Genomic DNA, 57671 nt, shown 5'->3' on the forward strand with positions numbered 1-57671 from the left:
CAGTTCGCGGAACACCCGGGCCAGCGCCTGCTGCACCGGCTGCTGGCTGAACAGCGCCTGCCAGAGCACCGACAACGCGCCGTACCAGGCGGCGCCAGCGACCAGCAGCAGCGGCTCGCGCCACAGGTCGGCGACCTCGCCGCCGCGCTGGTCGACGCCGATCATGGTGTAGATGGACAGGATCAGGGTGCCCGAGGCGATGGTGCCGTAGCGCTCGCCGAGGGCGCCGAGCATGGTCAGCGCGAAGGTCGACAGCGCCAGCGCGGCGACGAACAGCCAGGGGTAGGGGAACAGCAGCTCGACGGCGAAGGCCGCCGCGGCGAAGCAGCCGAGGGTCACCAGCAGCGCCTGCAGGCGGCCGCGCCAGCTGTCGTCGGTCTCGGCCAGGGCGCTGGCGACGATGCCGAGGAACAGCGGGATCAGCAGCTCCATGCGCCCCAGCGTCCAGCACAGCGCCATGCTGCCGGTGAGGGCGACGAATACCCGCAGGCTGTAGCTGAACTTGTCCAGCGCCCACAGGCGGCGCAGGGAGTGGCGGAGCGAGGTGGCGGGCATGGAGCGTCCTGGCTGAATAAGGCGTGCGGCGGCTGCCGGGGCTGCGGCAACCGTCCTCGGCGCATTCTAAACACAGCGCAGGCTGTCGGGCAGCTCCGCCGTGGCGGGGTGTCGCGGCGTGGCTCGGCTATCCTTCACAGGTGTTCCCCTACCAGGCATGACGGGAGGAAGGCCATGTCGCCACTCGCGCACGGCCGGCACTGGATACTGGCATTGTGCTGGCTGCTGCCGTCGCTGCTGCTCGCCGCGCCGTCACCGGTCGCGGTGCTGACCGTGGAGGGGGCGATCGGTCCGGCCAGCGCCGACTATGTGGTGCGCGGTCTGGCGCGCGCCGAAGAGGAAGGCGCGCAGCTGGTGGTGCTCAACCTCGATACCCCGGGCGGGCTGGACACCTCGATGCGCGCGCTGATCAAGGCGCTCCTCGCCAGCCCGCTGCCGGTGGCCACCTATGTGGCGCCCAGCGGCGCGCGGGCGGCCAGCGCCGGCACCTACATCCTCTACGCCAGCCACATCGCCGCCATGGCGCCGGGCACCAACCTCGGCGCCGCCACGCCGGTGCAGATCGGCGGCCTGCCCGGCGCGCCGCCGCAGCAGCCGGGGCAACCCGCCACGCCGGACACGCCGGAGAAGAAAGAGCCGACTCCCGCCGACACCCTCAGCCGCAAGCAGATCAACGATGCCACCGCCTATATCCGCGGCCTCGCCCAGCTGCGCGGGCGCAACGCCGAGTGGGCCGAGCAGGCGGTACGCGAGGCGGCCAGCCTGAGCGCCGAGGATGCCCTGCGCCTCAAGGTGATCGACTACCTGGCCAGCGACCTGGCCGACCTGCTGCGCCAGCTCGACGGCAAGCGCTTCGCCGTGGTCGACGGCAGCGTGACCCTGGCCACCGCCGGCGCCGAGTTGCGCCTCTACCCGCCGGACTGGCGCACGCGCCTGCTGGCGGTGATCACCAATCCCAGCGTGGCGCTGATCCTGATGATGCTCGGCGTCTACGGGCTGTTCTTCGAGTTCTCCAATCCCGGGATGGGCGTCGGCGGCGTGCTCGGTGGCATCTGCCTGATCCTCGCCCTGTATGCCCTGCAACTGCTGCCGGTGAGCTATGCCGGGGTGGCGCTGATCCTGCTCGGCATCGCCTTCATGACCGCCGAGGCGTTCGTGCCCAGTTTCGGCGTGCTCGGCATCGGCGGCGTGGTGGCCTTCGTGGTCGGTGCGCTGATCCTCATCGATACCGAGGTGCCCGGCTTCGGCATTCCGCTGCCGCTGATCCTGACCCTGGCGGTCGGCAGCGCGCTGCTGATCGTGTCCATCGCCGGCATGGCCCTGAAGGCGCGCCGGCGCGCGCCGCAGAGCGGCGATGCCGGGCTGGTCGGCAGCCTGGCCGCGGTGGCCGCGCTGCAGGCCGGCGATCCGCAGGCCGGCTGGGTGCACCTGCAGGGCGAGCAGTGGCAGGTGCGCAGCGCGACGCCGCTGCAGGCGGGACAACAGGTGCGGGTCATCGCCCGCCGCGGGCTATGGCTGGAGGTCGCGCCAGCTGACGCGATCTCCCCGGGAGGAAACTGACATGATGGGCTTCGAGTTGAGTTTCGGCGTGTTGCTGCTGTTGCTGATCAGTCTGCTGGCGTCGATGTTCCGCATCCTGCGCGAGTACGAGCGCGGCGTTGTGTTCCAGCTCGGGCGTTTCTGGAAGGTCAAGGGACCGGGGTTGATCATCCTCATTCCCGGCATCCAGCAGATGGTGCGGGTCGATCTGCGCACCATCGTGCTGGATGTGCCGACCCAGGACGTGATCTCCCGCGACAACGTCTCGGTGAAGGTCAACGCGGTGGTCTACTACCGGGTGCTCGATCCGCAGAAGGCGATCATCCAGGTCGAGGACTATCAGGCGGCGACCAGCCAGCTGGCGCAGACCACCCTGCGCGCGGTGCTCGGCAAGCACGAGCTGGACGACATGCTGGCCGAGCGCGAGCGACTCAACGCCGACATCCAGCAGGTGCTCGATGCGCAGACCGACGCCTGGGGCATCAAGGTGGCCAACGTCGAGATCAAGCACGTCGACCTCGACGAGTCGATGGTCCGCGCCATCGCCAAGCAGGCCGAAGCCGAGCGCGAGCGGCGCGCCAAGGTGATCCATGCCGAGGGCGAGCTGCAGGCCTCGGAGAAGCTCATGCAGGCCGCCGAGATGCTCGGCCGGCAGAACGGCGCCATGCAGCTGCGCTACATGCAGACCCTCGGCACCATCGCCGGCGACAAGAGCTCGACCATCGTCTTCCCGATGCCGATCGACCTGCTGCCGCTGGTGATGGGGCGGGCAGACAAGAAGGATTGAGCCCCGCGGTTGGCAGGCTGTTACACCACTTCCCCGGCGGCATGCCCGGAGGCCCAGGCCCACTGGAAGTTGAAGCCGCCGAGGTGGCCGGTGACGTCGAGCACCTCGCCGATGAAGTACAGGCCGGGGGACTTCTGCGACTCCATGGTCTTCGACGACACCTCGCGGGTGTCCACGCCGCCGAGGGTGACTTCGGCGGTGCGATAGCCCTCGGTGCCGGCCGGCACCAGCCGCCAGTCGCTCAGCTGCCCGGCGATGGCCTGCAGCTCGCCCGGGGTGTACTGCTTGAGCGGCTTGCTGGCGCACCACAGCTCGCAGAGCAGGCCGGCCATCTTCTTGGTGAACACCTCGCCGAGCAGGGTCTTCAGCTCGATGTTCGGCCGTTCGGCCTGCTGGCCGGCCAGCCACTCCAGCGCATCGCGGTCGGGCAGCAGGTTGATCGCCAGGCTGTCGCCGCTGTGCCAGTAGGAGGAAATCTGCAGCATGGCCGGGCCGCTGAGGCCGCGGTGGGTGAACAGCAGGTTCTCGCGAAAGCTCTTGTCGTTGCAGCTGACCAGGCAGTCCACGGCAGTGCCGGACAGCTCGCTGCACAGCGCCTTGAGCTGCGGGTCGGTGACGGTGAACGGCACCAGGCCGGCGCGGGTCGGCAGCACGCTGTGGCCGAACTGGCGGGCGACCTGGTAGCCGAAGCCCGTGGCGCCGAGGGTGGGAATCGACAGGCCGCCGGTGGCGATCACCAGCGACTGGCAGGCGACCGCGCCGGCGCTGGTGGCCAGCCGGTAGCCGGCGTCAGTGCGCTCGATCTGTTCGATCGCGGTGTCCAGGCGGATCTCGGCGCCGTTCTCGCTGCACTCGACCAGCAGCAGCTGCAGGATGTCGCTGGCCTTGCGGTCGCAGAACAGCTGGCCGAGCTTCTTCTCGTGGTAGGGCACGTCGTGTTTGCACACCAGCTCGATGAAGTCCCACTGGGTGTAGCGGGCCAGCGCCGACTTGCAGAAGTGCGGATTGTGCGAGAGGAAGTCGGCCGGCTCGGTGTACATGTTGGTGAAGTTGCAGCGCCCGCCGCCGGACATGAGGATCTTCTTGCCGGCCTTGTTGGCGTGGTCCAGCACCAGCACGCGGCGGCCGCGGCCGGCGGCGGTCAGCGCGCACATCAGGCCGGCGGCGCCGGCGCCGATGATCACAACGTCGGAGGTCACAACGTTGGAGGTCAGAACAGCGGGACTGGACACGGCGGGGCTCTCTGGCAGGCGGCAAGGGCGCGCATGGTAGCAAAGCGTCGTCGGCCTGCGCAGATCAGAGCTCGTCCGGTGGGGTCGGCTCGCCCTGCGCCTGGCCTTCGGGGTGCTGGCGCCCCAGGTGCATGCAGTTGCGGCCGGCGGCCTTGGCCCGGTACATCGCCTGATCGGCCTCGCGCAGCAGGTCGTTGCCGGTGCCACAGTCCTCGCCGAAGCTGATGCCGATGCTGGCGCCGATGCGGATGCTCTGCTCGCCGAGCCGGAAGGGCTGGCTGAGGGCATCCAGAATGCGTGCGGCCAGCGCCTGGGCCTGCTGCGGACTGCCGATGCTTTCGCAGACCAGCACGAACTCGTCGCCGCCCAGGCGCGCCACCAGATCGGTGGCGCGTGCGCTGGCCTGCAGGCGGCGGGCGACCTCGATCAGCAGCTGGTCGCCGACTTCGTGACCATGGCAATCGTTGACCGGCTTGAATTCGTCCAGATCGAGCATGATCAGCGCGAGCAGTTCGTTGCGCCGGCGCGCGCGCTGCCAGGCCAGCTCCAGATGCTGGCGCAGGGCCATGCGGTTGGCCAGGCCAGTGAGCGGGTCGCGCATGGCCAGTTCGCGCAGGCGCGCATTGGCGGCCGCCAGCGCTTCGGTGCGTTCGGCCACCCGCCGCTCGAGGATTTGCTCCTGTTCCTGCAGGGCCTGCAGGCTTTGCGCCTGGGCAGCGCTCCTCTCGCGCTTGAGGGCGTTGAGGCGTGCCGCCAGGGCGAAGGACAGCAGCAGCATCTGCAGCGCCGAACCGAGCAGCAAGGCATTGCTGGTGAGCGGGTTCGCCGGCAACAGGCCGGTGATGCGCAGCGCCAGCAGCACCGCGGCGCATTGCAGCAGCAGCCAGGCGGCGAGGAAGATGCGCGCTGCCGGCACCCGCTGCAGCGTGGCGTCGAGGCCGCACAGCGAGAGCAGGAGGAGATTGCCGGCGCTGAGCAGGGCGAGCCCCTGCAGCAGCGCCTCGACCGGCAACAGCAGGCTGCCGAGGGCGATGGCCAGCAGGATGGCGAGATCCAGGGTCAGCAGGTGATCCCAGCGCGGCATCTGGCGCGGGGTATCAAGGAAGCTGCGGCTGAACAGCAGCGCGCAGATATTGGCCAGGGTGATGAAGACGGGCAGGGCGCGGCTGTCCCATGCCTCCCCTGCGGGCCACAGGTACTGGTTGCCGAGACCGGTGACGCCGAGCATGGCGCCGGCGAAGCTGGCCGCGTACAGGACGTAGAACAGGATGCTGCGCTCGCCCAGGGCGAGGTACAGCAGCAGGTTGTAGCCGATCAGCCCCAGCAGCATGCCGAAGTACAGCGCCAGCAGGACGGTGGCGGTGCCGGGGGCGAAGGTATGGCCCTCCGCCAGCAGGGGCGCCAGCGCCGCCTGGCCGCCGGCGGGCAGCGCCAGCAGGGTGAGCAGCAGGAGCAGGCCGAGCAGCCGCCACACGAACCCCGCACCGGGACGGACGACCGCCCGCACCGGCTCGGGCTGGCAGGCGCTCCGGCTGGATGCATGGTGCATGGAATGGCTCGTGGATCCCGTCGCGGTTGGCAGCGTCGTCGTACCGCGCAGGCACGGCAACGCTGTTATGGCCGATTGCCATGCCCCAACTGTAGCCACTGGCCGCAGCGGTCGCTGAAGGAAAGCGCGCCGCTGGGCAGTCGGCGCTCAGGCGCCGACGAGCGGTGGGGGACTCAGAGAATGCGGGCCTTGAAGCTGCGTCCCTTGACCTTGCGCTCGCTCAGGCGCTGCAGCGCTTCCCTGGCCAGCTCGCGCTCGACCGCCACGTAGGCGTTGTAGTCGTATAGGGTGATCTTGCCGATCCGCGCGCCGGGCAGGCCGTCTTCGCCGGTGAGGGCGCCGAGCAGGTCGCCGGCGCGCAGCTTGTCCTTGCGCCCGCCATTGATGCACAGGGTGGTCATCGGCGGCAGCAGGCGCTCATCGCCCAGCGGCTTGAGCTTGTCCAGGCTGGCCCAGTTCAGCGGCGCCTGCTGCAGTGCTTCGATGGCAGTGGCCCGGTTGGCCTCGCTCGGCGCCACCAGCGACAGGGCCAGGCCCTTGGCGCCGGCGCGGCCACTGCGACCGATGCGGTGGATGTGCACCTGCGGGTCGCGCGCCAGCTCGAAGTTGATCACCGCCTCCAGGGTGTCGATGTCCAGGCCGCGCGCGGCCACGTCGGTGGCCACCAGCACGCAGCAGCTCTGGTTGGCGAACATCGCCAGCACCTGGTCGCGCTCGCGCTGATCGAGGTCGCCGTGCAGGGCCAGCGCGGAGATCTTGCGTGCGTTGAGCATCGCTGCGACTTCCTGGCACTGCAGCTTGGTATGGCAGAACACCACACTGGAGGCCGGACGGAAGTGCAGCAGCAGGCGGGCAACCGCCTCCATGCGCTGGTCGGGGTCGACCTCGTAGAAGCGCTGCTCGATCTGGCTGTCGTCGTGCTGCGACTCCAGCTCGATGCGCTGCGGCTTGCGCATGAAGCGCGCGGCCAGCTGCTCGATGCCTTCGGGGTAGGTGGCGGAGAACAGCAGGGTCTGCCGCTTGGCCGGGGTCTGCTCGATGATCTCGCTGATCGCGTCGACGAAGCCCATGTCGAGCATGCGGTCGGCCTCGTCGAGGACCAGGTGGTTGAGGCCGTCGAGCTTGAGGGTGCCCTTGCGCAGGTGTTCGAGGATGCGCCCCGGGGTGCCGACGACGATGTGCGCGCCATGCTCCAGCGAGCCGATCTGCGGGCCGAAGGGCACGCCGCCGCACAGGGTCAGCACCTTGATGTTGTCGGCGCCGCGCGCCAGCAGGCGGATTTCCTTGGCCACCTGGTCGGCCAGTTCGCGGGTCGGGCACAGCACCAGCGCCTGGCAGCCGAAGTAGCGCTGGTTGAGCGGTGCCAGCAGGCCGAGGGCGAAGGCGGCGGTCTTGCCGCTGCCGGTCTTGGCCTGGGCGATCAGGTCGTGGCCGGCGAGGATCAGCGGCAGGCTCTGCGCCTGGATCGGTGTCATCTGCCGGTAGCCAACGGCGTCCAGACTGGCAAGAAGGCTGGCGGGCAGTGGCAGGGAGGAGAAGGCGTCGGTCACGGTGTCGGGTCTGTATGGGCACATGGATGGACAGTGTAACAGGCTGGCGTCCCGGTGCCGCCGCTGGCGGGTGGTCGGCGGCGCTTCTGTAATGCTCGTGGAAATCGCTGCAGGTTTTGTTGTTGCTAATATTTATGAAGATATTTTATTGGTGTTGGTGGGTGCGGTTTTTCAGTTGAGTAGTTGTTTGTGGGTTTGCTTGTTGTCGGTTGTCGGTTGTCGGTTGTCGGAGTGGGTTGCGAAGTTGCAATTAACCGATATCGCTGGTGAGTGGAGTTTGGCTCTTTCGGGCGAATTTATTATATCGGCTGGTATTGAATGGAGATTGTCCCCTTGAGTGCGGGGATCGCCGTGCTGCGGGCATGATCGCCACTCCTTCAGGTTCATTCTGTCTTGTGGCCGCGCGCCGGAACCAGCCAGATCAGCGCGCAGCGAGGTCGGCGGTCAGCGTCAGTTCCGGGCGGGCCTCGGCAGCGGCTCGAGCCGCAGGCGCTTCGCATGGGCGGCCCGGTTGCCTGCGGGGGCGTTCGGGTGACCGTCTTGCTCCTCGGGCGGGAGATAGCGGGGCGCGTCCGCGCCTGCTGGCCCATCTTTGCCTGGCAATGCTCTAGGTCAGGCTTGCCGGGGCTAGGTATCGTTGAGGAATGGCCTGGCCGCGCCGATCGGGAAGAGTTTTTTGGCGCTTCCTTGAGACTAAAGTCGGGGCTTTCTTTTTGTGGGGCCACTTTGTTAGATTCAATATGTGTGTTTCTTTCACCTGCAATAAAAACAAAACGGAGAAAGGCGATGGCAGACGATAAAGCGAATGCTGCTGCGTACTGGAAGGCTAACGTTAGCCTCATCACATGGAGCTTGGTGGTATGGGCTCTGGTCTCATTTGGTTTTGGCATCCTCTTGCGCCCGATGCTGATGAATATCTCAGTCGGTGGGGCGGACCTGGGCTTCTGGTTCGCTCAACAGGGCTCGATCATCACGTTCATTGCGATCATCTTCCACTACGCGTGGCGGCTGAACAAACTGGACAAGCAATTCGGCGTTGAGGAGTAAGCCAGCATGAGCCAATTTGTAATCAACATGTTATTCGTGGGGGCGTCCTTCGCTCTCTACTTCGGTATCGCAGTCTGGGCACGCGCCGGATCGACCAAGGAGTTCTACGTCGCCGGTGGCGGCGTGCACCCGGTAACCAACGGTATGGCCACTGCGGCCGACTGGATGTCCGCAGCGTCCTTCATCTCCATGGCTGGTCTGATCGCTGCCGGTGGCTACTCCACCTCCGTCTACCTGATGGGCTGGACCGGTGGTTATGTACTGCTGGCCATGCTGCTGGCGCCCTACCTGCGCAAGTTCGGCAAGTTCACCGTACCGGACTTCATCGGTGACCGCTTCTACAGCCGTGGCGCGCGCCTGGCCGCGGTCATCTGCCTGCTGCTGATCTCCCTGACCTACGTAATCGGTCAGATGGCTGGTGCCGGTATTGCCTTCTCCCGCTTCCTCGAAGTGAGCAACTCGGCCGGCATCTGGATCGCCGCAGCAGTGGTGTTCGCCTACGCGGTATTCGGCGGCATGAAGGGCATCACCTACACCCAGGTTGCCCAGTACGTGGTACTGATCATCGCCTACACCATCCCGGCGGTGTTCATCGCCTTCCAACTGACCGGCAACCCGATTCCGTCGCTGGGCATGATCGGTACCCACGTCGAATCCGGCGAGCCGCTGCTGGCCAAGCTGGATGCCGTGGTCACCGACCTGGGCTTCGCCGCCTACACCGCCGACACCGACAACAAGCTGAACATGATCCTGTTCACCCTGTCGCTGATGATCGGTACCGCTGGTCTGCCGCACGTCATCATCCGCTTCTTCACCGTACCGAAGGTAGCTGATGCTCGCTGGTCCGCTGGCTGGACCCTGATCTTCATCGCCCTGCTGTACCTCACCGCTCCGGCCGTGGCCTCCATGGCGCGCCTGAACCTGATGACTACCGTGTACCCGCAGGGCACCGAGGCTGCGCCTCTGGCCTATGAAGAGCGTCCTGAGTGGGTGAAGACCTGGGAAGAAACCGGTCTGATCAAGTGGGAAGACAAGAACAGCGATGGCCGCGTGCAGTTCTACAACGACGCCAACGCCACCTTCAAGGCAACCGCTACCGAGCGTGGCTGGAACGGCAACGAACTGACCGTCAACAACGACATCATCGTGCTGGCCAACCCGGAAATCGCCAACCTGCCGGGCTGGGTCATCGGTCTGATCGCTGCGGGCGCCATCGCCGCTGCACTGTCCACCGCTGCCGGTCTGCTGCTGGCCATCTCCTCCGCTGTGAGTCATGACCTGATCAAGACCCTGATCAATCCGAAGATCAGCGAAGAGAGCGAAATGAAGGCCGCCCGGATCTCCATGGCGGTGGCGATCCTGCTGGCCACCTGGCTGGGCCTGAATCCTCCGGGCTTCGCGGCACAGGTAGTGGCTCTGGCCTTCGGTCTGGCGGCAGCGACCCTGTTCCCGGCACTGATGATGGGTATCTTCTCCAAGCGCGTGAACGACAAGGGCGCGATCGCAGGCATGGTTGTCGGCCTGGTGATCACCATCGTCTACATCTTCATGTACCTGGGCTGGTTCTTCATTCCGGGCACTGCGACCTTCGCCAACACTCCGGATAACTGGCTGTTCGGCATCTCCCCGCAGGCCTTCGGTTCCGTCGGTGCGATCATCAACTTCGCCGTGGCCTACGCCGTGTCGCTGGTTACCGATGCTCCGCCGAAGGCAGTGCAGGACCTGGTAGAGAGCGTGCGTACTCCGAAAGGCGCTGGCGCCGCTCTGGACCACTAAGTGATAATGAAACCAGAAGTCAGATTAATAATCTGAACCACGGTTGAAACAGATATCGGGCTTCCAATTGGAAGCCCGATTCTTTTGAAGGAACTGAATATGATATGGCATCTGATTGCCGCAATCTGCGCTGCCCTGGCGGGTGCGGGGATCGCATTGATACTGCGCAGTCTGACGCGCCAGTGGCTGCCGAAGTGGATCATTCCGGCATTTGCCGGTCTGGGCATGCTCACCTATACCATCCACTACGAATACACCTGGTTCGATACCAAGCAGGCGCAACTGCCGGCAGGCTCGCTGGTGGTGGCCAGCGAAACCGGCGACATGCTCTGGCGCCCCTGGACTGCCCTGTTCCCGATGCCGCTGGCCTATACGGTGCTTGATTCCGCCAATGCGCAGATCGAGGAAACCAGCCAGGGACGCATGGGGCGTTTCGTCTTGTACCGCTTTGAAAAGCATCATCTGATGTCCACCGTGAAAAGCGGCGCTCATCAATTGCTCTGTAGCGAGAAGGTGATGTTCAGCCTGAACGAGGCCGGACAGGCCAAGTTCGAGACCCTGACCAAGCTGGATATCAATGCACCGCTCTACCGGGCCATCTGCGAGCCCAATGGTCTGCAGGCCTCCCCGGGCAACTGATCCGGCCGCACGATGCAATGGCGGTCGCCTGACCGCCAGCAGCCTTGGCAGCGCCGGCTGACGACAGCGCCCGGTGCGGGCGTTCAGCCGCTGTGCTGGCGCATGGGGCTCAGGGCTGCCGTCATGACCCTGTTGCTGCGAAGCGCCTGCTGCGCAGCCTGAAACTTCGCTGCATCCTCGCGCTGCGTCTCATCGGTCGACTCCGGCGGGGCGCCTGAAGCGCTGTCCGCGACTGCCGGAAAGGCCGCCGCAGCGCTCGGCATTGATGCGTGACACCTCCCGCCTTTGTCGCTTTAATCATGCTTATGCATCTGCTTGCCTGCAGGGGGCGAAGTTGGGCAGGCTTGCCGCTTCGAGTGGCGGACAGGAAACCATAATTAAAGCGGAGCGCTTGTCATGTCTGATTCGTTCAAGATGGATAACCTGCCCTTCAGCCTGCTGGATGCGCGGGAGCAGGCCCTGGTGAACGATAACCTCGAGACCGCCTGCTTCCAGAAGGGCGAGGTCATCATCGAGGCAGGCAAGCCGCCGCAGGGCGTATTCATCATCTCCACAGGACGGGTCGCGGAAAGCGATGTGAGCGAGCCGGACCCGGATGGCCAGCCGCTGGCCAGCCATGTCTTCGTGCGTTACCAGGACGAGGATTATTTCGGCGGCTGGTCGGCGATCAATGGCGTGGCGATTCACAACTTCATCGCGGTCGAAGAAACCTGCGGCCATATCCTGCCGACCCGGGTGCTGCTGGAACTGATGGACAGCAACCCGCGGTTTGCCGACTACTTCCAGCAGAATCTGGCCGCCAAGCGGCAGATCGTTGCGCAGCATGGACAGGGCCAGGACATGGCCGAGTTCATGCTGGCGAGAATCAGCGATGGTCTGATCCGTGAGCCGTTGATCGTCGCCGAAGGCACCAGTCTGCATGAGGCGACCCGCCTCATGCGCGAGATGAAGTCGGATTGTCTGCTGGCGCAGAAAAGAAATCGCTATGGCATGGTTACCCGGACGGACCTGCTCGATGCCGTGGTGCTCAAAGGCCTGCCGCAGGAAACCGATGTCGCGGAAATCGCCAGCTACCGGCTGATCACCGCCGACCCGGAAGACTACCTGTTCAATGCGCTGATCCTGATGACCCAGCATCAGATCGAGCGCGTGGTGGTCATGGGCGAAAACAGCCGGCTGGTCGGGCTGGTCGAGCTGACCGATGTGCTCAGTCACTTCTCCAGTCACTCCCATGTCATCGGCCTGCGGGTCGAGCGCGCCAATACGCTCGAGGAACTGCGTGAGGCGGCGCTGGGGCTGACCGACCTGATTCGGGCGCTGATCTCCACCGGGGTGAAAATCCGCTTCACCATGAAGCTGCTGGCCGCCATGAATGGCCGGATCATTTCCAAGCTGTTCGATCTGATCATCCCCAGCGACATGCGTCCGCACGTCTGCCTGATCGTCATGGGTTCGGAAGGGCGCGGCGAGCAGATCATGAAGACCGACCAGGACAATGCGCTGCTGGTGCGCAACGGCCTGGAGTGGCCCGGGCTGATGGACACCATGCGCCACTTCAGCGAGACCCTGATCAGCTTCGGCTTCCCGCCCTGTCCGGGCAACATCATGGTGTCGAATCCGGAGTGGGTGAACTCGATCGACGAGTGGGCGCGCAAGCTGACCCACTGGAGCCAGAACTGCGATGGCCAGTCGGTGATGAACCTGGCGATTGCCGTGGACAGCAAGCCGATTGCCGGCAACATCGCCCTGTTCAAGGTGGCGAGAAATGCCTTCCTGCGCCGCGTGCACAGCAACGACATCTTCTTCTCGCACTTTGCCAAGGCCGCGCTGAGCTTCGATACCCCGCTGACCCTGTTCGGCAACCTGAGGGACAAGGAGCAGCTGGACGTCAAGAAGGGCGGGATCTTCCCCATCGTGCACGGGGTGCGGACCATGGCGCTGGAGCAGCGCATTCTGGAGACCAATACCTTCAAGCGCATCGAGGCGCTGGTCGAGATGGGCCGTATGGACAAGGCGATGGGTGACAACCTTGGCGAGGCGCTGTCGATCTTCATCCAGTTGCGCCTGAATCAGCAGATGCAGCGGGTCGAAGCCAGTGAAGAAGGTCTGGACAGGACGCCCAACGCCATCGACCTGCAGAAGCTCAACAAGCTGGAGCGTGACCTGCTGCGCGATGCCCTGCATATCGTCAAGGACTTCAAGAAGCTGTTCGCGATGCGCTACCACATCAGCAGCTGAGCGGCAGACACCACTCAGATCGAGCCGAGCGCGGCCTGGCGGGCACGTTGCCAGTACCTGGCCCGCTGGGCCAGCTCCTCGACCCGCTCTATGCCCATGCGCTGGGCGCGGTTGAACAGGATCAGGGCGATCTCCGCGGTTGCCAGGGCATCCGCCGAGGCGTGATGGCGCTGGGCGATGTCGATGCCGAAGTAGTTCATCCAGTAATCCAGACTGCCACGCCGGGTCAGCACCTCCGGAAACAGCATCGGTGCCAGGTCGGCGACGTCGAGAAAGGGGTTTTCCAGGTTGTAACCCAGCTCGTTCTTCAGGGCGCGGGCCAGCATGCGCTGGTCGAAGGGCGCGTGGAAGGCCAGCATCACGCTGTCGGCGGCGAACTCCATGAAGCTGAGCAGGGCTTCGGCCGGCGGCTGGCCGGCGGCCAGCTCGCTGGGCGCGATGCCGTGGATCAGCACGGCCTCGTTGACCTTGACCTGGCGGCGCAGGGTGCATTCGAACTGCTGGGCCATGTCGATGGCGCCGTCCTCGATGGTCACCGCGCCGATCGAGATGACGATGTCGCGGTTGAGGTTCAGGCCGGTGGTTTCCAGGTCGAGCACCACGAAGCGCTGCTGGTGCAGCGGGGCATCCAGGCAGGGCGGCGGCGGCAGCGCCTTGAGGCGCTGGAGCTGCGCTTCGTCGAGGGCCAGACGGCGGCGCTGCAGGCGGGAGAGCAGGGCGCGGAATAGGTTCATAGCTGGTACCGCACGCCCAGGCTGGTCTGCAGGCGCTGGGCCTGGCGGAAGGACTCGCGCAGGATGCGCCGATCGAGCTGGTTCAGGGTGTCGGGGTCGAGACGGTTGCTCAGCGGCTGGCCGGCGCGTTTCTGACGCTGATGCAGCTGCATGCGGGTCATCTGGATGAAGTCGTAGGCCTCCTCGTAGGCGGCGGCAGCCTGGGGCTTCAGCACGCCCCGCGCGCCGAGCTGGCGCAGGCGTTCGAGGGTGTTGCACTCGCTGATGCCATGGGCCAGGGCGAGGATGCGTACCCCTTCGACGAAGGGCATCAGTCCTTCCACCTTGAGGTCCAGGGTGTCCTTGTCGGCGCCGCGGCTGGCGACGATGAAGTCGCGGAAGCGGCCGATGGGCGGCGGATGACGCAGGGCGTTGGCCGCCATCATGTGCTGGAACAGGCTGTTGCCTTCGACCATCTGCAGCAGCGCCTCGCTGAGCTGCCGGCAGCCTTCGCTCGGGCCCCAGACCGAGCGCAGATCGAAGAAGATCGACGAGTGCATCAGGTTGTCGCGGGTCGGGTTCTGGATGATCCCCATGAAGCGGCGCAGCCACTCCTGGCGCGACAGGCACAGCTCCGGGTTGCTGGCCATGATGTTGCCGTTGCACAGGGTGAAGCCGCAGCGATCCAGGGCCTCGTTGATCCTGCGCGCCAGGGGCAGCAGGCGCTGGCGGATCTGCTCGGCCTCTTCGGGACTGCCGGCCTCGAACAGCATGCCGTTGTCCTGGTCGGTGAGCAGGGCCTGCTCGCGGCGCCCCTCGCTGCCGAATACCAGCCAGGTGAAGGGCACGCCGGGGTCGCCGTGCTCCTCGATCATCAGCTCGATGACCCGCTCCACGGTGTGGTCGTTGAGCTGGGTGATGATGTGGGTCAGCTGCTCCGGGTTGGCGCCGTGGGCGAGCATGTTGTCGATCAGGTGGGCGATCTCCTCGCGCAGCTCGACCAGGGTGTCGATATGCGGGGCCGCGCTGATAGTGCGCGCCAGATGGACCAGATCGACCCGCTGCAGCGAGAACAGGTCGCGCTCGGACAACACGCCGACTAGGCGGCCCATCTCCACCACGCAGATGTGGGCGATCTGCTTGCGGGTCATGGTCAGCGCGGCATCGAAGGCGGTGGCGGTCGGTGGCAGGTGGATGGGGTCGGGAGTCATCAGCTCGTCGAGCGGCTGCTGCAGGTCGCCGCTGCCGTCGGCGAGCACCCGGCGCAGGTCGCGCAGGGTGAAGATGCCGATCGGATAGTCGCTGTCGTCGACCATCACCAGGCTGCCGACGTGATGCTCGTGCATCAGCTTCACCGCCGCGCGCAGGCTGATGCCGCTGCGGCAGGTCACCGGGTTGGCGGAGGCGAGGATGTTCAGCCGGGTTTCCAGCGAATACCGGGCGCCGAGGGTTTCTGCGGCCTGCAGCTGCACCTGCTGGTGCACCTGGCCCACCAGGCTGCTGACCCCGCGCAGGGCGAAGTCGCGGAAGGCTTCCGACTGGTTGTAGGTGCGCACGAAGGCGGCGCGGCCGAGTTGCAGGCAGAAGGTGTCCTCGGCGGCGATGTAGTGGCTGCGGGTGGCCCGCTCGCTGACCATCGCCGCCACCGGGAAGCACTCGCCCGGGGCGATCTCCTGGGTGGTCTCCAGGCCATCGCCGCTCTGGGTCGGTCGCTGGCCCAGCACCAGGCCCTGCTTGACGATGTAGACATCCTCGATCGTGCCGTCGCCGGGACCGACGATGGGATCGCCGGCGGCATAGAAGCGCAGCCGGCACTGCTCGACCATCTGCGCCAGATGGCTGAGTTCCATCTGGTTGAACGGGGCATAGCGCAGCAGAAAGTGCATGGTGCCCTGGATGTTCTGCATCACGGCGGTCTTGCCGACCGCCGCGAAACCATCGTTCTTGCTCATCTTGTTGTTCTCCGGGGGCGTCCGTTCATGGTTCGCCGTGAGCCCCGGCGCAGCCCCTGATCTGCGCCGGGGACGCCGCGCTCAGGGCTGCGAGGCGATGGCCTGTTCCACGGCCGCGAGCAGTTTGGCATCGTCCGGGCGGGTCATGCTGGAGAAGTGCGCCACCACCTTGCCCTGGCGGTCGACCACGTACTTGTAGAAGTTCCAGCGTGGCGCGCCGCTCTGCGCGGCGAGGTTGCGGAACAGCGGGATGGCCTCGCTGCCGGTGACCTTCTGCGCGGCGGCCATGCTGAAGGTGACCCCGTAGTTGACGTAGCAGACGCTGGCGGTTTCCGCGCTGGCGTCGGCTTCCTGGTGAAAGTCGTCGGAGGGTACGCCGAGCACTTCCAGGCCCTGGTCCTTGTAGCGCTGGTAGAGCGCCTCGAGGCCCTTGAACTGGCCGGTGAAGCCGCAGTGGCTGGCGGTGTTGACCACCAGCAGCGGCTTGCCGGCGAAGCGGCAGAGGTCGATGCTCTGCTGGCCGCGCAGGGCGGGCAGGCTGCCTTGCAGCAGCGGACCGCAGTTGGCGGCCTGGGCAGCGCCGCCGCCGAGCAGCAGGGGCAGGCCGAGGAGAAAACGTAAGCGACGCATGGCAGTCTCCGAATGGGGCTGTCAGGTACCCATGGCTCCACGCTAACCGCGCGTCGCGCGGCTGGCAATCAGCCATTGGCAGGGCAGGCCCGCAAAGCACAACGCGCCGGCTCCCGGAGGAGCGCGGCGCGTTGTGGGAGGGGAGCGCAGGGCGCTCCCGGGGTCGGCATCCGTGCCGACGCGGTTATTACAGGCCGTTCTTGGCCTTGAACTCGCGGCGACGGCGGTGCAGCACCGGCTCGGTGTAGCCGTTGGGCTGCTTGGTGCCCTCGACGCACAGCTCGACCGCCGCCTGGAAGGCGATGTTGTCGTCGAAGTTCGGCGCCATCGGGCGGTACAGCGGGTCTTCGGCGTTCTGGCGGTCAACCACCAGCGCCATGCGCTTCATGGTCTCCATCACCTGCTCGACCGAGCACACGCCGTGGCGCAGCCAGTTGGCGATGTGCTGGCTGGAGATGCGCAGGGTGGCGCGGTCTTCCATCAGGCCGATGTCGTTGATGTCCGGCACCTTGGAGCAGCCGACACCCTGGTCGATCCAGCGCACCACGTAGCCGAGGATGCCCTGGGCGTTGTTGTCCAGCTCGTTCTGGATCTCTTCCGCGCTCCAGCTGATGCTCGGCGCCAGCGGGATGGTCAGGATGTCGTCCAGCGAGGCGCGCTCGCGCTTGGCCAGCTCCTGCTGGCGGGCGAACACGTCGACCTTGTGGTAGTGCAGGGCGTGCAGGGCGGCGGCGGTCGGCGACGGTACCCAGGCGGTGTTGGCGCCGGCCAGCGGGTGGGCGATCTTCTGCGCCAGCATGCCGGCCATCAGGTCGGGCATGGCCCACATGCCCTTGCCGATCTGCGCGCGGCCGGACAGGCCGGCCTTCAGGCCGATGTCGACGTTCCAGTTCTCGTAGGCGCTGATCCACTTGGCGCCCTTGATGTCGCCCTTGCGGATGAACGCGCCGGCTTCCATGGAGGTGTGCAGCTCGTCGCCGGTGCGGTCGAGGAAGCCGGTGTTGATGAACACCACGCGCTCCTTGGCGGCCTCGATGCAGGCCTTGAGGTTGACCGTGGTGCGGCGCTCCTCGTCCATGATGCCGACCTTGAGGGTGTTGCGGGGCAGGCCGAGGACGTCCTCGACGCGGCCGAACAGCTCGTTGGTGAAGGCGGCTTCTTCAGGGCCGTGCATCTTCGGCTTGACGATGTACACGCTGCCGGTGCGGGTGTTCTTGCGGCTGGTGTTGCCGTTGAGGTTGTGGATGGCGATCAGGCTGGTGACCAGGCCGTCCATGATGCCTTCCGGCACCTCGTTGCCGTCCTTGTCGAGGATCGCGTCGTTGGTCATCAGGTGACCGACGTTGCGCACGAACAGCAGGGAACGGCCGTGCAGGGTCAGCTCGCCGCCGTTCGCCGCGGTGTAGACGCGGTCCGGGTTCATGGTGCGGGTGAAGGTGCTGCCACCCTTGGCCACTTCCTCGGCCAGGTCGCCCTTCATCAGGCCCAGCCAGTTCTTGTAGGCGATGACCTTGTCGTCGGCATCGACCGCGGCGACCGAGTCTTCGCAGTCCATGATGGTGGTCAGCGCGGCTTCCATCAGCACGTCCTTCACGCCGGCCGCGTCGGTCTTGCCGATCTGGCTGCTCGGATCGATCTGGATCTCGAAGTGGATGCCGTTGTTCTTCAGCAGCACGGCCTGCGGCGCGCTGGCTTCGCCCTGGAAGCCGATCAGCTGGGCCGGGTTCTTCAGGCCGGTGCTGCTGCCGTTGGCCAGGCTGACCACCAGCTTGCCGGCTTCGATGCGGTAGCCGGTGGCGTCGACGTGGGAAGCGCCTTCCAGCGGCGCGGCCTCGTCGAGGAAGTCGCGGGCGAAGGCGATGACCTTGGCGCCGCGCACCGGGTTGTAGCCCTTGCCTTTCTCGGCGCCGTCTTCTTCGCTGATCGCGTCGGTGCCGTACAGGGCGTCGTACAGCGAACCCCAGCGGGCGTTGGCGGCGTTGAGGGCGAAGCGCGCGTTCATCACCGGCACCACCAGCTGCGGGCCGGCCATGCGGGCGATCTCGTCGTCGACGTTCTCGGTGCTGATGGTGAAGTCCGCGGGTTCCGGCAGCAGGTAGCCGATTTCCTGCAGGAAGGCCTTGTAGGCAACGGCGTCGTGGGCCTGGCCGGCACGCGCCTGATGCCAGGCGTCGATCTGCGCCTGCAGGGCGTCGCGCTTGGCCAGCAGGGCCTTGTTCTTCGGGGCCAGGTCGTGAATCAGGGCGTCGGCACCCTGCCAGAACTGTTCGGCGCTGACGCCGGTGCCGGGAATGGCTTCGTTGGTGACGAAGTCGAACAGGACTTTGGCGACCTGCAGGCCACCGGCTTGAACGCGTTCAGTCATTGCTTGCCTCACTCTGCTTGGGAGCCGCATCGGACTGCGGCCCGCCGTTCGTGTAGTACCGATCGCAGGATACTACATGAAGCCGGATGAGAAATGTATGAAGGGCAGGCACCCCTTCGACAAAAGTCGTGGAGAACCGCGACCCAAGGCGGATGCGTGGGGTTGTGCACAGGCGCCGCAGGGCATGGGCGGGACACTTGTGCACAGGGCTGCGCGATCGCCTCGGGCGGCCGCCGCGCGGTTGTCCACAGTTGTCCCCGTTTGGCGTGGATGGGGCTGTGGACAAGCCTTGGGCACAGTGCTGCGGCCTTAGTGCCCCGTGGCTTGCAGGGGATCGTACGATTTTTGTGCAGGGCCGCGAAGGTTATGCACTGCTGGGCTGTATGGGGTTGTGGATAACCTCTGGAGCCCTTGCTGCAGGCCTTGTGCGCCGTGCTCTGCAGGCCGCTGGTGGTTTTTTGCCCAGTTTTGCCGGCGGCAGTTGCTAACAGCTTGGCTGGATGGCCGCTCCACGCCGGTGGATAACCGCAGGATTGTCCACAATCGACGTGGGCCAGGCTGTGGACAAGCTGCGTGCACATTGCTGCAGGCCAGCGGTCACGGGGCCTGCGGCGCTATGGTCGAATTTTGTACAGGGCTGGGCGGGGCGATTTTTCCGCGACTTGTCCACGATTGCGGGGGACCAGCCTGTGGATAAGCTCGGGATGGATCGCCAGGCCCCGCCCTGTGCGGGCTCTGGCGGTGATCTGGCGGTTTTTTGCACAGCGGACTTGAGCCTGCTTGTGCACACCCGGCGGGGATCAGTGTGTGGATAACCTTGGGGCAATGCCCTGCAGGCCACGGCTGGCGTGGCCTGCAGGGCATCGTGCAGAAAATGATCAGCGGTGGCGGAGGACTCGCCAGATGTCCAGGCTGTACACCAGCAGGGCCGCCCAGATGCAGGCGAAGGCCAGCAGGTTGGCCGGCGCCAGTGGCTCGTCGTAGAGGAACACCGCCAGCAGCAGCACCAGGGTCGGCGCCAGGTACTGCAGAAAGCCCAGGGTGGCGTAGGGCAGGTGGCGCGCGGCGGCGTTGAAGCAGATCAGCGGGATCAGCGTCACCGGTCCGGCCATGGCCAGCCACCAGCCCTGCGCGCTGCTCCAGAAGTCGGCCTGGCTGCTCGCCGCCGTCGGGTGCAGCCACAGCCAGCCGAGGGCGACCGGCAGCAGCAGCCAGGTTTCCACCGCCAGGCCGGGCAGCGCCGCCACCGGCGCCTGCTTGCGGATCAGCCCGTAGAAGGCGAAGGACAGCGCCAGCAGCAGCGATACCCAGGGCAGGCTGCCGAGCTGCCAGACCTGCTGCGCCACGCCGCTGGCGGCCAGCGCCACGGCCAGCCACTGCAGGCGGCGCAGGCGCTCGCCGAGCAGCAGCATGCCGAGCAGCACGTTGACCAGCGGATTGATGTAGTAGCCGAGGCTGGCCTCGAGCATGTGGCCGTTGTTCACCGCCCACACGTAGAGCAGCCAGTTGCAGGCGATCAGCAGTCCGGACAGCGCCAGCATGGCCAGGCGCCGCGGGTGGGCGCGCAGCTCGCGCCACCAGCCAGGATGCTTCCACACCAGCAGCAACAGCACGGCGCCCAGGGCCGACCAGAGCACGCGGTGGACGACGATCTCGAGGGCGGGGATCTGCTCGAGGGCCTTGAAGTAGAGAGGAAACAGGCCCCAGATGACATAGGCGGTCAAACCGAGGATGTAGCCGCGGCGGGGATTGGGGGTGCTCATCGGCGCTCCAATATTTAGGAAGCTAAGTAAATGGTGCGCCATTCTAGTGCATGGGTTTGGGACTGTCTGTGGCCGCCGCTGCGCAGGGGCAGCGGCGGGCGCCGATAGCTGTAAGCCTTTCCTGACAGCGGGGTCAGAACAGGCGCAGCGGCTCCTCGTCCAGCGCCGCCAGCTGCTCGCGCAGCATGAGGATCTGCTCGCCCCAGTAGCGCTCGCTGCCGAACCAGGGGAAGCTCATCGGGAATGCCGGATCGTCCCAGCGCCGCGCCAGCCAGGCGCTGTAGTGCATCAGGCGCAGGCTGCGCAGGCCCTCGATCAGCGCCAGCTCGCGGGGGGCGAAGTCGTGGAATTCCTGGTAGCCGTCGATCAGCTCGGCCAGCTGCAGCAGGCGCTCCTGGCGCTCGCCGGCCAGCAGCATCCACAGGTCCTGCACCGCCGGGCCCATGCGGCAGTCGTCGAGGTCGACGACGTGGAAGCGCTCGTCGCGGTACAGCAGGTTGCCCGGATGGCAGTCGCCGTGCAGGCGGATCGAGGTGTAGTCGATGCGCGCGAACAGCGCGTCGAGGCGCGCCAGCAGGTCGCGCGCCACCGACTCGTAGGCCGGCAGCAGGCTGCGCGGCACGAAGTCGCCTTCCAGCAGGGTGGCCAGCGACTCGTGGCCGAAGTTGTCCACCGTGAGCGCCTCGCGGTGGGCGAACGGCCGGCTGGCGCCGATGGCGTGCATGCGCCCGAGCAGCTGGCCGAAGCGGTACAGCTGGTCGAGGTCGCCCGGCTCCGGCGCGCGGCCGCCGCGGCGCGGGAACAGCGCGAAGCGAAAGCCGGCGTGCTCGAACAGGCTCTCGCCGTCCTGGAGGATCGGCGCCACCACCGGCACCTCGTGCTCGGCCAGCTCGAAGCTGAAGGCATGCTCCTCGCGGATCGCGGCATCGCTCCAGCGCGCCGGGCGGTAGAACTTGGCGATCAGCGGCGTTTCGCCCTCGATGCCCACCTGATACACGCGGTTCTCGTAGCTGTTCAGCGCCAGCACGCGGGCGTCACTGAGAAAGCCGAGGCTCTCCACGGCATCCAGCACCAGATCGGGGGTGAGGGTGGCAAAGGGATGGCTCATGGCAGGCTCCAGTCGATGGAGCTGGAGTGTAACCCCGTACCGGCCGGTTTAGCCGCCGGAGCCGATGAAGTTGAACAGGGCGTACATGAGCGCGCCGAGAATCACGAAGAACAGGCAGTACTTTGCCAGCAGCAGCAGTTTGCCCTCGCCGGGGATCTCGGCGCCGCAGTGCGGGCAGATCCTGTCGTGGCGCTCGACATCCTTGTGGCACTCCCGGCAGTGGACGATGGTCATGGGCTTTACCTCGCTGGCGCCTGGCGCGGCGTCTTGTTGGGGCGTTGCAGTCGCTTGTCTGCAAGCGTAGTCGAGCCGGCAGGCCCGCGCGGGCCGAGCGTGGCTCAGTCCGGCGCCGGCGTGCGCGCCAGGCAGTAGACATCCACCCGCGCTGCGCCAGCCCGGCGCAGCAGGCGCGCCAGCGCCTCGGCGGTGGCGCCGGTGGTCAGCACGTCGTCGACCAGGGCCAGGTGGCGACCGGCCACCGCCGCCGGATCGGCGAGGGCGAAGGCGCGGCGCAGGTTGCCGCGCCGCGCCGCGGCGTCCAGCTGTTGCTGGGCGGCGGTGTCCTGCGGGCGCAGCAGCAGATCCTCGCGCCAGGGCAGCGCCAGCTCGGCGGCCAGCCAGTGCGCCAGCAGGCCGGCCTGATTGAAGCCGCGCCGGCGCAGGCGCGGCCGGGCCAGCGGCACCGGCAGCAGCAGCTCGGGACGCGGCAGACCGTCCAGCCAGGCATGGCGCAGATGCTCGGCCAGCAGGCCGGCGAGCAGGTGGCCGAGCGGCCAGGCACTGCGGTGCTTGAAGCGGGTGATCAGGGCATCGAGCGGGAAGGCATAGCGCCACGGCGTCTCGACGTGCTGGAAGGCCGGCGCGCGGCGCAGGCAGCCGGCGCAGACCAGGCCGTCCGCCGGCAGCGGCACGGCGCACACCCGGCAGTGCGGGCCGAGCCAGGGCAGCTCGCGTTCGCAGTCGCTGCACAGCGGCAGGCGGGTATCGGTGGGCAGATCGCAGAGCAGGCAGTGTTGGCTGTTTTTTAACCATTGGTAGACCATGCATTCCCTCGCAGTTGACAGCGCCCGAGGCGGCCATAGAAGATGCGGCCATCCGTGCCGCCCCGGGATTCTACTGTGGGTGCGCTGCCCCCTAACAAGGAAACCGCCCATGAGTGCCAACGCTTCCCTGCGCCACGACTGGACCCTCGCCGAGGTCCGCGCCCTGTACGAGCAGCCGTTCAACGACCTGCTGTTCCAGGCCCAGACCGTGCACCGCCAGCACTTCAATCCCAACCGCGTGCAGGTTTCCACCCTGCTGTCGATCAAGACCGGCGCCTGCCCGGAAGACTGCAAGTACTGCCCGCAGTCCGGCCACTACAACACCGGCCTGGATAAAGAGAAGCTGATGGAGGTGCAGAAGGTCCTGCAGGCCGCCGCCGAGGCCAAGGCCATCGGCTCGACGCGCTTCTGCATGGGCGCGGCGTGGAAGCACCCGTCGGCCAAGGACATGCCCTACGTGCTGGAGATGGTCAAGGGCGTCAAGGCCATGGGCCTGGAGACCTGCATGACCCTCGGCCGCCTCGACGCCGAGCAGACCAAGGCGCTGGCCGACGCCGGCCTCGACTACTACAACCACAACCTCGACACCTCGCCGGAGTTCTACGGCAACATCATCACCACCCGCACCTACGGCGAGCGTCTGCAGACCCTCAGCTACGTGCGCGAGGCGGGGATGAAGATCTGCTCCGGCGGCATCCTCGGCATGGGCGAGTCGCTGGACGACCGCATGGGCCTGCTGATCCAGCTGGCCAACCTGCCGGAACATCCCGAGAGCGTGCCGATCAACATGCTGGTCAAGGTAGCCGGCACGCCGCTGGAGAAGGCCGACGACGTCGATCCGTTCGACTTCATCCGCACCCTCGCCGTCGCCCGCATCCTCATGCCCGAATCCCACGTGCGCCTGTCCGCCGGCCGCGAGCAGATGAACGAGCAGATGCAGGCCCTGGCGTTCTTCGCCGGCGCCAACTCGATCTTCTACGGCGAGAAGCTGCTGACCACCGGCAACCCGGACGCCGACCGCGACATGCGCCTGTTCGCGCGCCTGGGCATCCAGCCGGAAGCCCGCGAGGAACACGCCGACGAGGTGCACCAGGCCGCCATCGAGGAGGCGCTGATCGAGCAGCGCAACAGCGCACTGTTCCACGACGCTGCGGCGGTCTGATCTGTCCATCCCCGTAGGGGCGAATGAATTCGCCCCTACGGGGGCCCGCCTTACCCAGCATCGAGCCGCCATGTCCTTCGACCTCGCCTCCCGTCTCGCCGCCCGCCGCGCCGACAACCTGTTCCGCCAGCGCCCGCTGCTGCAGAGCCCGCAGGGCCCGGAGGTGGTGGTCGACGGCCAGCCGCTGCTGGCCTTCTGCTCCAACGACTACCTGGGCCTGGCCAACCATCCCGAGGTGATCCGCGCCCTGCAGCAGGGCGCGCAGCAATGGGGCGTCGGTGGCGGCGCCTCGCACCTGGTGATCGGCCACAGCCAGCCGCACCACGAGCTGGAGGAGGCGCTGGCCGAGTTCACCGGCCGCCCGCGCGCGCTGCTGTTCTCCACCGGCTACATGGCCAACCTGGCCGCGGTCACCGCGCTGGTGGGGCAGGGCGACAGCGTGCTGGAGGACCGCCTCAACCACGCCTCCCTGCTGGACGGCGGCCTGCTCAGCGGCGCGCGCTTTTCGCGCTACCTGCACAACGACGCCGACAGCCTGGCCAAGCGCCTGGACAAGGCCGAGGGCAACAGTCTGGTGGTCACCGACGGCGTGTTCAGCATGGACGGCGACCTCGCCGACCTGCCGGCGCTGTGTGCCGAAGCGAAAAAGCGTGGCGCCTGGCTGATGGTCGACGACGCCCACGGCTTCGGCCCGCTGGGCGCCAGCGGCGGCGGCATCGTCGAGCACTTCGGCCTGGGGATCGACGAGGTGCCGGTGCTGGTCGGCACCCTCGGCAAGGCGTTCGGCACCGCCGGCGCCTTCGTCGCCGGCAGCGAGGAGCTGATCGAGACGCTGATCCAGTTCGCCCGTCCGTATATCTACACCACCAGCCAGCCGCCGGCCGTGGCCTGCGCCACACTGAAGAGCCTCGAGCTGCTGCGCAGCGAAGGCTGGCGCCGCGAGCATCTCAACCAGTTGATCGCCCGCTTCCGCGCCGGCGCCACCCAGCTCGGTCTCGAGCTGATGGACAGCCCGACGCCGATCCAGCCGATCCTGATCGGCGACAGCGCCCGTGCCGTCGAGTTTTCCCGCCTGCTGCGCGAGCGCGGCCTGCTGGTCGGCGCGATCCGCCCCCCGACCGTGCCGGCCGGCACCGCGCGCCTGCGGGTGACCCTGTCTGCCGCGCACAGCTTCGAGCAGGTCGAGCGCCTGCTGGCCGCGCTGGGCGAATGCCAGGCGCTGCTGCCCAGCGAGGAGGGCAACCAATGCACCGCCTGATCCTGCTGCCCGGCTGGGGCCTCGGCCCGGCCGCGCTGCAACCGCTGGTCGATGCCCTCAACGGGCTGGGCCTGCCGACCGAGCTGGCCGAGCTGCCGGCGCTGACCTCGAGCGATCCCGAGGCCTGGCTGGACGAGCTGGACGCGCGCCTGCCGGCCGACTGCTGGCTGGGCGGCTGGTCGCTGGGCGGCATGCTCGCCGCGGCGCTGGCCGCGCGGCGCGGCGCGCGCTGCCGGGGCCTGCTGACCCTGGCCAGCAACGCCTGCTTCGTCGCCCGCGCCGGCTGGCCGAGCGCGATGGACGAAGAGACCTTCGCCGCCTTCCGCGCCGGCTGCGCCAGCGATGCCGCCGCCACCCTCAAGCGCTTTGCCATGCTCTGCGCCCAGGGCTGCCTTGATGCCCGCGCGCTCGGCCGCCAGCTGCAGCAGGGCCTGCCGGCGCAGGACGCCGCGCAGCTGCTCGCCGGCCTCGACGTGCTGGCCGCGCTGGACAACCGCGCGGCGCTGGCGAGCTTCGCCGGTCCGCAGCTGCACCTCTTGGCCGAGGGCGACGCCCTGGTCCCGTCCGCCGCCGCCGCCACCGCGGCCTTGCTGGCCCTGCTGCCGGCCGGCGAGGTCGACGTCCTGGAAGGCAGCGGCCACGCCCTGGTCCTCGAGCAGCCGCAGGCGCTGGCCGCGCTGCTCGCCGAGTTCATCCGCGAGGCCGGCGATGACTGAGCTGTCCACCGGCACTCTGCCGGACAAGCGCCAGGTCGCCGCCTCCTTCTCGCGCGCCGCGGCCAGCTACGACAGCGTCGCCGAGCTGCAGCGCGCGGTGGGTGGCGAGCTGCTGGCGCGCCTGCCGGCCGACCTGCAGCCGCAGCGCTGGGTCGATCTGGGCAGCGGCACCGGGCACTTCAGCCGCGCGTTGGCCGAACGTTTTCCCGAGGGGCAGGGCACCGCCCTGGACATCGCCGAGGGCATGCTGCGCCACGCGCGGCCGCTGGGCGGCGCGACGCAGTTCGTCTGCGGCGACGCCGAGCACCTGCCGCTGGCCAGCGCTAGCCAGCAGCTGATCTTCTCCAGCCTGGCCCTGCAGTGGTGCGCCGATTTCGCCGCCGTGCTGGGCGAGGCGCGCCGCGTGCTGGCGCCGGGCGGGGTGTTCGCCTTCAGCAGCCTGTGCGTCGGCACCCTGCAGGAACTGCGCGACAGCTGGCAGGCGGTGGACGGCTTCGTCCACGTCAACCGCTTTCGCCGCTTCGAGGACTACCAGACGCTGTGTGCCGCCAGCGGCCTCGAGGTGCTCGAGCTGCGCAGCGAGCGCCGCGTGCTGCACTACACCGATCTGCGTCAGCTGACCCACGAGCTCAAGGCGCTCGGCGCCCACAACCTCAACCCCGGCCGCCCCGGCGGCCTCACCGGCCGCGCGCGGGTGCTGGCGCTGGTCGAGGCCTACGAACGCTTCCGCGACCAGCAGGGCCTGCCGGCCAGCTGGCAGGTGGTGTACGGGGTGCTGCGTCGAAGCTGAGTCACCGAATGACTGGATGGCTCCCACGCGGTAGCGTGGGAACGATCCAGTCTGCGTTGTGGGAGGCGCGCCCTCGCGGCGAAGCTCTTGCTCTTATGGCGGGCCTGCGGCCCGCATCGCCCCGAGGTCGGGCCTCCCACAAGCAGCGCGCTTTACGCGGGCTTCCATGCTCCTCCGCCGGCGTGTCCGCGCGGGAGCGTGGGCACGATCAACGAGACACCGAGGAGCACCGCCGTGAGCAGCGCCTACTTCATCACCGGCACCGACACTGAGATCGGCAAGACCACCGTCGCCGCCGGCCTGCTGCACGCCGCGCGCGCGCGCGGGCTGTCCACCGCGGCGGCCAAGCCGGTGGCCTCCGACTGCGAGCTGACCACGGAAGGGCTGCGCAACGGCGATGCCCTGGCGCTGCTCGGCGAATGTTCGCTGGCGCTCGACTACGCCGAGGTCAACCCGTTCGCCTTCGCGCCGGCCATCGCTCCGCACCTGGCGGCGCGCGAGGTGGGCGTCGAGCTGACGGTGGCGGCGCTGCTGGCGCCGGTGCAGCGGGTGCTGGAGCGCGGCGCCGACTTCACCCTGGTGGAGGGCGCCGGCGGCTGGCGGGTGCCGCTGGCCGGGCGGGAAAGCCTGGCCGATCTCGCCGTGGCCCTGCAGCTGCCGGTGATCCTGGTGGTCGGCGTGCGCCTGGGCTGCATCAACCACGCCGTGCTGACCGCCGAGGCGATCGCCCGCGACGGCCTCACGCTGGCCGGCTGGGTCGCCAACGTGGTCGATCCGGCCACCTCGCGCCTCGACGACAACCTGGCGACCCTGGCCGAGCGCCTGGCGGCGCCCTGCCTCGGGCGCATCCCGCGTCTGCCGGCGGCGACCCCGGCCGTGGTGGCCGGCCATCTCGCTGTGGATGCGCTGCTGGCGGGGTAGTCACCGGCTGTCCTGCTGGCGCTGGATTTCCCGACGCTTCATCTCCAGATAGCTGTCCAGCTCGGGTTCCTGCAGCTGCAGCGGGTAGCGACGCACGCCGGCGTGCCACAGCTGCAGGCGGTGTTCCGCCTGGCTGGCGGCAGGGGCCGGGAGGGCGTCGAGGAAGGCCTCGATCGCCAGGTAGTAGCGCATGACGTTGCGCTCGACCACGCCGCGCATGCCGCCGACGTGGAGCGGCTGGCCGTCGTCGCGCCGGCCGACGATGCTGAAGCCCACCTTGTCGCGACCGAGGGTCATCAGGTAGCCCTGCATGGCCAGGCGTGCGCGCAGGCCAAAGGCATGGGCGTAGGACAGGTGCAGGAAGCTGCGCCGGGCGTCGAGGGGGGCCAGTTCCAGCGTCATGCGGTAGGCGCTGGTGCCCAGCGGTCCGCGGTCGGCGTCCAGCGCCAGCTGCAGGTAGTCGGAGCGGGCGCTCACCATGCGAAAGCGGAAGGCGAACGGCTGGGTGTCGTCCAGCGGCTGCTCGAACTTGCGCCCGAGGTTGAGGTCGAGCAGGTCGCCCGGGCGTACCCGGCAACCCTTCACGTTGGGGTGCAGGATGAGGATGTCGCACCAGTGGCCGATCTCCTGCAGCGCCGCAGCGAGCACGGTGAAGGGCTGCTCGAAGCGGGCGTGGATGTCGCCCTGCAGGCTGCCTTCGCCGACCTGCGACGCGATGTGCAGCGGCCGCTGGAACGGGTTGCTGGCCAGCTGCTCGCGCAGGGCGGCGTGGCGGTCCTGCAGGCTAGCCGCATCCTGCGCCGCCGCCGGCGGTGCGAGCAGCAGGAGCAGACAGGCGAGCAGCAACACCCGCCAGCCGCCTTCTGCGCCGCCAAGAACCGTCCGGGCCAGATCCATCGCCGTTGCTCCCCGCTGCTGCGCACGCCGCGCCCGTGCGCTTCAGCCTGAAAGCATAGTGGCTGGCGCCGCGGCGGTGGCCGGCTGCGCCAAACGCCTTGCCGGCGCCGCCAATCGGCCATATGTTCCCTTGAACGACAAGACGGTTTCAGAGGACGACGACCATGCCCGAGTACCAAGCCCCCCTGCGCGACCTGCGCTTCGTTCGCGACGAGCTGCTCGGCTATGCGCAGCACTACCAGAGCCTGCCCGGCTGCCAGGACGCCACCCCGGACGTGGTCGACGCCATCCTCGCGCAGAGCGCGCAGTTCTGCGAGGAGGTGCTGGCGCCGCTGAATCGGGTCGGCGACCTCGAGGGCTGCACCTGGAGCGCCGAGGGGGTGCAGACCCCGAGCGGCTTCAAGGAGGCCTACCGCCAGTACGTCGAGCTGGGCATGCCGAGCCTGAGCCACGAGCCCGAGCACGGCGGCCAGGGGCTGCCGGAGTCGCTGGGCCTGGTGATCAGCGAGCTGATCGGCGAGGCCAACTGGGCCTGGGGCATGTACCCGGGGCTGGCCCACGGCGCGATGAACACCCTGTCGGCCCACGGCACCGCCGAGCAGAAGGCCACCTACCTGCCACGCTTGGTGAGCGGCGAGTGGACCGGCACCATGTGCCTGACCGAGCCGCAGTGCGGCTCCGACCTCGGCCTGCTGCGCACTCGCGCCGAGCCACAGGCCGACGGCAGCTACAGGATCAGCGGCACCAAGATCTTCATCTCCGCCGGCGAGCACGATTTCGCCGACAACATCGTGCACATCGTCCTCGCCCGCCTGCCCGACGCGCCCGAGGGCACCAAGGGCATCTCGCTGTTCATCGTGCCCAAGTTCCTGCCCGCGACGGACGGCGGCGTCGGCGCGCGCAACGCGCTGTCCTGCGGCTCCATCGAGCACAAGATGGGCATCCACGGCAACGCCACCTGCGTGATGAACTTCGACGGCGCCACCGGCTACCTGATAGGCCCGGCCAACGAAGGCCTCAAGTGCATGTTCACCTTCATGAACACCGCGCGCATCGGTACCGCCCTGCAGGGCCTGGCGCATGCCGAGGTGGCCTTCCAGGGGGCGGTGAAGTACGCCCGCGAGCGCCTGCAGATGCGCGCCCTCAGCGGGCCGAAGGCGCCGGACAAGCCGGCCGACCCGATCATCGTCCACCCCGACGTGCGGCGCATGCTGCTGACCATCAAGGCCTTCGCCGAGGGCAACCGCGCGCTGATCTACTACGCCGCCAAGCTGGTCGACGTGGTGCGCTACAGCGCTGACGAGGCGGCGAAGCAGGAGGCCGACACCCTGCTGGCCTTCGTCACCCCGATCGCCAAGGCGTTCGTCACCGAGACCGGCTTCGAGAGCGCCAGCCTCGGCATGCAGGTGTTCGGCGGCCACGGCTACATCGCCGAGTGGGGCATGGAACAGAACGCCCGCGACAGCCGCATCGCCATGCTCTACGAGGGCACCACCGGCATCCAGGCCCTCGACCTGCTGGGGCGCAAGGTGCTGATGAGCCAGGGCGAATCGCTCAAGGCCTTCACCCGGGTGGTGCACAGGTTCTGCAAGGCCCACGAGGGCGACGCGCAACTGGCCGAGTTCGTCGCCCCGCTGGCCCACCTGAACAAGGAGTGGGGCGAGCTGACCATGCAGATCGGAATGAAGGCCATGCAGGATCGCGAGGAGGTCGGCGCAGCGGCGGTGGACTACCTGATGTACTCCGGCTACGTCTGCCTGGCCTGGCTGTGGGCCGACATGGCGCGCCTGGCGCAGGAGAAGCTGGCGGCCGGCAGCGACGAGGCCGCCTTCTACCGCGCCAAGCTGCACACCGCGCGCTTCTACTTCCAGCGCATCCTGCCGCGCACCCGCAGCCACGTCGCCTGCATCCAGGCGGGCGCGGGCAGCCTGATGGCGATGGCCGAGGAGGAGTTCGATCTCGGCCATTGAGATGCACTGCGGCAGAGGGATAGGCCCGCCTGTGCAGGGGCGAATTCATTCGCCTGACCGGGCCGCGAAGGCGAATGAATTCGCCCCTACCGATGGGAAAACCACAAGCATCAAGCGAGGAATGCACCGATGGCCGATTACCAAGCCCCCCTGCGCGACATGCGCTTCGTCCTCGAGGAGGTCCTCGACGCCCCCGCGCAGTGGGCGCGCCTGCCGGCGCTGGCCGGCGTGGTGGATGGCGATACCGCTCTGGCGGTGCTGGCCGAGGCCGGCAAGCTGACCGCCGCGAGCATCGCTCCGCTCAACCGCAGCGGCGACGAGGAAGGCTGCCACTGGCAGGACGGCGCGGTGCGCACCCCGGCCGGCTTCGTCGCGGCCTGGCGCGCCTGGGCCGAGGGCGGCTGGGTCGGCGTCTGCGGCGATCCGGCCTACGGCGGCATGGGCATGCCCAAGGCGCTCGGCGCGCAGATCGAGGAGATGCTCAACTCGGCCAACCTGGCCTTCGCCCTGTATCCGATGCTCACCGCCGGCGCCTGTCTGGAGCTGAGCGCGCATGCCGGCGAGGAGCTCAAGACCCGCTACCTGCCCAGGCTGTACAGCGGCGAGTGGGCCGGGGTGATGTGCCTGACCGAGCCGCACGCCGGCACCGACCTGGGGCTGATCCGTTCGCGCGCCGAGCCGCAGGCCGACGGCAGCTACCGGCTGAGCGGCAACAAGATCTTCATCACCGGCGGCGAGCAGGACCTCACCGACAACATCGTCCACCTGGTGCTGGCGCGCCTGCCCGATGCGCCGTCCGGTTCGCGCGGCATCTCGCTGTTCCTGGTGCCCAAGCGGCTGGTCAATGCCGACGGCTCGCCGGGCGCGCGCAACGCGGTGCACTGCGGCTCCATCGAGCACAAGATGGGCATCAAGGGCGCCAGCACCTGCGTGATGAACTACGACGGCGCCAGCGCTTGGCTGGTCGGCGAACCGCACAAGGGCCTGGCGGCGATGTTCACCATGATGAACTACGAGCGCCTGGCGGTCGGCATCCAGGGTCTGGCGGCCGGCGAGCGCTCCTACCAGAGCGCCGCGGCCTACGCCCGCGAACGCCTGCAGAGCCGCGCGCCGCACGGAACCCAGGCGCCGGAGCAGATCGCCGACCCGATCATCGTGCACCCCGACGTGCGGCGCATGCTGCTGACCATGAAGGCGCTCACCGAGGGCGGCCGGGCCTTCTCCAGCTACGTGGCGCTGCAGCTGGATGCCGCCAAGTTCAGCGAGGATCCGCTCGAGCGCCAGCGCGCCGAAGGGCTGGTGGCGCTGCTCACCCCGGTGGCCAAGGCCTTCCTCACCGATCTGGGCCTCGAGGTCTGCGTGCTCGGCCAGCAGGTGTTCGGCGGCCACGGCTACATCCGCGAGTGGGGCCAGGAGCAGCTGGTGCGCGACGTGCGCATCACCCAGATCTACGAGGGCACCAACGGCATCCAGGCCCTCGACCTGGCCGGGCGCAAGCTGGTCGCCAGCGACGGTGCGCTGTACCGCCTGTTCAGTGACGAGGTGCATGCCTTCCTCGACGCCGCGGACCCGGCGCTGGCCGAGTTCACCGCGCCGCTGGCGGCGGCGCTGGACAACCTCGATGGCCTGTCCGTCTGGCTGCTGGAGCAGGGGCTGCGCGATCCGCGCGAGATCGGCGCGGCCTCGGTGGAGTACCTGCAGGTATTCGGCTACACCGTCTACGCCTACCTGTGGGCGCGCATGGCCGCCGCGGCGTGGGGACGCAAGGATGAGGGCGACTTCTACGCGGCCAAACTGGCCACCGCGCGCTTCTACTTCGCCCGCCTGCTGCCGCGCATCCACTCGCTGAGCGCCGCGGTGCGCGCCGGCAGCGCGACGCTGTACGGGCTGGACGCGGCGCTGTTCTGAGCTGCCGGCATTGTGTAAGCGTAGGCTTACACATCGTGGTGGCTAACCGCCCTAGGAATGCCAGGGGGGCACAACTAACCTAAGCACATCTGGACTTGGCGCAGGAAGCGCGAATCAGAACACGGATCACAGGGATCCCATCAGGATGGTGGGGCGATAAGGGATGTCAGGAACAGGTCTGCAAGAGCCCCGCTTCGGCGGGGTTTTTTTTGTGCCCGATTTTTTTCCGGCGCCGTCTCCGCGCAGCGATCGCCGTCGCTGCAGGGTTGCCGGCCGGCACTGGACAGCGCGTTGGCCCCGTCCCAGCGATCGGGCGGTGGCGCAGCAACTCAGTGCATCGACAGGCGCTGCAGGCGGTAATCCTTGGGCGACAGTTCGAGTTGCTTCTTGAACGCGCGGCTGAAGTGCGCCGAGTCCGAAAACCCCCACTTGAAGGCGATCTGGGTGATCGATTCGTGGCGCAGCTGCGGGTTGCCCAGGTCCTCGGCGCTGCGTTGCAGGCGCAGACGCTGGATGTAGCGGCAGACGCTGTCGCCGCTGTCCTCGAACAGCCGGTAGAGCTGGCGGATGGAAATGTGCAGGCGCTCGGCCAGGTACTGCGGGGTCAGCTGCGGCTCCTGCAGCAGCTGGCCGATCAGGCGCTGCGCCTGATCGCGCAGCAGCGCGGCATGGGAGCCTTCGGCCAGGTCGGCGAGGGCGATGCTGCCGCCGCGCAGGGTGGGCAGCAGCAGTGCGATCAGCGCCTCCTGCAGGGCGCTGCCCTCCGCCTGGGTGCAGCTGTCGTCGGCATCGGCATGGATCTGCCCGGCCAGGCTGGCCAGCAGGCGCCCGCTGGTGGAGCCCAGCTCGAGCTTGCCGAACAGCCGCTGACGGGGCGCGAGATGGCGGCACAGCGCGGCGCGGTCGAGATGGAAGGACACATGGTCGATGGTGTCCGCCGGGAGAATCTCGCAGGCGCGGGTCGAGTCCATCAGCGCCATGTCGCCGGGAGCCAGGTGGATGCTCAGGTTGTCCTGACGCATCTCGGCATGGCCGCTGCGATTGACGATCAGGAAGCAGTGACGATCCTCGCCGTGGTCGCTGCTGCACACCTGGCGGGCAATGCGCCCGGCATTGGTGCGGATGTGCGCCAGCTCCAGGGCGCCGCGCTGCTGCAGGGCGATCTCGCCGATGAAGCGCTCGTCCTGTTCGGACGGCGCGGCATCGAAGTGCCCGCAGACGCGCTGCAGTTCTTGCTGCCAGTGGTGGAAGTTCTGGCTGATGGCGTGAAAGCTGGACATGCGACACCTCCTGCTTGCGGGGCAGAGACCCGTCTCTCGAGAGTGGGGGAGCGGTAACATTGTTAATATGTTAGCAATAATCGTGCCAGCCCCGATCTGCTCAGCAGCTCAATCCCGCCAACCCCCGCGCCATGCGCCCTGCAGCGATTTCGCGTTGGGCAGCGCAGAAAAAGCAAGGGCGCCACCTGGGCGCCCCGGTAACACTTTGGCGGATTTCAGCCCTTGGGCATTTCCGCCTGGAACAGGCCGCGCTTCATTACCAGCTTGACCCACAGGGCGGCGATCACGCCGATGATCAGCAGCACCACGCCGGTCAGGGTGTAGACGGTCTGGGTCATTTCCGGCGACGGCGAGTTGTTCAGCGCCACGTAGCCCATGCCGAGGATGCCGACCAGCTGCGGCAGCGGGTAGAACGGCGTGCGGAACGGTCGGGCCAGCTGCGGCTGGCTACGACGCAGGACGATCACGTCGAGGTGGGCGATGATGTAGGCCAGCAGCCAGCTGGTCGAGGCGGCGATCAGCAGGGTGATGATCGAGTCGATGCCCAGCAGCAGGAACGGCAGGGCGATGATCCCCGCCATGAACAGGATCGCCACCCAGGGCGTGTTGAAGCGCGGGTGCAGGCGCTTGAGCTGGGGGAACGACTGGCCGTTGACCGCCATGCCGTGGAGCATGCGCGGCACTGCGGCGAGCACGGTGTTGACCGTGCTGCAGGTGGCGGTCACCGCCATCACCGTGGCGACGATCAGCCCGGCCTTGCCGAACACCGCTTCGACATAGTCGAGGTAGGGCAGCGGCGAGGTGGTCAGGGTTTCCAGCGGCAGGTAGAGGCTGGCGCCCAGGCAGAACAGGAAGAAGATGGCGAAGATCAGGCACAGCGACAGCATCATCGCCCGCGGCACGTTGCGCTCGGGGTTGCGCACGTCCTGGATCAGCGGGCAGATGAATTCGACGCCGACCAGCAGCCACATGGCCAGCGCCACCAGGCCTAGGAAGCCGCCGTCGAGGATGCCGTCCCAGTTCCATTCGATGGCACCGGTCAGCTCGACCGGCGCCGGGTTGGCGCTGCCGCTGACCGCGGTCAGACCGACCAGCAGCAGGGCGCTGACCATGGCGAAGGTGAACACGTTCTGCATCCTGGCGAACACGTCGGTGCCGAGGATGTTCAGCACGGCCAGCACGCCGAGGATGCCCAGCGGCACCACCATCTCGGGGACCATCCCCGGGAACAGCTGGCCGATCACCGCATCGACCAGCATCAGCTCGGCCGACAGGCCGAACATCGCCACCACCACGTAGCCGGCGTAGACCGCGACGATGGCGGGGAAGGGGCCGAGCGCCGCCTCGGTGTAGCTGCTGAGGGTACCGCCGGCGCGCGGGAACATCAGCGACAGCTCGGCGAAGCTCAGCGCGTTGCACTGGGCGAGCAGGAAGGCCACCACCGCGGCGGCGAGAAAGCCGGCACCGCCGAAGCCGATGCCCTGCAGGGCGCTGACCATGCTGCCCTGCACCACCACCACGCCGATACAGATGGCGATCATGGTGGCGAAGCCGATGGTCCGGCCCACGGAGCGGGTGCTGCTGGCCGAGGCGGGAAGGGGAGTGTCGGCCACGGCACTCGTTGTGCTCTTGTTCATACGCGTATCTCGTTGCGGATAAGGGGGTGGCACTACCGGTGCCGCTCATGCCGGCCGGCCGCGTTGCTGCAGGGGTGCAGTCTGCGTGGTCGGTCGAAGTCATCAGGATCATTGAGCATCGCCGAGCGGCGAGTCTTGCCTCTGCGTGCCGCGGTACTTGTCCGTGGTTGCCAAGCTGGGGCGCGGCGTGGTTCTGGCAGTGCTGGGCAAGAAATCTGGCAGGCAGGGACAAGACGGGGTGTCGGGCGGGGGGCCTAATTGAGGCCATGAAATGCGGCGGTAATCTGGCTGTGCGGGGAAGTCCCGGGCATGCCGGGCCGGTAACATCAACGTCCCCCCTGGGCTGCGCCATGATCAATATAGAAACGCCTACCTACTACACGGCCACCAAGAAGTACGAGCTGAGCTTTCCCTCCCTGGAAGAGGACCTCGAAGCGGACGTCGTGGTGATCGGCGGCGGCTTCTCCGGCATCAATACCGCGCTCGAGCTGGCCGAGAAGGGCATCACCAACATCGTCGTGCTGGAAGGCCGCTACATCGGCTTCGGCGGCTCCGGGCGCAACGGCGGCCAGGTGATGGCCGGCATCGGTCACGATCTGGAGGCGATCAAGGCGGACGTCGGCGAGGACGGCCTGCGCCGCATCTTCGAGATCAGCGACCAGGGCGCGCAGATCATCAAGGCGCGCATCGACAAGTACGCCATCGACGCCGACTTTCGTCACGGCTACGGCTACATGGGCTTCAACGCCCGCCAGGAGAAGACCCTGCGCGCCTGGGAGAGCGAGTTCAAGAAGCTCGCCCCGCACCAGGAGATCGAGATGCTCACCGGCTCCGACGTCAAGCGCATCGTCGGCTCCGACACCTACAGCTGCGGTCTGCTGCACATGGGCGGCGGCCACGTGCACTCGCTCAACCTGCTGCTCGGCGAGGCCAAGGCGCTGGTCAGCCATGGCGTGAAGATCTTCGAATACAGCCCGGCGCTCGAGGTCAGCTATGGCGAGCGGGTGACCGTGCGCACCGCCAAGGGCACGGTCAAGGCCAGCAAGCTGCTGTGGGCCTGCGACAGCTTCCTCAACAAGCTGGAGCCGGAGCTGCACAAGAGCACCATCAACACCTACGCCTTCCAGATCATGACCGAGCCGCTGTCCGACGAGCTGATTCAGCGCATCAGTCCGATCCGCGGCGCCTACAGCGACATCCGCCCGGTGATCGACTACTACCGGGTGACCAACGAGAACCGCCTGCTGTTCGGCGCGGCGACGCCGCTGGTCGAGCACATTCCCAGCGACCTCAAGGCCTGGAACCGCAACCTGATGCTGAAGATCTTCCCCTACCTCAAGGACGTGAAGATCGACCTGGCCTGGGGCGGGCCGATGGCCTGCAGCGCCAACCTGTTCCCGCAGATCGGCACCCTGCCGGGGCGGCCCAACGCCTTCTTCGTGCAGGGCTACTCGGGCTTCGGCGTCACCCCCAGCCACATCGTCTGCAAGGTACTGGCCGAGGGCATGAGCGAAGGCTCGGCGCGCTACGACCTGATCAGCTCGGTACGCCGCGCGGTGATCCCCGGCAAGGACCAGTTCCGCGCCCTGCTGCTGACCGGCGGCAAGTGCTGGCACCAGGCGTCCGGTTACTGGACCGGTCGCCGCTAATCCTTCGAAACACGCATTTTCACGAGGAGCAACTGATGTATCCGATCAAGCAAGGCACCACCATCGCCGAACTGGACGCCTGGGGCACCGTCGCCGATCTCGGCTCGGAGATTCTCGAGGGCGAGGGCAAGGCTTTCGGCAAGATGACCTTCGGCGCGCCGACCGACCCGGTCAGCTCCGCCTACTTCGGCGTGACCAAAAGCAAGTTCCGCATGGTCTACCCGTTCAACGAGCAGGCCACCGTGGTCAGTGGCGAAGTGACCCTGACCGACGAGTCCACCGGTCAGGCCACCACCTACCGGGCTGGCGACAGCTGGTTCGTCGAGAAGGGCACCGCGGTGCTCTGGGACGTCACCAGCGAGGCCTTCGTCAAGCACTACCTGGCGGTGGTCTGAACCCTTCGGATGTGCTCGAGCGACGCCCCCGCCGGTCTTCCGGCGGGGCGTCGTGCTTTCCGGCTGCGGCATTATTCACGGTCACCGAGGTTCTGTCGTCAGAACAGCCTGGCACGCTCGGCCAAGTGTGATGGCAGACAGGGACAAGCCGGTTGATCGGTAACCATGGGTTAATTGTTCCGTGCAGGGAACACGCATTCCTGGCACGCGGTGGTTAGAGGTCCATGCTTCGGGCCAGGAGAGGTAGCCGCTCGAGCACCGCGCGCCATCCAACAACAAGAACAGAGGTAAGCATGATCATGGGCAAGGGCCTGCAAGGCTCGCTACTGGCCGCGGCGATCGCCATGGCGTCGGCCGGCGCGTCGGCCTACGAACTCCATTCCGCCGACGGCCTGACCGTCAATCTCAACGTCCAGGGCGCCCTCGGCGTGTTCCACAGCGACGAGAGCTACAACCAGGGCGGCCCCATCGAGCCGGGCTCGGTGAGCTGGCAGGAAGGCTTCCTGCGCTACGGCCTGAGCGGCGAGCAGCGTTTCGCCGGCGCTGCCGATTCCTCGCTGTACGGCGAGTTCAACGTGGTGAGCAACGCCACCTGGGGCGAGGGCGATGCCGCCGGCTACACCGACGGCAGCGAGCGGCGCACCGCGGTGGACCGGGCCTATGCCGGCTGGCGCTCGGGCGACCTGTTCCCGGCGCTGGGCAAGGACGGCATCGACTTCTCCGCCGGCAGCCAGAAGGTCAAGGTCGGCGACGGCTTCATCATCAACGGCGACGGCCTGAGCGTCGGCAAGAACTTCGGCGACGGCAGCCGCGATCGCGGCGGCGCCTACTACCTGACCGCGCGCAATGCCTTCGACCAGACTGCCTGGCTGCGCCTGGGCGGCAAGCAGGGCTGGCGCGGCGACCTCATCTGGATCAAGTCGGACAACGAGGTGAAGGCCAAGCCGGAGCTGGGCGTGGCGGTGCTCGAGCACGTCGCCGAGGCCGGCACCCTGGGCCTCACCTACGTCAAGGGCCTGGACGTCGACGACAAGCTGGCCAACCCGTTCAGCGCCCAGCGCGACGGCCTGGAGGTGGTCAGCCTGCGCGGCCAGGGCAACGCCGGGGTCAAGGACCTGTTCCTCTCCGGCGAGTACGCCCGCCAGGACAAGCGCCTGGGCGACGAGAGCGCCTGGTACGTCGAGGGTGGCTGGACCTTCTCCGATGTCGCCTGGCAGCCGCGCGTCGGCTACCGCTACACGCGCTACTCGGAAGGCTACGACCCGCTGTTCAGCGGCTTCAGCCGCGGCTACGGCACCTGGTTCCAGGGAGAGGTGGCCGGCAACTACTCTGGTCCGTTCCAGCGCAACGCCGGCATCCACATGCTCAGCCTCGGCCTGACCCCGCGCCCTGACGTGGCCATGGGCGTGCTGTACTTCGACTTCGACACCCTCGACCGCAGCCAGGGCGACCTGCGCGGCAAGGAGCTGGACCTCTACCTGGACTGGACCGTCGGCCACTTCACCATCAGCCCGCTGGTCGGCCTGTACCAGCCGGAGAAGAGCGACGCCGAGGGCGGTTCGCAGCAGGGCAGCGACGACCTTAACCTGTACAGCCAGGTGGTCGTGTCCTTCGGCTTCTGAACCCGCGCCGCCGGCAGATCTGCCGGCGGCATGCAGACCCTACATCCACAGTGCTCTTCCCATTTGCAGGAGACGCCACAATGCGCAAACCACTGTCCGCCCTTTCGCTGGCCGTAGCGCTCGCCATACCCACGCTTTCGCTCAGCCTGTCCGCGCAGGCTGCTTCCACCGACCCCGCCCGTCCCAACATCCTGCTGATCGTCGCCGACGACATGGGCCAGGCCGACCTGGGCAGCTTCGGCGGCGAGATCGACACCCCCAACCTGGACTCCCTGGCCGCCTCGGGCGTGCGCATGAGCAACTTCCAGGCCGCGCCGGCCTGCTCGCCGACCCGCGCTGCGTTGCTCACCGGCGTCGATCCGCACCTGGCCGGGCTCGGCAACATGGCCGAGGAGCTGGCACCCAATCAGGAAGGCAAGCCGGGCTACGAGGGGCACCTCAACGAGCGGGTGGTCACCGTCGCCTCGCTGCTCAGGGACGCCGGCTACAACACCTACCTGTCCGGCAAGTGGCACCTCGGCAAGAGCGAGGACACCGGCCCGGACGACCGCGGCTTCGAGCGCTCCTTCACCCTGCTCAGCGGCGGGGCCAGCCACTGGCCGGACATGCGTCCCGCCTACGCGCCAACCCCGGATGCCAAGGCGCCCTATGCCGAGGACGGCAAGCTGCTGGACAAGCTGCCCGAGCGCTTCAAGTACTCGTCGCAGTTCTACGCTGACCAGATGATCGACTACATCGCCGCCGACAAGGACGGCGGCAAGCCGTTCTTCGGCATGCTCAGCTTCACCGCGCCGCACTGGCCGCTGCAGGCGCCGGACGAGGCTATCGCCAAGTACCGCGGCCGCTACGACGCCGGCTTCGATGCTCTGTTCGCGCAGCGCCTGCAGAAACAGAAGGAACTGGGTCTGATTCCCACAGATGCCGAAGGCGCGGCGCGGCCGCCCAAGGGGCGGGCCTGGGACAGCCTGACGCCGGAGCAGAAGAAGGTCGAGGCGCGGGCGATGGAGGTCTACGCGGCGATGATCGACCAGATGGACGCGCATACCGGGCGGGTCTTCGACTATCTGAAGAAGAACGGCCTGTACGACAACACCATCGTGCTGTTCATCTCCGACAACGGCGCGGAAGGCCACGACCTCGACGAGACCTGGCCGGCCGACCTGTTCCCGCAGATCCGCAAGGTGGTCGACGAGACCCACGACTTCAGCTACGCGCAGATGGGCCGCCCCGGCTCCTACACCCTGTACGGGCCGAACTGGGGACGGGTGTCGGCGCCGGCGCTCAGCCTGCACAAGGGATTCGCCACCGAGGGCGGCACCCGCACCGCCGGTATCCTGCGGATTCCCGGCGTGACCCGCAGCGGGCAGGTCGTCCGCGAGCTGGTCACCGTCAAGGACTTCACGCCCACCCTGCTCGAACTGGCCGGCGTCAAGCATCCGGGCAACAGCTACCAGGGGCGCGCGGTCGAGCCGATGTCGGGGATGTCCATCCTGCCGATCCTCAAGGGCGAGAAGGTCGCCGAGCGGGTGCACGGCGGCGAGCTGTTCGGCAAGCGCTTCGTCCGCCAAGGCGACTGGAAGCTGGTGCACATGCCCAAGCCGTGGGGGACCGGCGAGTGGCAGCTGTTCAACCTGCGCAGCGACCTGGCCGAGCGCCACGACCTGAGCGCCAAGCAGCCGGAAAAGGTGGCCGAGCTGCAGCAGTTGTGGACACAGTACGCCCGCGACAACAACGTGATCCTGCCCGACCAGGTCAGCGGTTACTGAGGGCGACCAGCCGAGCGGGTCGGGTGCCGGCCCGCTCGGCTGCAGAACGAGAGAGACGAACGATGCGCGTGCGGAAGAACACGAGCCGGTGGTGGCGGAACGAGTGGCTGGCCCTCTGGCTGCTGCTGTTGCCAATGCTGGCGCTGGCCGCGCCGCCGGCGCCGCAGCCTAAGCTAGCCGACGGCTATGTCGAGCAGACGCGCTGCAGCGGCTGCCACGCCGCGGCCGCCGCGGCCTGGGCCGGCTCGCACCACAGCTGGTCGCTGCGCGCGGCCACGGCCGGCAACGTGCTCGGCGACTTCGCCGATGTCGAATACCGCGACGAGGCTGGGGTGAGCATGCGCTTCTTCCGTCGCGGCGAGCGCTTCTTCGTCCAGGCCGAGGGCGAGGACGGCCAGAGCGCCGACTTCCCCATCGCCTACACCTTCGGCTTTTTCCCGCTGCAGCAATACCTGATCGAGCGTCCCGGCGGCCGCTTGCAGAGCCTCACCGTGGCCTGGGACAGCCGCCCGCGCGAGGCCGGCGGGCAGCGCTGGTTCTCCCTCTACCCCGGCCAGCGCTTCACCCCCGACGACGCCCTGCACTGGACCGGGCGCTACCAGAACTGGAACGCCATGTGCGCCGACTGCCACTCCGGCAACCTCAGGAAGGGCTACGACCCCGCCAGCGACAGCTTCCGCACCACCTGGAGCGAGATGGCGGTCGGCTGCCAGAGCTGCCACGGGCCGGGCGAGCGACACGTCGCCTGGGCCGAACAGCGCGGCGCGCAGCCGCCGAGCGGCCTGAAGGCCGCCGACATGGGCCTGGCGGTCGACTTCCGCGGCGGCGGCCACGGCTACGAGGTGGAGCAGTGCGCGCGCTGCCACAGCCGTCGCGAGAGCCTGGGGGTCGGCAGCGCGCCGGGCCGGCCCCTGCTCGACGCCATGCGTCCGACCGCGCTGTCCGCCGGCCTCTACCACGCCGACGGGCAGATCCTCGACGAGGTGTTCGAGTACGGCTCCTTCGTGCAGAGCAGGATGTTCGCCATGGGCGTCACCTGCCGCGACTGTCACGAGCCGCACTCCACCTCCCTGCGTGCCGAGGGCAACGCGCTGTGCGCGGGTTGCCACAACCCGCAGGGCAATCCACGCTTCCCCAGCCTGCAGAAGAAGCGCTACGACGATCCGTCCCACCACTTCCACCCGGCCGGCAGTCCCGGCGCGCAGTGCGTCAACTGCCACGCCCCGGCGCGCAACTACATGGTGGTGGACGCCCGTCGCGACCACGGCTTCCGCATCCCGCGCCCCGATCTGGCCGCCAGCAGCGCTGCGCCGGATGCCTGCACGGCCTGCCACCAGGGCCGAGAGCCGGCCTGGGCGGCGCAGGTGATCGAGGAGAAGCTCGGCCAGCCCCAGCGCCCGCCGCATTACGGCACGGTACTCGCCGCCGCGCGCCGCCACGACCCGCAGGTGGTCGGCGAACTGGCCCGGCTGATCGAGGACCGCACCCGCCCGGCCATCGTCCGCGCCAGCGCCGCCGAGCTGGCCGCCGGCTACGGCGCGCCGCTGGTCGACGGCCTGCAGCGCGCGCTGGGCGACGCCGGCGCCCAGGTGCGCATGACGGCGCTGCGCGGCCTGGAGGGCCTGCCGGCCGAGCAGCGTCTGGCGCGTCTGGCGCCGCTGCTCGACGACCCCAGTCTGGCGGTGCGCGACCAGGCCGCCCGCGCGCTGGCCGACCTGCGCGGCGCGCCGCTGGGCGAGGATGTGCGCACGCGCCTGGACGCGCTGCTCGCCGAGCTGGAGCCGCGTCTGGCGGCCAATGCCGACCTGCCCGGCGCCCGCCTCAACCTGGCCGTGCTGCGCGAGCGGCTGGGGCGTCCGGCCGAGGCCGAAGCCGACTACCGCATGGCCCTGCGCCAGGACGCCCGCTTCGCCCCTGCGCGGGTCAACCTGGTGCAGCTGCTGGCCGGCCAGCAGCGCCTGGCGGAAGCCGAGCCGCTGCTGCGCGCCGGCCTGGCCCTGGCTCCGCAAGGCGACGCCCTGGCCGACCAGGCCTATGCCCTCGGCCTGCTGCTGGCGCAGCGCGGCGAGGACGCGGAGGCGGCTGACTGGCTGCGCCGCGCCGCCGATGCCGCGCCGCAGCGGGCGCGCGTCCACTACAACCTCGGCCTGCTGCTCGGCCGCCTGGGCCGCATCGACGAGGCCAGCGCCGCACTGCTGCGCGGGCTCGAACTGGCCAGCGAGGACCGCGACCTGCTCTACGCGCTGGCCCATCTCAACTACCGGGCAGGGCGCTATCCGCTGGCGCTCGGCTACAGCGAGCGGCTGCTGCGCCTGCAGCCGCAGGAGGCCGCCTACCGGCGCCTGCACCAGCGCATCCTGCGCGAGTCTCGACAGGCAGCACCATGAGTTGGCAGTCAGGAGCAATTGCTTGGCAGTGAGACACAAGACCGGCGGCGGGCGTGGGATTAATGTCGCCGTAGCCGGCCGCCCGTAGCCGGCACCGACAATCAAGAACAGCGGAGTCTGCCCTCATGATTTTTTCCACCCACGGCTTGCGTCGCGCGCCCCTGGCCCTGACGCTGGCCAGCGCCCTTGGCGCCGGTCTGGCCGCCGCACCGCTCCACGCCTACGAGCTGTACAACCAGGACGACAGCGTGCTGAACGCCGACTTCGAGGCGGTATTCGGCGTGATGCACAGCCAGGAGAACTACGCCCAGTTCGGCAACCGCAGCGCGGGCAGCTCGAGCTGGCGCGAGGGCTACATCAAGTACGGCCTGAGCGGCAGCCAGGGCCTGGGCGGCGCCGGCAGCCTGTACGGCGCGGTCAACCTGCTCAGCTCCGGAACCTGGGGCGACGGCGATGCCGCCGGCTTCACCGAAGGCAGCGAGCGGCGCACCGCCGTGGAGGACGCCTACCTCGGCTGGCGTTCGGGCGACCTGTTCCCGGCGCTGGGCGAGAACGGTGTGGACATCTCCGGCGGCCGGCAGAAGGTGGTGATCGGCGACGGCTTCCTGATCAATGGCGACTCGCTGAACTTCGGCGACGTCGACCTGGGCGACGACTTCGACCGTGGCGGCGCCTACTACATCGCCGCGCGCAAGGCCTTCGACCAGACCGCGGTGCTGCGTCTGGGCGGCGAGCAGGGCTGGCGCGGCGACCTGATGTGGCTGAAATCCGACAACCGCGCCCAGGCCGAGACCGAGCTGGGCATCGCCACCCTCGAGCACGTCGCCGAGCCGGGCACCCTGGGGCTGACCTACATCCGCGGCCTCGACGTCAACGAGCGCTACTCTTCCCCGTTCCAGGCCGAGCGCGACGGTATGGATACCGTCAGCCTGCGCGGTGCCGGCGGTCTGGGCGTGGACAATCTCAACCTGGCCTTCGAGTACGCCAGCCAGGACAAGGACAGCGGCCGCGAGGACGCCTGGTATCTGGAGGGCAGCTGGACCTTCGCCGACGTGCCCTGGGTGCCGACCGCGACCTACCGCTACAGCCGCTTCTCCGAGGCCTTCGACCCGCTGTTCTACGGCTTCAACCGCGGCTACGGCACCTGGTTCCAGGGCGAGGTGGCGGCCAACTATGCCGGCCCGTTCAACAGCAACACCCAGGTCCACCACGTCGGCCTCAAGGCCACGCCCATGGAGAGCCTGACCGTCGGTGCGCTGTATTTCGACTTCGACACCCTCGATACCGACCTCGGCAACCTCGGCGGCCGCGAACTGGACCTGTACGCCGAGTGGATGGTCAACGACCACCTGATGATCAGCCCGGTGCTCGGCTTCTACCAGCCGGAGCGCAGCGCCGAAACCGGCGGTACCCAGCTTGGCGGCGACGGCACCAATGTCTACAGTCAGCTGATGTTCGTCACCTTCTTCTGATCGCTCACGATCTGCTGCGCGTCGGCCATGCTGCGTTGAAACGCAGCGAAGCGGAGTAACAGCCGCAGGCTGGCCCGCAGGGCGAGCGGAGCGAGCCAATCGGTTTCGGAATGCTCATTTGCAACCAGCAAACTCCGCTTCCTCAACCGATTCGCGGGGCCGCCAAGGCCTTGCCTGACCTTAGCTCGCGAGATCGTGAACAGGCTCTGACGGGTCACCTTCGGCCGGTCCTGCCCGCGGCAACGGGCGGACCGGTCTTTTTTTGTCCGCGCTTGCTCTGCTGCTAACCTTTGCCGTTTCCATCAAGGGAGATTCACATGCTCAATGTTCTGGTTGCTGGCGCCTCGCGCGGTATCGGTCTGGGTCTGGTGCGCGCCTGGCTCGAGCGCGGCGCACGGGTGTTCGCCGTGGCCCGCAATCCGGCCGCCTCCGCCGGCCTGGCGGCACTGCGCGCCGAGCATGGCGAGCGCCTGCAGGTGATCGCCTGCGACCTCAATGCCGAGGCGGCCGGCACCGAGATTCTCGCTGCGCTGGGCGGGCAGCGTCTCGATCGCCTGCTGCTCAACGCCGGCGTCTACGGCCCGGCGGCGCAGGACGTAGCCACGGCCGGCGAGGCCGAGATCGGCCACCTGTTCCTCAGCAACGCCATCGCCCCGCTGCGCCTGGCCCGCGCCCTGCACCCGCAGCTCAACGCCGGCGCGGTGCTCGGCTGCACCAGCTCGGTGATGGCCAGCCTGCAGCTCAGTCCGGGCGCCGACATGCCGCTGTACGCGGCGAGCAAGGCGGCGCTCAACAGCCTGCTGCTGAGCTGGGCGGCGCAGCTCGGCGAGTCGCGCGACTTCAGCCTGCTGGCCCTGCACCCGGGCTGGGTGCAGACCGACATGGGCGGCGCGCAGGCGCCGCTGACGGTGGAGCAGAGCGTGGCGGGGCTGGTCGCGGTGGTCGAGGCGGCCGCCGGCACGCGCGAGTGCCGCTTCGTTGACTACCAGGGCGCGACCCTGCCCTGGTAGCGAGATCCCGGCGCTTCAGCGCGTGGCGCTGGCCGGGTATTGGCGCAGCAGCTCCCAGCGGCGGTCCAGTTCGGCCTTGAGTTTCGGTGAGAGACTCTCGGCGATGTACAGCTGGCGGCGGATGCTCGGGTCCGGCAGCAGCTGCGGCTGTTGCCGCCCCAGCGCCTGCAACTCCGGGGTGGCGGGCTTGAGGCTGCTGTAGAACCAGCTGGCCTGCGAGTTGCGCACGGCGTTGTCCGGGCGCAGCAGGTAGTCGATGAAGCGGTAGGCCAGTTCGGGATGTTCGGCGTTGCTGGGAATCGCCAGGCTTTCGATGGTCAGCGGTGCGCCCTCGCTCGGGATGACGAACTCCAATGCCTGGCTGCTCTGCGCCGCCGCGCTCAGGGCCAAGCCGGTCCAGGCGCTGGTCACGCACAGCTCGCCGGCTTGCAGTGCCTCTATGTGGCGGGTGTTGTCGAGCACTTTGGCCTCGCGGCGCAATGCCAGCAGCTGCTCGCCGGCACGGCCGACCTGGCGCTGGCCGCTGCGCGCCAGGCTGCGCCCCCGGTAGGTGAACAGCACCGAGAAGGTTTCCTCCGGGGCGTCCTGCAGGCCGATGCCACAGCCGGCCAGGCGCGCGCTCTGCTGCGGGTCGAACAACAGGCTCCAGCTGGTCGGCAGCGGCCCGCCCAGCGCCGCCTCGGCCTTGGGCCGGTTCACCGCGATGCCGAGCATGCCCCACAGGTAGGGCACCGCGTAGCGGTTGGCCGACTCGAGGCCGGCGAGGGTGGCCTGCAGCTGCGGATCGACCGTGCCGAGCTGGCTGAGCCGCGCGGGCTCCAGCACGGTCAGACGCTGTTCGCGGATCAGCGCCGGCAGCTGGAAGTGCGACGGCACCACCACGTCGTAGCGCTCGCCGCGGCGCAGGGCGGCGTCCAGCTCGTCGGCGCTGGCGTGCACCTGGTAGTCGATGCGCACGCCGGTCTCGCGCTGGAAGCCCTCGAGCACTTCGGGGGCGATGTAGTCGGGCCAGTTGGAGACGCGCAGCACCTCCTCGGCCTGGGCGGCGCAGGTGGTCAGGGCGAACGACAGCAGCAAGGGCAGATGCTTCATGGATCCCACCGCAAGGGCAGACAGGTAGGTGGGCGGCCATTAGTGGCGCAAGCCTCGCCGCGGGTCTTGCACGGGGATGCCGGATGCTTGCCTGTGCGTGCCGTATTGCGCCGCCGGCGCGGCACTCGGCATGCACGGTCAACAGGTTGGCAGGCACGGGCAAGGCAGGTTGCGGCCTGCCGACTATCATCGATGCATGCTTTGTGGTCGTGGCGCCGGTTGCCCCGGCGACCATTACCTTGCGGCGTCCTGCCAGGACACCGGCGCGCCATGGCGCCCGGGCAGAGCAGGGCGCGGATTCCCCCGATCAGCCCGGAGTTACTGCCATGTCCACCGCCCCCCTCGAACCGCTCGCCCAGGTGACGGCCTTCCTCAATCGCCGGCACACCTCCTTCATCGACGGCCGCCCGATCGCCGAGCATGCCGGGGAGATCATCGATGTGTTCAACCCGGCCAGCGGCGCGCCGCTGGCGCAGCTGGTGATGGGCGGCGCGGAACAGGTCGAGCAGGCGGTGGTTTCGGCCCAGCGCGCCTTCCGTGGCGGCGTGTGGAGCGGCCTGCGTCCGGCCGACCGCGAGCGCATCCTGCTGCGCTTCGCCGAGGTGGTGGAGGCCCACGGCGAGGAACTGGCCCAGCTGGAAACCCTCAACCAGGGCAAGTCGATCCACATCGCCCGCGCCATCGAGGTCGGCGCCTCGGTCGAGTACATGCGCTACATGGCCGGCTGGGCCACCAAGCTCGAGGGGCAGACCCTCGACGTGTCGATCCCGATCCCGCCCGGCACCCGCTACAACGCCTACACCCGCCGCGAGCCGGTGGGCGTGGTGGCCGGCATCGTGCCGTGGAACTTCCCGCTGATGATCGCCATCTGGAAGATCATCCCGGCGCTGGCCGCCGGCTGCACCATCGTCATCAAGCCGGCCGACGAGACGCCGCTGACCGCCCTGCGCCTGGCCGAGCTGGCCATCGAGGCGGGCATTCCGCCGGGCGTGCTCAACGTGCTGGTCGGCCGCGGCGCCAGTGCCGGCGCGGCGTTGGTGGCCGATCCGCGGGTCGCCAAGGTGACCTTCACCGGCTCCACCCCGGTGGGCAAGCTGATCGGCACCGCGGCGCTGCAGAACATGACGCGCTTCTCCCTCGAACTGGGCGGCAAGAACCCGATGCTGGTGCTGCCGGATGCCGACCTGGGCAAGGCGGTGGGCGGCGCGCTGATGGGCGGCCTGCTCAACCAGGGGCAGGTGTGCGCCGCGGCCTCGCGCATCTACGTGCAGCGCTCGCGCTACAGCGAATTCGTCGAGGCGCTGGCTGCCGGCGTCAAGGGCATGAGCATCGGTGCCGGCATGGACCCCAATGCGCAGATCAACCCGCTGGTGTCGCGTCGCCAGCAGAGCAGCGTGCTCGGCCATCTCGACAAGGCCCGCGCCCAGGGCGCGCAGGTGGTCACCGGCGGCGCGGCGCCGGAACTGCCGGGCTTCTTCGTGCAGCCGACGGTGCTGGCCGGGGTCGAGCAGAGCATGGCCGCGGCGCGCGAGGAGATCTTCGGCCCGGTGCTGTCGGTGCTGGCCTACGACAGCGTCGACGAGGCGCTGGCGCTGGTCAACGACAGCCAGTACGGCCTGGCCGCCAGCCTGTGGACCAACGACCTGACTCAGGCGATGAACCTGATTCCGCAGATCGAGGCCGGCACCGTGTGGGTCAACACCCATGTGCCGCTGGACCCCAACCTGCCGTTCGGCGGTCACAAGCAGTCGGGCGTCGGCCGCGAGTTCGGCCGCGGCGCGGTGGAGGCGTTCACCGAGCTGAAGTCGGTGTGCATCGCCTATTGAGGCGAACTGGCGCGTGGGGTTCTGGCCCCGCGCAAGGAACTGGGAGCGGTAGACGGGGTACGGTGACGCCATGTTTTCGAGCCTGGCAGCCCGTGGCGGCACGGTGCTCCTGTCACCATGGAGGGTGGGTCGTTTGAGGTTCTCGTGACTTGAGCGAGAGTTGCCCGCAACACCCCGGCAGCGGTGTTGCGGGCTTTTTTATGCCTGCGTCCCGACGCGGCGCAGAGAGGAGCACGCGTGAAAAAGATCCCCACCTTGTTCGGAGTACTGAGCCTGGTCCTAGCCAGCCTGAGCAGCCAGGCACAGCCGGAGGGCGACGACGCCTATCGCGAAGCGTTGCGCAAGGAACTCGACAACCGCGCCCTGGCAGGCCAGGTGGTCAGCGCCTTGGCCGAGCATCACCAAGGCACGCCGCAGGGGCGCTTCTGGGCGGCCTACGTGGCCCTCGAGCAGCACAACGCGCCGCGTTACCAGCCGGTGGCCGCCCGCCATGGCTTGGTCGGCGGCGGCTGGTGGATCGCCTTCAAGGCGCGCGGCTCGATCCTCTTCGCCAGGCTGTTCCCCGCACGTTTCCTCACCATGCTGGCCGCTGGCACGCAGAAGTACCTGGCCGGGCTGCGCGCGGTCGCGCCGCCCGCGGATGCCGGGGACGCCGCCTTCCTGCGCTACATGATCGAGCAGGAACGTGTGCAGGCCGGCGCGCTGGCGCACGCGGCCGCGCAGCGCTTCGACGTGGCGGCCGGCGAGCTGGAAGGCTTCGTGGGAGGGGCGCAGCAATGACCGTCGCTGTCTGACGCTGCGCCAAGCGCCCCCTGCGCGGGGCAGGGGCGCCCGAGCTACTCGCCCACAGCGATGCGCACGTGCTGCTTGCGCCCGGCCGACAGCCGCCACTCGTTGCCCTCGCCGGCCAGAGGCTGGTCGGCGTCATTCACCGTCACGCCGTCCAGGCGCAGGCCGCCGCCGCTGGCCAGGCGGCGCGCGGCGCTGCGCGAGGTGGCCAGACCGGCTTCCACCGCCAGTTCGGCGAGGCTGAGCCCGGCGGCCAGGCGCGCGCGGCTGATCGGCAGGGTCGGCAGGCCCTCGGCGGCGCTGGCGCCGTCGAACACTCCGCGCGCGGCGTTCGCCGCTGCCTGCGCCGCCGCGTCGCCATGCGCCAGGCGGGTGGCCTCGTTGGCCAGCACGACCTTCGCCTCGTTGAGTTCGGCGCCCTGCAGGGCGCCGAGGCGGCGCACCTCGTCCATCGGCAGTTCGCTGAACAGGGCGAGGAAGCGGCCGACGTCGCGGTCGTCGCAGTTGCGCCAGAACTGCCAGAAGTCGAACGGCGCCAGGCGCTCGGCGTTCAGCCACACCGCGCCCTGCGCCGACTTGCCCATCTTGCGGCCGTCGCTGGTGGCCAGCAGGGGCATGGTCAGGCCGTACAGCTGGGCGCCGCCTTGGCGGCGCGACAGTTCCACGCCGTTGATGATGTTGGCCCACTGGTCGGCGCCGCCGACCTGCAGGGTGCAGCCGTGGCGGCGCGCCAGCTCGGTGAAGTCGTAGGCCTGCAGCAGGGTGTAGCCGAACTCGAGGAACGACAGCGAATGCTCCAGGCGGCTGCGGATGGCGTCGTAGGTGAGCAGGCGGTTGACGCTGAAATGACGGCCGACCAGGTTGAGAAAGTCGAGGTAGCCGAGGCCATCCAGCCAGTCGGCGTTGTTCACCACGGCGGCGTCCTGCGCGCCGTCGCCCAGCTGCAGGTAGCGGCGGAAGGCGCTCTCGATGCCGGCGATGTTGGCGGTGATGGTCGCCTCGTCGAGCAGCGGCCGGCTGCTGTCGCGAAAGCTCGGGTCGCCGATACGCGTGGTGGCGCCGCCGATCAAGAGCAGCGGCCGGTGCCCGGCCTGCTGCAGCCAGCGCATCAGCATCAGGCCCTGCAGGTGGCCGACGTGCAGGCTGTCGGCGGTGGCGTCGAAGCCGAGGTAGGCGGTCAGCGGGCCGGCGGCCAGGGCGGCGCGCAGGCCGTCGGCGTCGGTGCTCTGGTGGACGAAGCCGCGATCTTCGAGCAGGGCCAGCAGGTCGGCATCGCGATGGGGCATTGCAGTCTCCTTGGGGGATGGCGAAACGCCTGGGGAGACTGAGCTGACGACCCGGTCCGCCTCAGGCGGATCGGGTGGCGCACACGCGCCTACCGCCTCGGTGAGGTGCGGTAGGCGTAATAGCGGGTGCGGGAAATCATTAACAGGTTCATGGTGGCCACTCTAGCACGCTGAGCGAGGGGGAGGGCAAGCCTGCTCCCGTCGGGTGGACGCGCCCCGAGCGGCGCGTGCCTCAGGCGGCGCGCTCGACGCGGCGGAATGCGCGGCTGAAGTACACCAGGCTGTCGCCCTCGTCACGCACGTGGATGTCGTCCAGCTCCACCAGCAGTACCGAGTGGGTGCCGATTTCCTGGGTCTCGACGATCCGCCCCTGCAGGTTGGCCAGCGCGCCCTCGAGTACCGGCAGGCCTTCGCTGCCGGTGGTCCAGGGGTCGAGGGCGAAGCGCTCGTCCATGGCCACGCCGGTCATCCCGGCGAAGTGCTTGGCGGCTTCTTCCTGGGCGCCGGACAGCACGTTGACGCACAGGCGGCCGTTGCTCTTGAACACCGCATTCATCGCGCTGTTGCGGTTGACGCAGACCATCACGGTCGGCGGGGTATCGGTCACCGAGCACACGGCGGTGGCGGTGATGCCGCAACGACCGGCGTCGCCGTCGCTGGTGATGATGTTCACCGCCGCGCTCATGTGCGCCATGGCGTTACGGAAGGCGAGCTGCTTGGGATCGAGCTGCTGGGACATGTTTGGAACTCCTGGCGCAAGGTGTGAGGCCGGGGACGGATCCCGCGGCCGGCGGCATCGCTGGCGGATGCTGTCGAATGCGTGGCTGCCGCAGTGTACGGCAGATGACGATGGCTGAATCATGAACATCGAAATCAAGTTGCAGAATACCTTTTCCGCACTTTGCCTTGTACTTTTCATCGGGGCCGCTCGCCTGGGATCCCGGGCATGCCGGGTCGGGACTGGCGGTCTGCGGCTGCCCGCCGTTCGCCCGGCGCATCAAGGTGGTACTTCCCGCAAGGCGCCTGCGCGTCTCTCGAGCAGCCATTGCCGTTCGCCAGACGGCAAGAAGCCGGACCAGGTCCGGCTTCTTGGGTGGCGACAGGGCGATTACTTGAGGCCGGGGATGGTCCAGCCGTCGACGTCGTACTCGCTCATGCACTTCTGCGACAGGGCGCGCATCTTGGCCATCTCGCCGGTGGCGCGGGCGCTGCCCAGGCACTGGATGCGGATGGCGTCGGCGGTGCCGGCGTAGTTCAGCTCGTACAGGTGGTGACGGCCGCCGAACTCGGTGCCGATGGCGTCCCACAGCAGCTTCATGATCTTGATCCGATCGGTGTGCTTGATGTCGCCCGAGCCGCGGCAGTAGCGGGCCAGGGCGGCGTTCAGCGCCGGGTTCTGCAGGTCGACGTTGCTGCCCGGCAGGTAGATCAGGCCGCTGGCCGCGGTGGTCTTGACGATGTGGAAGATCTTGTCATAGGCCATCGGCGCGAAGGCGCGGTAGTTGAACGCCGACTCCACCGGCGGCAGGTAGGCGCCGTGCTTCCACTCGGTGGCGGCCAGGCACATGTGCTCGGTGATCGACCAGAACAGGTTGCGCCAGGCGACCACTTCACCCAGCTCGGCGGCCACGCCGCGGAACTCGACCGCGCCGGTGCACTCCAGTGCCTGCTCGAGCAGGCCGGCGAGGAAGTCCAGCTTGACGGCGAAGCGGGTGCAGGCCTGCAGCGGGTACAGGCGGCCGAAGCCGGCCTCGAAGCCCCACTGCATCAGCTTCTGCTTGTCCTTGTAGATCAGCACGTCTTCCCACGGGATGAACACGTTTTCCAGGATCAGGATCGCGTCGTTCTCGTCGAAGCGCGAGGACAGCGGGTAGTCGAACGGCGAGGCGGTGTCGCTGGCGTTCTTCTCGTAGGACACGCGGGAGATCAGCTTGACCCCCTTGGCGTTCATCGGGGTGATGAACAGCAGGGCGAAGTCGGGATCGTCGCCGATGTCCTGCACGGCGGTCTGGCCGATGAAGTTGTAGTGGGTCAGCGCGGAGTTGGTGGCCACCACCTTGGCGCCGTTGACGTAGATGCCTGCGTCGGTTTCGCGGGTGACGTGGACGTAGATGTCCTTGACCTCGTCGCTCGGCTTGTTGCGGTCGATCGGCGGGTTGACGATGGCGTGGTTGAGGTACAGGCAGTTTTCCTGGATGCGCTTGTACCAGGTCTTCGCGTTGCCCTCGAACTTGCCGTAGAACTCGGGGTTGGCGCCCAGCACGTCACCGAAGGCGGCCTTGTAGTCGGCGGTGCGGCCCATCCAGCCGTAGCTCATGCGCGCCCACTCGGCGATGGCGTCGCGCTGCTCCAGCAGTTCCTGCGGCGAGCGGGCGTAGCGGAAGAACTTGTGGGTGTAGCCGCCGTTGCCGGTGTCGGTCGCCCAGCACAGCTTGTCCTTGGTCTCCGGGGCATGCAGGGCGTCATAGAGAGAGGCCACGGTCTGTGCCGAGTTGCGGAACGCCGGGTGGGTGGTCACGTCCTCGACGCGCTCGCCGGCATAGTAGACCTCGCGGCCGTCGCGCAAACTGGCGAGGAACTCCTCGCCATTGAACGGACGACCGGATTGCTGGATGTGGCTTTCGGGTTTCATTACGCAGGCTCTCTCTCGATTCTTGTAGTCGGTGCTACTACTGCTGAGGAGCCGAGGTTAAGGGAATCGAGCGCGGCGGCCTGTCACCTGAAAATGGGGACAGCTCGCCGGGCGCCGCAATCGACCAACAGGACCAACCAGGCCGCTATTGGCACAGGGCGAACAGCTGCGCGCGGCTGGAGATGCCCAGCTTTTCGTAGGCGCGCTTGCGGTAGGTGACCACGCTGTTGAGGGTGACGCCGAGTTCGTCGGCGATCAGTTCGTTCTTCTTGCCCTGCAGCACCGCCTGGCAGACCTGCTGCTCGCGGTGCGACAGGAAGGCCAGCGGTCCCTGGGCGAGCATCTTCTGGTTGATCTGGTAGTGCTTGACGATCAGGCTGCTGAGCAGGCGGGCGGCGCTGGATTCGTCGTCCGCGTGCGCGAACACCTCACCGAAGCTGCCGGCGCGCCGGTACAGATTGAGGTAGTAGCTGCCCGAGGCATGGCCGCGGATGATCGACAGCTTGTCCCGGAAGCCGGGTTCGTCGAAGAAGCGCCGGCGATAGTTGGGGCCCATTTCCGTGCCGAGGTGGTCCAGGTGCAGGACATGCAGCTGCCCCGGCGCGCATTGCTTGAGCAGGGCGAAGTTGGGGTCCTGCATGTAGCGGCGCTCGCTGATGTAGGAGTGGGCCAGGGCGCGGGCGGATTCGTCCTTGGCGAAGTCCTTGTAGAGCAGGGTGGAGACGGTCTTGTCGGCGGCGCAGAAGAACAGCATGCACTGGTCCGCGCCCAGCGCTGCGTTGATCCAGTCGAGGAAGCGATCGAGGAAGTCGTCTTCGCCGAGGGTGTCGAGAAGGCTCAGGAGGGCCGCGGAGGGCAGCCAGGCGCTGGGGGATGCGGTCATGTATCCACTCGTGTTCGACAACGTGATCCGGGATGCAGGCAAGTGTAATCGCCGGGGCGCCTGAATGCGCCTCGTGGCAGTGCCGGGTCCTGTGTGTTGGTGCCGGGGAGGGGCGCTCCGAAACAAGGGTGGTCAGCCGTCCGCGCCGCCGGTGGCCGACAAGGTAGGCTTGGCCCATCGCTCGGACTGGCGGCAGTTCCGCGGAAACGTTAAGATGTTAAATATCTGCCGCCGCCCGGCGCTTTCGACCACTCGAAACCACCCGGGCGGCGACGTTCCAATTTCCCCGATGCAGCCAGACGTGGCCCGCCCGCCACAGGAGGCGCCGTGAATCCTTCCGCCGATCGCCAGTGGCCCGCCGCCGTCCGCGCGCTGCAGTTCGCCAACTTCCGGCTGTATTTCGCCGGGCAGGCGGTGTCGATCCTCGGTAGCTGGATCCAGCAGGTCGCGCTGTCCTGGCTGATCTATCGCCTCACCGGCTCGGTGGCGCTGCTCGGCGTGACCACCTTCGCCGCCCTGCTGCCGCAGCTGATCGTCGGCCCGCTGGCCGGCGCCTGGACCGACCGTCATGACAAGCGCCGCCTGCTGATCGTCGTGCAGGGCATCCTCGCCCTGCAGGCGCTGGCCCTGGCCGCGCTGACCGCGCTGGAGTGGATCGGTCCGGCGCTGATCGTCGGCATGTCGCTGCTGCTCGGCGTGCTCAACGCCTTCGACACGCCGCTGCGCCAGTCGCTGATCGGCAGCTTCGTCGGCAGCCGCGACGACCTGCCCAATGCCCTGGCGCTCAACGCCATGCTGTTCAACGCCGGGCGCTTCATCGGTCCGCCGCTGGCCGGCCTGTTGCTGGCGCTGACCAGCGAGGCGATGTGCTTCGCGCTCAACGGCCTGTCGTTCCTCGCCCTGCTGATCGGCCTGCTGCTGATCCGCGTCGAGGCGCCGGCCAGGGCCAAGGGCTCGATGGGCACGGTGTTCCGCGAGGGGCTGGACTACGTCTGGCACAACTACCCGATCCGCCTGCTGATCCTCGCCCTGGCGATGGTCAACCTGACCGCCTCCAGCTACGCGGTGCTGCTGCCGGTGTTCGCCCGCGACATCTTCGGCGGCGATGCGCAGACCCTCGGCTGGCTGTGGGGCGCCGCCGGTTGCGGCGCATTCCTTTCCACCCTGTTTCTCGCCACCCGCCAGGCGCTGCCCGGGCTGGTGCGCATCGTCCTGCTCGGCGCGCTGCTGAGCGGCGCGGCGCTGCTGGCCTTCGCCGCCAGCACGGCGGTGGCGTGGGCGCTGCTGGCCATGGCGGTGCTCGGCTTCGCCATCTCGGTCGGCAACGTCGGCATCAACATGCTGCTGCAGAGCCTGGCGCCGGAGCACCTGCGCGGCCGCGTGGTGTCGTTCTTCACCTCGACCCGCTTCGGCTTCGACGCCATCGGCGGGCTGCTCGCCGGCCTGCTCGCCGCGCGCATCGGCGCGCCGCTGACCCTGGCTATCGAGGGCGGCGTGCTGCTGCTGTTCTGTGTGTGGTTGCTGGCCCGGCGCCGGGTGCTGCGTGAACAAGTGCGCGACGACCTGCAGGAGCAGGCCGGGCGCTGAACGAATCGGGGGTGCGACCCGTAGGCGAAGGAATCAGGCTCGGTAGCCCCGGCTGATGTCCCGCCAATCCTTGCCCCGGCTGGCCTTGTGCCTGCCGGGGCTTTTTTTTGCCTGCTGTTTATCTGCGCGGCAGGGCTTACAGGCTTTCGTCTTCGTCGCTGCCTTCCACCGCCATGTCCAGTTCCTTGATCTTGCGGGTCAGGGTGTTGCGGCCCCAGCCAAGCAGCTGCGCGGCGTCGCGGCGGCGGCCGGCGGTGTGCTTGAGCGCGCTCTCGATCATCACCCGCTCGAACACCGGCAGGGCGCTGCCGAGCAGGTCGCTCTGCCCGCGGGTCAGGGCCTGCTCGGCCCACAGGCGCAGGCCCTGCTCCCAGCTGCCGCCGCTCTGCGCTTCCTGCGGCTGCTGCAGCAGCTCCGGCGGCAGATCGTCGATGTGCACCTCGCGTCCGGAGGCCATCACCGTGATCCAGCGGCAGGTGTTCTCCAGCTGGCGCACGTTGCCCGGCCACGGCAGGTTCTGCAGGTACTCCTCGGTCTGCGGCTTGAGCAGCTTGGGCTCCACGGCCAGTTCCTGGGCGGCGCGGGCGAGGAAGTGCCGGGCCAGCGCCGGGATGTCCTCGCGGCGGTCGGCCAGGCGCGGGATGTGGATGCGGATCACGTTGAGGCGGTGGAACAGGTCCTCGCGGAACTTGCCGGCGCGCACCAGGGTTTCCAGGTTCTGGTGGGTGGCGGCGATGATCCGCACGTTGACCTTGACCGGGGTGTGGCCGCCGACCCGGTAGAACTCGCCGTCGGCCAGCACGCGCAGCAGGCGGGTCTGGGTGTCGGCCGGCATGTCGCCGATCTCGTCGAGGAACAGGGTGCCGCCGTCGGCCTGCTCGAAACGGCCGCGACGCAGCGCGGCGGCGCCGGTGAAGGCGCCCTTCTCGTGGCCGAACAGCTCGGACTCCATCAGGTCCTTGGGGATCGCCGCCATGTTCAGGGCGATGAACGGCGCGTTGGCGCGCGGGCTGTGGCGGTGCAGGGCGTGCGCCACCAGCTCCTTGCCGGTGCCGGATTCGCCGTTGATCAGCACGGTGATGTTGGAGTGCGACAGGCGGCCGATGGCGCGGAACACCTCCTGCATCGCCGCCGCCTCGCCGATGATCTCCGGCGTGGCGGTCTGCTCCTCGGGGGTGGCCAGCGCCTGCTGCTCGCGGGCGTGCAGGGTGGCGCGTTTGACCAGCGAGACCGCCTCGTCGACGTCGAACGGCTTGGGCAGGTATTCGAAGGCGCCGCCCTGGTAGGAGGCCACTGCGCTCTCCAGGTCGGAGTGCGCGGTCATGATGATCACCGGCAGGCGCGGGTACAGCTCGCGGATGCGCGCCAGCAGGTCGAGACCGCTGGCGCCCGGCATGCGGATGTCGGAGAGGATCACGCTGGGCTGTTCGAGGCTCAGGCGGTTGAGCACGCCGTCGGCGCTGTCGAAGCTCTGGCTGGGCAGGCCGGCCTGTTGCAGGGCCTTCTCGAGGACCCAGCGGATCGAGCGGTCATCGTCGACGATCCAGACGGTTTCCGGTCGGTTCATGGGGTTGATGCTCCTTGTTCAAGCGGCAGAAACAGCGAGAAGACCGTGCGTCCGGGCTGGCTCTCGCACTCGATCAGCCCCTGATGCTGGTTGAGGATGTTCTGCGCGATGGCCAGGCCCAGGCCGGTACCGTCGGCGCGGCCACTGACCATGGGATAGAAGAGGGTGTCCTGCAGCGCCGGGTCGATGCCCGGGCCGTTGTCGATCACCTCGATGCGGCACACCAGGCGGTGGCGCTGGTGGCCGATGGTGAACTGGCGCAGGGTGCGGGTGCGCAGCAGGATGCGCCCGGGCGGATGCGGCTGCTTCTGCTCGATGATCGCCTGCATGGCGTTGCGCACGATGTTGAGCAGCGCCTGGATCAGCTGCTCGCGATCGGCGAGCAGCTCGGGAATGCTCGGGTCGTAGTCGCGCTCCAGGGCCAGCTTGCCCTGGGTCTCCGCCTCGACCAGGCTGCACACCCGCTCGAGCACCTCGTGGATGTTGGTCGGCGTCAGCTGCGGCAGCTTGTTGGAGCCGAGCATGCGGTCGACCAGGTTACGCAGGCGGTCGGCCTCCTCGATGATCACGTTGGTGTAATCCTTGAGGCCCTCGTTGGGCAGCTCGCGGGCCAGCAGCTGCGCGGCGCCACGGATGCCGCCCAGCGGGTTCTTGATCTCGTGGGCCAGGCCGCGCACCAGCAG

Annotated in this window: 47 protein-coding genes (2 of these 47 only partly in view); 24 read left to right on the forward strand and 23 right to left on the reverse strand. The window is 68.2% G+C overall.

Annotation, left to right across the window (positions count from 1 at the left end; all coding sequences use genetic code 11):
• On the reverse strand, positions 1-555 hold the beginning of the coding sequence (yccS, locus tag BM297_RS07865) for a YccS family putative transporter (protein WP_092429987.1). 1650 nt of this gene lie to the left of the window's left edge; 555 of the gene's 2205 nt are visible here — the first part of the coding sequence; the start codon lies at positions 553-555; the stop codon falls past the left edge of the window.
• Between the two features lie 174 nt (positions 556-729).
• On the opposite strand from yccS, the gene BM297_RS07870 reads away from it, so the two are divergent.
• The gene (locus BM297_RS07870; RefSeq protein WP_092429989.1) at positions 730-2115 is read left to right on the forward strand and encodes an NfeD family protein; all 1386 of its coding nucleotides are present in this window, start codon (positions 730-732) and stop codon (positions 2113-2115) included.
• A 4-nt stretch (positions 2116-2119) separates the two neighbouring features.
• Complete coding sequence (locus BM297_RS07875; RefSeq protein WP_092430351.1) at positions 2120-2881, forward strand: slipin family protein; 762 nt, start codon at positions 2120-2122, stop codon at positions 2879-2881.
• Positions 2882-2901: 20 nt separating this feature from the next.
• Here the strand turns inward: BM297_RS07875 and BM297_RS07880 are convergent, their stop codons facing one another.
• The 3 genes from BM297_RS07880 to dbpA all read right to left on the reverse strand — a co-directional run bounded on the left by BM297_RS07880 (position 2902) and on the right by dbpA (position 7236).
• The gene (locus tag BM297_RS07880) at positions 2902-4080 is read right to left on the reverse strand and encodes a BaiN/RdsA family NAD(P)/FAD-dependent oxidoreductase (RefSeq protein WP_092430353.1); all 1179 of its coding nucleotides are present in this window, start codon (positions 4078-4080) and stop codon (positions 2902-2904) included.
• 97 nt (positions 4081-4177) lie between these two features.
• A complete protein-coding gene (locus BM297_RS07885) occupies positions 4178-5662 on the reverse strand; it encodes a diguanylate cyclase (protein WP_092429991.1) in 1485 nt (494 codons plus the stop codon).
• Positions 5663-5835: 173 nt separating this feature from the next.
• A complete protein-coding gene (gene dbpA, locus BM297_RS07890) occupies positions 5836-7236 on the reverse strand; it encodes an ATP-dependent RNA helicase DbpA (protein ID WP_092429992.1) in 1401 nt (466 codons plus the stop codon).
• Positions 7237-7303: 67 nt separating this feature from the next.
• Between dbpA and BM297_RS21530 the strand changes: the two genes are divergently transcribed.
• From BM297_RS21530 to BM297_RS07915, 5 genes are all read left to right on the forward strand, one after another.
• Positions 7304-7549, forward strand: a complete 246-nt coding sequence (locus BM297_RS21530; protein WP_139231037.1) for a hypothetical protein — start codon at positions 7304-7306, stop codon at positions 7547-7549.
• 449 nt (positions 7550-7998) lie between these two features.
• A complete protein-coding gene (locus BM297_RS07895; RefSeq protein WP_090306817.1) occupies positions 7999-8259 on the forward strand; it encodes a DUF4212 domain-containing protein in 261 nt (86 codons plus the stop codon).
• A 6-nt stretch (positions 8260-8265) separates the two neighbouring features.
• Positions 8266-10035: a sodium:solute symporter family protein gene (locus BM297_RS07900; RefSeq protein WP_092429994.1), complete on the forward strand. Its 1770-nt coding sequence runs from the start codon at positions 8266-8268 to the stop codon at positions 10033-10035.
• A 99-nt stretch (positions 10036-10134) separates the two neighbouring features.
• Positions 10135-10674, forward strand: a complete 540-nt coding sequence (locus BM297_RS07905; RefSeq protein WP_092429996.1) for a hypothetical protein — start codon at positions 10135-10137, stop codon at positions 10672-10674.
• Positions 10675-11070: 396 nt separating this feature from the next.
• Entirely contained in the window at positions 11071-12912 is a 1842-nt protein-coding gene (locus tag BM297_RS07915; protein WP_092430000.1) for a putative nucleotidyltransferase substrate binding domain-containing protein, read from the forward strand.
• Positions 12913-12926: 14 nt separating this feature from the next.
• Here BM297_RS07915 and BM297_RS07920 read toward each other — a convergent pair whose 3' ends face one another.
• From BM297_RS07920 to BM297_RS07955, 8 genes are all read right to left on the reverse strand, one after another.
• The gene (locus BM297_RS07920) at positions 12927-13646 is read right to left on the reverse strand and encodes a 3'-5' exonuclease (RefSeq protein ID WP_092430002.1); all 720 of its coding nucleotides are present in this window, start codon (positions 13644-13646) and stop codon (positions 12927-12929) included.
• Entirely contained in the window at positions 13643-15577 is a 1935-nt protein-coding gene (locus BM297_RS07925) for a putative nucleotidyltransferase substrate binding domain-containing protein (protein ID WP_092430004.1), read from the reverse strand. The genes BM297_RS07920 and BM297_RS07925 overlap by 4 nt, the downstream gene beginning before the upstream one ends.
• Before the next feature lie 81 nt (positions 15578-15658).
• Positions 15659-16207, reverse strand: coding sequence for a glutathione peroxidase (locus tag BM297_RS07930; protein ID WP_092430006.1), 549 nt, complete (start codon positions 16205-16207; stop codon positions 15659-15661).
• 187 nt (positions 16208-16394) lie between these two features.
• Positions 16395-18572: a malate synthase G gene (locus tag BM297_RS07935; protein ID WP_092430008.1), complete on the reverse strand. Its 2178-nt coding sequence runs from the start codon at positions 18570-18572 to the stop codon at positions 16395-16397.
• A gap of 878 nt (positions 18573-19450) precedes the next feature.
• Positions 19451-20335, reverse strand: coding sequence for an EamA family transporter RarD (gene rarD / locus BM297_RS07940; RefSeq protein WP_092430010.1), 885 nt, complete (start codon positions 20333-20335; stop codon positions 19451-19453).
• 133 nt (positions 20336-20468) lie between these two features.
• Complete coding sequence (locus tag BM297_RS07945) at positions 20469-21443, reverse strand: serine/threonine protein kinase (RefSeq protein ID WP_092430012.1); 975 nt, start codon at positions 21441-21443, stop codon at positions 20469-20471.
• A 48-nt stretch (positions 21444-21491) separates the two neighbouring features.
• Positions 21492-21677 (reverse strand): zinc-ribbon domain-containing protein, encoded by a 186-nt coding sequence (locus tag BM297_RS07950; protein WP_092430014.1) that lies wholly within the window; start codon positions 21675-21677, stop codon positions 21492-21494.
• Between the two features lie 104 nt (positions 21678-21781).
• A complete protein-coding gene (locus BM297_RS07955) occupies positions 21782-22486 on the reverse strand; it encodes a ComF family protein (protein ID WP_092430016.1) in 705 nt (234 codons plus the stop codon).
• A 109-nt stretch (positions 22487-22595) separates the two neighbouring features.
• Here BM297_RS07955 and bioB point away from each other — a divergent pair, with 109 nt between their 5' ends.
• The 5 genes from bioB (at position 22596) to bioD (ending at position 27333) form a co-directional block, all read left to right on the forward strand.
• On the forward strand, positions 22596-23648 hold the full coding sequence (gene bioB, locus BM297_RS07960) for a biotin synthase BioB (protein WP_092430018.1): 1053 nt from the start codon (positions 22596-22598) through the stop codon (positions 23646-23648).
• 70 nt (positions 23649-23718) lie between these two features.
• The gene (gene bioF, locus BM297_RS07965; protein ID WP_092430020.1) at positions 23719-24906 is read left to right on the forward strand and encodes an 8-amino-7-oxononanoate synthase; all 1188 of its coding nucleotides are present in this window, start codon (positions 23719-23721) and stop codon (positions 24904-24906) included.
• Positions 24894-25622 carry an alpha/beta fold hydrolase gene (locus BM297_RS07970; protein ID WP_092430022.1) on the forward strand — a complete coding sequence of 243 codons (729 nt, stop codon included), beginning with the start codon at positions 24894-24896 and terminating at the stop codon, positions 25620-25622. The genes bioF and BM297_RS07970 overlap by 13 nt, the downstream gene beginning before the upstream one ends.
• On the forward strand, positions 25615-26412 hold the full coding sequence (gene bioC, locus BM297_RS07975; protein WP_092430024.1) for a malonyl-ACP O-methyltransferase BioC: 798 nt from the start codon (positions 25615-25617) through the stop codon (positions 26410-26412). The genes BM297_RS07970 and bioC overlap by 8 nt, the downstream gene beginning before the upstream one ends.
• A 234-nt stretch (positions 26413-26646) precedes the next feature.
• Positions 26647-27333 (forward strand): dethiobiotin synthase, encoded by a 687-nt coding sequence (bioD, locus tag BM297_RS07980; RefSeq protein ID WP_092430026.1) that lies wholly within the window; start codon positions 26647-26649, stop codon positions 27331-27333.
• Here bioD and BM297_RS07985 read toward each other — a convergent pair whose 3' ends face one another.
• Positions 27334-28230 carry a hypothetical protein gene (locus tag BM297_RS07985; protein ID WP_092430028.1) on the reverse strand — a complete coding sequence of 299 codons (897 nt, stop codon included), beginning with the start codon at positions 28228-28230 and terminating at the stop codon, positions 27334-27336. It abuts the gene before it with no gap.
• Positions 28231-28394: 164 nt separating this feature from the next.
• Between BM297_RS07985 and BM297_RS07990 the strand changes: the two genes are divergently transcribed.
• Both BM297_RS07990 and BM297_RS07995 read left to right on the forward strand, forming a co-directional pair.
• A complete protein-coding gene (locus BM297_RS07990) occupies positions 28395-30200 on the forward strand; it encodes an acyl-CoA dehydrogenase C-terminal domain-containing protein (protein WP_092430030.1) in 1806 nt (601 codons plus the stop codon).
• 129 nt (positions 30201-30329) lie between these two features.
• Positions 30330-32108 carry an acyl-CoA dehydrogenase C-terminal domain-containing protein gene (locus BM297_RS07995; protein WP_092430032.1) on the forward strand — a complete coding sequence of 593 codons (1779 nt, stop codon included), beginning with the start codon at positions 30330-30332 and terminating at the stop codon, positions 32106-32108.
• Positions 32109-32437: 329 nt separating this feature from the next.
• Here BM297_RS07995 and feaR read toward each other — a convergent pair whose 3' ends face one another.
• Together feaR and BM297_RS08005 are read right to left on the reverse strand one after the other, a co-directional pair.
• On the reverse strand, positions 32438-33388 hold the full coding sequence (gene feaR, locus BM297_RS08000) for a transcriptional regulator FeaR (protein WP_092430034.1): 951 nt from the start codon (positions 33386-33388) through the stop codon (positions 32438-32440).
• 215 nt (positions 33389-33603) lie between these two features.
• Complete coding sequence (locus BM297_RS08005) at positions 33604-35025, reverse strand: APC family permease (protein WP_092430035.1); 1422 nt, start codon at positions 35023-35025, stop codon at positions 33604-33606.
• Positions 35026-35375: 350 nt separating this feature from the next.
• Between BM297_RS08005 and BM297_RS08010 the strand changes: the two genes are divergently transcribed.
• The 6 genes from BM297_RS08010 (at position 35376) to BM297_RS08035 (ending at position 44316) form a co-directional block, all read left to right on the forward strand.
• Positions 35376-36674, forward strand: coding sequence for an NAD(P)/FAD-dependent oxidoreductase (locus BM297_RS08010; RefSeq protein ID WP_092430037.1), 1299 nt, complete (start codon positions 35376-35378; stop codon positions 36672-36674).
• 35 nt (positions 36675-36709) lie between these two features.
• On the forward strand, positions 36710-37069 hold the full coding sequence (locus BM297_RS08015; protein WP_092430039.1) for a cupin domain-containing protein: 360 nt from the start codon (positions 36710-36712) through the stop codon (positions 37067-37069).
• Between the two features lie 293 nt (positions 37070-37362).
• On the forward strand, positions 37363-38691 hold the full coding sequence (locus BM297_RS08020) for an alginate export family protein (protein WP_092430041.1): 1329 nt from the start codon (positions 37363-37365) through the stop codon (positions 38689-38691).
• An 80-nt stretch (positions 38692-38771) separates the two neighbouring features.
• Positions 38772-40457 carry an arylsulfatase gene (locus BM297_RS08025; protein WP_092430043.1) on the forward strand — a complete coding sequence of 562 codons (1686 nt, stop codon included), beginning with the start codon at positions 38772-38774 and terminating at the stop codon, positions 40455-40457.
• Positions 40458-40525: 68 nt separating this feature from the next.
• Positions 40526-42844 carry a tetratricopeptide repeat protein gene (locus BM297_RS08030; protein WP_175526619.1) on the forward strand — a complete coding sequence of 773 codons (2319 nt, stop codon included), beginning with the start codon at positions 40526-40528 and terminating at the stop codon, positions 42842-42844.
• A 161-nt stretch (positions 42845-43005) separates the two neighbouring features.
• Positions 43006-44316, forward strand: coding sequence for an alginate export family protein (locus tag BM297_RS08035; protein WP_092430355.1), 1311 nt, complete (start codon positions 43006-43008; stop codon positions 44314-44316).
• On the opposite strand, the gene BM297_RS21535 is transcribed toward BM297_RS08035, so the two are convergent.
• Positions 44289-44534, reverse strand: coding sequence for a hypothetical protein (locus tag BM297_RS21535; protein WP_139231038.1), 246 nt, complete (start codon positions 44532-44534; stop codon positions 44289-44291). The two genes, BM297_RS08035 and BM297_RS21535, sit on opposite strands and share 28 nt — an antisense overlap.
• Positions 44535-44633: 99 nt before the next feature.
• Here BM297_RS21535 and BM297_RS08040 point away from each other — a divergent pair, with 99 nt between their 5' ends.
• Complete coding sequence (locus BM297_RS08040; RefSeq protein ID WP_092430047.1) at positions 44634-45326, forward strand: SDR family oxidoreductase; 693 nt, start codon at positions 44634-44636, stop codon at positions 45324-45326.
• A 15-nt stretch (positions 45327-45341) separates the two neighbouring features.
• On the opposite strand, the gene BM297_RS08045 is transcribed toward BM297_RS08040, so the two are convergent.
• Positions 45342-46418 carry an extracellular solute-binding protein gene (locus tag BM297_RS08045; RefSeq protein ID WP_092430049.1) on the reverse strand — a complete coding sequence of 359 codons (1077 nt, stop codon included), beginning with the start codon at positions 46416-46418 and terminating at the stop codon, positions 45342-45344.
• A 326-nt stretch (positions 46419-46744) separates the two neighbouring features.
• Here BM297_RS08045 and BM297_RS08050 point away from each other — a divergent pair, with 326 nt between their 5' ends.
• Entirely contained in the window at positions 46745-48244 is a 1500-nt protein-coding gene (locus BM297_RS08050) for an aldehyde dehydrogenase family protein (RefSeq protein ID WP_092430051.1), read from the forward strand.
• A gap of 237 nt (positions 48245-48481) precedes the next feature.
• A complete protein-coding gene (locus BM297_RS08055) occupies positions 48482-49024 on the forward strand; it encodes a hypothetical protein (RefSeq protein WP_092430053.1) in 543 nt (180 codons plus the stop codon).
• A gap of 56 nt (positions 49025-49080) precedes the next feature.
• Here BM297_RS08055 and tyrS read toward each other — a convergent pair whose 3' ends face one another.
• The 4 genes from tyrS to BM297_RS08075 form a co-directional block, all read right to left on the reverse strand.
• Entirely contained in the window at positions 49081-50319 is a 1239-nt protein-coding gene (gene tyrS, locus BM297_RS08060; protein WP_092430055.1) for a tyrosine--tRNA ligase, read from the reverse strand.
• A gap of 232 nt (positions 50320-50551) precedes the next feature.
• A complete protein-coding gene (gene hpaC / locus BM297_RS08065; protein ID WP_092430057.1) occupies positions 50552-51058 on the reverse strand; it encodes a 4-hydroxyphenylacetate 3-monooxygenase, reductase component in 507 nt (168 codons plus the stop codon).
• Between the two features lie 369 nt (positions 51059-51427).
• Positions 51428-52951 carry a 4-hydroxyphenylacetate 3-hydroxylase N-terminal domain-containing protein gene (locus BM297_RS08070; RefSeq protein ID WP_092430059.1) on the reverse strand — a complete coding sequence of 508 codons (1524 nt, stop codon included), beginning with the start codon at positions 52949-52951 and terminating at the stop codon, positions 51428-51430.
• Positions 52952-53096: 145 nt separating this feature from the next.
• Entirely contained in the window at positions 53097-53834 is a 738-nt protein-coding gene (locus tag BM297_RS08075) for a helix-turn-helix transcriptional regulator (RefSeq protein ID WP_092430061.1), read from the reverse strand.
• 327 nt (positions 53835-54161) lie between these two features.
• Here BM297_RS08075 and BM297_RS08080 point away from each other — a divergent pair, with 327 nt between their 5' ends.
• Positions 54162-55421 carry an MFS transporter gene (locus BM297_RS08080; protein WP_217648248.1) on the forward strand — a complete coding sequence of 420 codons (1260 nt, stop codon included), beginning with the start codon at positions 54162-54164 and terminating at the stop codon, positions 55419-55421.
• A gap of 136 nt (positions 55422-55557) precedes the next feature.
• Here BM297_RS08080 and ntrC read toward each other — a convergent pair whose 3' ends face one another.
• Together ntrC and glnL are read right to left on the reverse strand one after the other, a co-directional pair.
• Positions 55558-56988, reverse strand: coding sequence for a nitrogen regulation protein NR(I) (gene ntrC, locus BM297_RS08085; protein WP_092430063.1), 1431 nt, complete (start codon positions 56986-56988; stop codon positions 55558-55560).
• Positions 56985-57671: the 3' portion of a nitrogen regulation protein NR(II) gene (gene glnL, locus BM297_RS08090; protein ID WP_092430065.1), read on the reverse strand. Its footprint extends 399 nt past the window's final position; 687 of the gene's 1086 nt are visible here — the last part of the coding sequence; its start codon lies beyond the right edge, outside the window; the stop codon is at positions 56985-56987. The genes ntrC and glnL overlap by 4 nt, the downstream gene beginning before the upstream one ends.

The sequence above is a fragment of the Geopseudomonas sagittaria genome (genome assembly GCF_900115715.1).
In the GTDB taxonomy this organism is placed as follows: Bacteria; Pseudomonadota; Gammaproteobacteria; order Pseudomonadales; family Pseudomonadaceae; genus Geopseudomonas; species Geopseudomonas sagittaria.

Excerpts from the sequence above, each read along its gene's own strand:
- BM297_RS07870 (WP_092429989.1), top strand. The coding sequence starts at position 730 with ATGTCGCCACTCGCGCACGGCCGGCACTGGATACTGGCATTGTGCTGG.
- BM297_RS07875 (WP_092430351.1), top strand. The coding sequence starts at position 2,120 with ATGGGCTTCGAGTTGAGTTTCGGCGTGTTGCTGCTGTTGCTGATCAGT.
- BM297_RS07885 (WP_092429991.1), bottom strand. The coding sequence starts at position 5,662 with ATGCACCATGCATCCAGCCGGAGCGCCTGCCAGCCCGAGCCGGTGCGG.
- dbpA (WP_092429992.1), bottom strand. The coding sequence starts at position 7,236 with ATGTGCCCATACAGACCCGACACCGTGACCGACGCCTTCTCCTCCCTG.
- BM297_RS21530 (WP_139231037.1), top strand. The coding sequence starts at position 7,304 with ATGCTCGTGGAAATCGCTGCAGGTTTTGTTGTTGCTAATATTTATGAA.
- BM297_RS07895 (WP_090306817.1), top strand. The coding sequence starts at position 7,999 with ATGGCAGACGATAAAGCGAATGCTGCTGCGTACTGGAAGGCTAACGTT.
- BM297_RS07900 (WP_092429994.1), top strand. The coding sequence starts at position 8,266 with ATGAGCCAATTTGTAATCAACATGTTATTCGTGGGGGCGTCCTTCGCT.
- BM297_RS07905 (WP_092429996.1), top strand. The coding sequence starts at position 10,135 with ATGATATGGCATCTGATTGCCGCAATCTGCGCTGCCCTGGCGGGTGCG.
- BM297_RS07915 (WP_092430000.1), top strand. The coding sequence starts at position 11,071 with ATGTCTGATTCGTTCAAGATGGATAACCTGCCCTTCAGCCTGCTGGAT.
- BM297_RS07920 (WP_092430002.1), bottom strand. The coding sequence starts at position 13,646 with ATGAACCTATTCCGCGCCCTGCTCTCCCGCCTGCAGCGCCGCCGTCTG.
- BM297_RS07925 (WP_092430004.1), bottom strand. The coding sequence starts at position 15,577 with ATGAGCAAGAACGATGGTTTCGCGGCGGTCGGCAAGACCGCCGTGATG.
- BM297_RS07930 (WP_092430006.1), bottom strand. The coding sequence starts at position 16,207 with ATGCGTCGCTTACGTTTTCTCCTCGGCCTGCCCCTGCTGCTCGGCGGC.
- BM297_RS07935 (WP_092430008.1), bottom strand. The coding sequence starts at position 18,572 with ATGACTGAACGCGTTCAAGCCGGTGGCCTGCAGGTCGCCAAAGTCCTG.
- rarD (WP_092430010.1), bottom strand. The coding sequence starts at position 20,335 with ATGAGCACCCCCAATCCCCGCCGCGGCTACATCCTCGGTTTGACCGCC.
- BM297_RS07945 (WP_092430012.1), bottom strand. The coding sequence starts at position 21,443 with ATGAGCCATCCCTTTGCCACCCTCACCCCCGATCTGGTGCTGGATGCC.
- BM297_RS07950 (WP_092430014.1), bottom strand. The coding sequence starts at position 21,677 with ATGACCATCGTCCACTGCCGGGAGTGCCACAAGGATGTCGAGCGCCAC.
- BM297_RS07955 (WP_092430016.1), bottom strand. The coding sequence starts at position 22,486 with ATGGTCTACCAATGGTTAAAAAACAGCCAACACTGCCTGCTCTGCGAT.
- bioB (WP_092430018.1), top strand. The coding sequence starts at position 22,596 with ATGAGTGCCAACGCTTCCCTGCGCCACGACTGGACCCTCGCCGAGGTC.
- bioF (WP_092430020.1), top strand. The coding sequence starts at position 23,719 with ATGTCCTTCGACCTCGCCTCCCGTCTCGCCGCCCGCCGCGCCGACAAC.
- BM297_RS07970 (WP_092430022.1), top strand. The coding sequence starts at position 24,894 with ATGCACCGCCTGATCCTGCTGCCCGGCTGGGGCCTCGGCCCGGCCGCG.
- bioC (WP_092430024.1), top strand. The coding sequence starts at position 25,615 with ATGACTGAGCTGTCCACCGGCACTCTGCCGGACAAGCGCCAGGTCGCC.
- BM297_RS07985 (WP_092430028.1), bottom strand. The coding sequence starts at position 28,230 with ATGGATCTGGCCCGGACGGTTCTTGGCGGCGCAGAAGGCGGCTGGCGG.
- BM297_RS07990 (WP_092430030.1), top strand. The coding sequence starts at position 28,395 with ATGCCCGAGTACCAAGCCCCCCTGCGCGACCTGCGCTTCGTTCGCGAC.
- BM297_RS07995 (WP_092430032.1), top strand. The coding sequence starts at position 30,330 with ATGGCCGATTACCAAGCCCCCCTGCGCGACATGCGCTTCGTCCTCGAG.
- feaR (WP_092430034.1), bottom strand. The coding sequence starts at position 33,388 with ATGTCCAGCTTTCACGCCATCAGCCAGAACTTCCACCACTGGCAGCAA.
- BM297_RS08005 (WP_092430035.1), bottom strand. The coding sequence starts at position 35,025 with ATGAACAAGAGCACAACGAGTGCCGTGGCCGACACTCCCCTTCCCGCC.
- BM297_RS08010 (WP_092430037.1), top strand. The coding sequence starts at position 35,376 with ATGATCAATATAGAAACGCCTACCTACTACACGGCCACCAAGAAGTAC.
- BM297_RS08015 (WP_092430039.1), top strand. The coding sequence starts at position 36,710 with ATGTATCCGATCAAGCAAGGCACCACCATCGCCGAACTGGACGCCTGG.
- BM297_RS08020 (WP_092430041.1), top strand. The coding sequence starts at position 37,363 with ATGATCATGGGCAAGGGCCTGCAAGGCTCGCTACTGGCCGCGGCGATC.
- BM297_RS08025 (WP_092430043.1), top strand. The coding sequence starts at position 38,772 with ATGCGCAAACCACTGTCCGCCCTTTCGCTGGCCGTAGCGCTCGCCATA.
- BM297_RS08040 (WP_092430047.1), top strand. The coding sequence starts at position 44,634 with ATGCTCAATGTTCTGGTTGCTGGCGCCTCGCGCGGTATCGGTCTGGGT.
- BM297_RS08045 (WP_092430049.1), bottom strand. The coding sequence starts at position 46,418 with ATGAAGCATCTGCCCTTGCTGCTGTCGTTCGCCCTGACCACCTGCGCC.
- BM297_RS08050 (WP_092430051.1), top strand. The coding sequence starts at position 46,745 with ATGTCCACCGCCCCCCTCGAACCGCTCGCCCAGGTGACGGCCTTCCTC.
- tyrS (WP_092430055.1), bottom strand. The coding sequence starts at position 50,319 with ATGCCCCATCGCGATGCCGACCTGCTGGCCCTGCTCGAAGATCGCGGC.
- hpaC (WP_092430057.1), bottom strand. The coding sequence starts at position 51,058 with ATGTCCCAGCAGCTCGATCCCAAGCAGCTCGCCTTCCGTAACGCCATG.
- BM297_RS08070 (WP_092430059.1), bottom strand. The coding sequence starts at position 52,951 with ATGAAACCCGAAAGCCACATCCAGCAATCCGGTCGTCCGTTCAATGGC.
- BM297_RS08075 (WP_092430061.1), bottom strand. The coding sequence starts at position 53,834 with ATGACCGCATCCCCCAGCGCCTGGCTGCCCTCCGCGGCCCTCCTGAGC.
- ntrC (WP_092430063.1), bottom strand. The coding sequence starts at position 56,988 with ATGAACCGACCGGAAACCGTCTGGATCGTCGACGATGACCGCTCGATC.